This window comes from Flavobacterium sp. MK4S-17 (assembly GCF_009848495.1).
GTDB lineage: Bacteria > Bacteroidota > Bacteroidia > Flavobacteriales > Flavobacteriaceae > Flavobacterium.
The window spans coordinates 1-57,671 of record NZ_WWEP01000034.1 but is presented as its reverse complement, the minus strand read 5'-3'; the positions used below and the strand labels follow the sequence as shown (position 1 = coordinate 57,671).

Annotated in this window: 57 protein-coding genes (1 of these 57 running past the window's edge); 38 read left to right on the top strand and 19 right to left on the bottom strand. The window is 38.1% G+C overall.

Annotated features, from left to right (window positions below; genetic code table 11):
* Both GSF09_RS11105 and GSF09_RS11100 read left to right on the top strand, forming a co-directional pair.
* Positions 1 to 337: the 3' portion of a hypothetical protein gene (locus GSF09_RS11105; protein WP_159801374.1), read on the top strand. The gene continues 188 nt to the left of window position 1, outside the view; only the last 337 of its 525 coding nucleotides appear in the window; its start codon lies off the left edge, out of view; the stop codon is at positions 335 to 337.
* A gap of 92 nt (positions 338 to 429) precedes the next feature.
* Complete coding sequence (locus GSF09_RS11100; RefSeq protein ID WP_159801372.1) at positions 430 to 1,515, top strand: glycosyltransferase family 1 protein; 1,086 nt, start codon at positions 430 to 432, stop codon at positions 1,513 to 1,515.
* Here GSF09_RS11100 and GSF09_RS11095 read toward each other — a convergent pair.
* The 3 genes from GSF09_RS11095 to GSF09_RS11085 all read right to left on the bottom strand — a co-directional run bounded on the left by GSF09_RS11095 (position 1,512) and on the right by GSF09_RS11085 (position 5,308).
* Positions 1,512 to 2,687: an O-antigen ligase family protein gene (locus GSF09_RS11095; RefSeq protein WP_159801370.1), complete on the bottom strand. Its 1,176-nt coding sequence runs from the start codon at positions 2,685 to 2,687 to the stop codon at positions 1,512 to 1,514. The two genes, GSF09_RS11100 and GSF09_RS11095, sit on opposite strands and share 4 nt — an antisense overlap.
* On the bottom strand, positions 2,684 to 4,552 hold the full coding sequence (locus GSF09_RS11090; RefSeq protein ID WP_159801368.1) for a glycosyltransferase family 39 protein: 1,869 nt from the start codon (positions 4,550 to 4,552) through the stop codon (positions 2,684 to 2,686). The genes GSF09_RS11095 and GSF09_RS11090 overlap by 4 nt, the downstream gene beginning before the upstream one ends.
* Positions 4,553 to 4,654: 102 nt before the next feature.
* Positions 4,655 to 5,308 carry a hypothetical protein gene (locus GSF09_RS11085; RefSeq protein ID WP_159801366.1) on the bottom strand — a complete coding sequence of 218 codons (654 nt, stop codon included), beginning with the start codon at positions 5,306 to 5,308 and terminating at the stop codon, positions 4,655 to 4,657.
* 472 nt (positions 5,309 to 5,780) lie between these two features.
* Here GSF09_RS11085 and GSF09_RS11080 point away from each other — a divergent pair, with 472 nt between their 5' ends.
* Positions 5,781 to 5,945 (top strand): hypothetical protein, encoded by a 165-nt coding sequence (locus tag GSF09_RS11080; protein WP_159801364.1) that lies wholly within the window; start codon positions 5,781 to 5,783, stop codon positions 5,943 to 5,945.
* Between the two features lie 378 nt (positions 5,946 to 6,323).
* Here GSF09_RS11080 and GSF09_RS11075 read toward each other — a convergent pair whose 3' ends face one another.
* From GSF09_RS11075 to GSF09_RS11055, 5 genes are read right to left on the bottom strand one after another with little or no spacing between them, the layout of a single operon-like run.
* On the bottom strand, positions 6,324 to 7,040 hold the full coding sequence (locus GSF09_RS11075) for a bifunctional 2-polyprenyl-6-hydroxyphenol methylase/3-demethylubiquinol 3-O-methyltransferase UbiG (protein WP_159801362.1): 717 nt from the start codon (positions 7,038 to 7,040) through the stop codon (positions 6,324 to 6,326).
* On the bottom strand, positions 7,040 to 7,762 hold the full coding sequence (locus GSF09_RS11070; protein ID WP_159801360.1) for a glycosyltransferase family 2 protein: 723 nt from the start codon (positions 7,760 to 7,762) through the stop codon (positions 7,040 to 7,042). Before GSF09_RS11070 ends, GSF09_RS11075 begins: the two co-directional genes overlap by 1 nt.
* 38 nt (positions 7,763 to 7,800) lie before the next feature.
* Complete coding sequence (locus GSF09_RS11065; RefSeq protein ID WP_159801349.1) at positions 7,801 to 9,135, bottom strand: lipopolysaccharide biosynthesis protein; 1,335 nt, start codon at positions 9,133 to 9,135, stop codon at positions 7,801 to 7,803.
* A 17-nt stretch (positions 9,136 to 9,152) separates the two neighbouring features.
* Positions 9,153 to 10,172 (bottom strand): NAD-dependent epimerase/dehydratase family protein, encoded by a 1,020-nt coding sequence (locus tag GSF09_RS11060; protein WP_159801347.1) that lies wholly within the window; start codon positions 10,170 to 10,172, stop codon positions 9,153 to 9,155.
* Between the two features lies 1 nt (position 10,173).
* A complete protein-coding gene (locus GSF09_RS11055; RefSeq protein ID WP_159801345.1) occupies positions 10,174 to 11,403 on the bottom strand; it encodes a WcaI family glycosyltransferase in 1,230 nt (409 codons plus the stop codon).
* 240 nt (positions 11,404 to 11,643) lie between these two features.
* Between GSF09_RS11055 and GSF09_RS11050 the strand changes: the two genes are divergently transcribed.
* From GSF09_RS11050 to purD, 3 genes are read left to right on the top strand one after another with little or no spacing between them, the layout of a single operon-like run.
* Positions 11,644 to 12,627 (top strand): UDP-glucuronic acid decarboxylase family protein, encoded by a 984-nt coding sequence (locus GSF09_RS11050; RefSeq protein WP_159801343.1) that lies wholly within the window; start codon positions 11,644 to 11,646, stop codon positions 12,625 to 12,627.
* Positions 12,628 to 13,974 carry an undecaprenyl-phosphate glucose phosphotransferase gene (locus GSF09_RS11045; protein ID WP_159801341.1) on the top strand — a complete coding sequence of 449 codons (1,347 nt, stop codon included), beginning with the start codon at positions 12,628 to 12,630 and terminating at the stop codon, positions 13,972 to 13,974.
* A 19-nt stretch (positions 13,975 to 13,993) separates the two neighbouring features.
* Positions 13,994 to 15,265, top strand: coding sequence for a phosphoribosylamine--glycine ligase (gene purD, locus GSF09_RS11040; RefSeq protein ID WP_159801339.1), 1,272 nt, complete (start codon positions 13,994 to 13,996; stop codon positions 15,263 to 15,265).
* On the opposite strand, the gene GSF09_RS11035 is transcribed toward purD, so the two are convergent.
* Positions 15,260 to 15,490, bottom strand: a complete 231-nt coding sequence (locus tag GSF09_RS11035; protein WP_159801337.1) for a uracil phosphoribosyltransferase — start codon at positions 15,488 to 15,490, stop codon at positions 15,260 to 15,262. The genes purD and GSF09_RS11035 overlap by 6 nt on opposite strands.
* Before the next feature lie 48 nt (positions 15,491 to 15,538).
* Between GSF09_RS11035 and GSF09_RS11030 the strand changes: the two genes are divergently transcribed.
* Positions 15,539 to 16,468: a DUF6427 family protein gene (locus GSF09_RS11030; RefSeq protein ID WP_159801335.1), complete on the top strand. Its 930-nt coding sequence runs from the start codon at positions 15,539 to 15,541 to the stop codon at positions 16,466 to 16,468.
* Here GSF09_RS11030 and upp read toward each other — a convergent pair.
* Positions 16,463 to 17,116: a uracil phosphoribosyltransferase gene (upp, locus tag GSF09_RS11025; RefSeq protein WP_159801333.1), complete on the bottom strand. Its 654-nt coding sequence runs from the start codon at positions 17,114 to 17,116 to the stop codon at positions 16,463 to 16,465. The two genes, GSF09_RS11030 and upp, sit on opposite strands and share 6 nt — an antisense overlap.
* A 66-nt stretch (positions 17,117 to 17,182) precedes the next feature.
* On the opposite strand from upp, the gene GSF09_RS11020 reads away from it, so the two are divergent.
* Together GSF09_RS11020 and GSF09_RS11015 are read left to right on the top strand one after the other, a co-directional pair.
* Complete coding sequence (locus GSF09_RS11020; RefSeq protein WP_159801331.1) at positions 17,183 to 17,788, top strand: DUF4254 domain-containing protein; 606 nt, start codon at positions 17,183 to 17,185, stop codon at positions 17,786 to 17,788.
* A gap of 52 nt (positions 17,789 to 17,840) precedes the next feature.
* The gene (locus tag GSF09_RS11015) at positions 17,841 to 18,836 is read left to right on the top strand and encodes a glycosyltransferase family 9 protein (RefSeq protein WP_159801508.1); all 996 of its coding nucleotides are present in this window, start codon (positions 17,841 to 17,843) and stop codon (positions 18,834 to 18,836) included.
* 107 nt (positions 18,837 to 18,943) lie between these two features.
* Here GSF09_RS11015 and GSF09_RS11010 read toward each other — a convergent pair whose 3' ends face one another.
* Complete coding sequence (locus tag GSF09_RS11010; RefSeq protein ID WP_159801329.1) at positions 18,944 to 19,996, bottom strand: ferredoxin--NADP reductase; 1,053 nt, start codon at positions 19,994 to 19,996, stop codon at positions 18,944 to 18,946.
* A 131-nt stretch (positions 19,997 to 20,127) separates the two neighbouring features.
* Between GSF09_RS11010 and GSF09_RS11005 the strand changes: the two genes are divergently transcribed.
* The 16 genes from GSF09_RS11005 (at position 20,128) to atpG (ending at position 33,664) form a co-directional block, all read left to right on the top strand.
* Positions 20,128 to 20,475: a PadR family transcriptional regulator gene (locus tag GSF09_RS11005; protein ID WP_159801327.1), complete on the top strand. Its 348-nt coding sequence runs from the start codon at positions 20,128 to 20,130 to the stop codon at positions 20,473 to 20,475.
* A 4-nt stretch (positions 20,476 to 20,479) separates the two neighbouring features.
* Positions 20,480 to 21,094 carry a hypothetical protein gene (locus GSF09_RS11000; RefSeq protein WP_159801325.1) on the top strand — a complete coding sequence of 205 codons (615 nt, stop codon included), beginning with the start codon at positions 20,480 to 20,482 and terminating at the stop codon, positions 21,092 to 21,094.
* The gene (locus tag GSF09_RS10995; protein WP_159801323.1) at positions 21,087 to 21,701 is read left to right on the top strand and encodes a hypothetical protein; all 615 of its coding nucleotides are present in this window, start codon (positions 21,087 to 21,089) and stop codon (positions 21,699 to 21,701) included. Before GSF09_RS11000 ends, GSF09_RS10995 begins: the two co-directional genes overlap by 8 nt.
* On the top strand, positions 21,701 to 22,396 hold the full coding sequence (locus GSF09_RS10990; RefSeq protein WP_159801321.1) for a hypothetical protein: 696 nt from the start codon (positions 21,701 to 21,703) through the stop codon (positions 22,394 to 22,396). Before GSF09_RS10995 ends, GSF09_RS10990 begins: the two co-directional genes overlap by 1 nt.
* Before the next feature lie 59 nt (positions 22,397 to 22,455).
* Entirely contained in the window at positions 22,456 to 23,928 is a 1,473-nt protein-coding gene (locus GSF09_RS10985) for a DUF5687 family protein (protein ID WP_159801319.1), read from the top strand.
* Between the two features lie 12 nt (positions 23,929 to 23,940).
* Positions 23,941 to 24,639, top strand: coding sequence for an ABC transporter ATP-binding protein (locus GSF09_RS10980; RefSeq protein ID WP_159801317.1), 699 nt, complete (start codon positions 23,941 to 23,943; stop codon positions 24,637 to 24,639).
* A gap of 140 nt (positions 24,640 to 24,779) precedes the next feature.
* On the top strand, positions 24,780 to 27,482 hold the full coding sequence (locus GSF09_RS10975) for a tetratricopeptide repeat protein (RefSeq protein WP_159801315.1): 2,703 nt from the start codon (positions 24,780 to 24,782) through the stop codon (positions 27,480 to 27,482).
* 8 nt (positions 27,483 to 27,490) lie between these two features.
* A complete protein-coding gene (locus GSF09_RS10970) occupies positions 27,491 to 27,889 on the top strand; it encodes a polymer-forming cytoskeletal protein (protein WP_159801313.1) in 399 nt (132 codons plus the stop codon).
* The gene (locus tag GSF09_RS10965; protein WP_159801311.1) at positions 27,870 to 28,100 is read left to right on the top strand and encodes an AtpZ/AtpI family protein; all 231 of its coding nucleotides are present in this window, start codon (positions 27,870 to 27,872) and stop codon (positions 28,098 to 28,100) included. The genes GSF09_RS10970 and GSF09_RS10965 overlap by 20 nt, the downstream gene beginning before the upstream one ends.
* Before the next feature lie 5 nt (positions 28,101 to 28,105).
* Positions 28,106 to 28,477: a hypothetical protein gene (locus GSF09_RS10960; RefSeq protein WP_159801309.1), complete on the top strand. Its 372-nt coding sequence runs from the start codon at positions 28,106 to 28,108 to the stop codon at positions 28,475 to 28,477.
* A 134-nt stretch (positions 28,478 to 28,611) separates the two neighbouring features.
* A complete protein-coding gene (atpB, locus tag GSF09_RS10955) occupies positions 28,612 to 29,760 on the top strand; it encodes a F0F1 ATP synthase subunit A (RefSeq protein ID WP_370515999.1) in 1,149 nt (382 codons plus the stop codon).
* Positions 29,761 to 29,801: 41 nt separating this feature from the next.
* The gene (gene atpE, locus GSF09_RS10950; protein WP_159801307.1) at positions 29,802 to 30,002 is read left to right on the top strand and encodes an ATP synthase F0 subunit C; all 201 of its coding nucleotides are present in this window, start codon (positions 29,802 to 29,804) and stop codon (positions 30,000 to 30,002) included.
* Between the two features lie 73 nt (positions 30,003 to 30,075).
* Positions 30,076 to 30,567: a F0F1 ATP synthase subunit B gene (locus GSF09_RS10945; protein WP_159801305.1), complete on the top strand. Its 492-nt coding sequence runs from the start codon at positions 30,076 to 30,078 to the stop codon at positions 30,565 to 30,567.
* Between the two features lie 8 nt (positions 30,568 to 30,575).
* Entirely contained in the window at positions 30,576 to 31,109 is a 534-nt protein-coding gene (gene atpH / locus GSF09_RS10940; RefSeq protein WP_159801303.1) for an ATP synthase F1 subunit delta, read from the top strand.
* A 38-nt stretch (positions 31,110 to 31,147) separates the two neighbouring features.
* Positions 31,148 to 32,722, top strand: coding sequence for a F0F1 ATP synthase subunit alpha (atpA, locus tag GSF09_RS10935; RefSeq protein WP_159801301.1), 1,575 nt, complete (start codon positions 31,148 to 31,150; stop codon positions 32,720 to 32,722).
* A gap of 75 nt (positions 32,723 to 32,797) precedes the next feature.
* Positions 32,798 to 33,664 (top strand): ATP synthase F1 subunit gamma, encoded by an 867-nt coding sequence (gene atpG / locus GSF09_RS10930; protein WP_159801299.1) that lies wholly within the window; start codon positions 32,798 to 32,800, stop codon positions 33,662 to 33,664.
* Positions 33,665 to 33,732: 68 nt separating this feature from the next.
* Here atpG and GSF09_RS10925 read toward each other — a convergent pair whose 3' ends face one another.
* Positions 33,733 to 35,826: a prolyl oligopeptidase family serine peptidase gene (locus tag GSF09_RS10925; RefSeq protein ID WP_159801297.1), complete on the bottom strand. Its 2,094-nt coding sequence runs from the start codon at positions 35,824 to 35,826 to the stop codon at positions 33,733 to 33,735.
* A gap of 96 nt (positions 35,827 to 35,922) precedes the next feature.
* Between GSF09_RS10925 and GSF09_RS10920 the strand changes: the two genes are divergently transcribed.
* From GSF09_RS10920 to GSF09_RS10895, 6 genes are all read left to right on the top strand, one after another.
* Positions 35,923 to 37,380, top strand: coding sequence for a lipopolysaccharide biosynthesis protein (locus GSF09_RS10920; RefSeq protein WP_159801295.1), 1,458 nt, complete (start codon positions 35,923 to 35,925; stop codon positions 37,378 to 37,380).
* Between the two features lie 70 nt (positions 37,381 to 37,450).
* Positions 37,451 to 37,885: a dUTP diphosphatase gene (gene dut / locus GSF09_RS10915; RefSeq protein ID WP_159801293.1), complete on the top strand. Its 435-nt coding sequence runs from the start codon at positions 37,451 to 37,453 to the stop codon at positions 37,883 to 37,885.
* A gap of 28 nt (positions 37,886 to 37,913) precedes the next feature.
* Entirely contained in the window at positions 37,914 to 38,924 is a 1,011-nt protein-coding gene (locus tag GSF09_RS10910; protein ID WP_159801291.1) for a sugar phosphate nucleotidyltransferase, read from the top strand.
* Positions 38,925 to 38,929: 5 nt separating this feature from the next.
* The gene (locus GSF09_RS10905) at positions 38,930 to 40,291 is read left to right on the top strand and encodes a lipopolysaccharide assembly protein LapB (protein WP_159801289.1); all 1,362 of its coding nucleotides are present in this window, start codon (positions 38,930 to 38,932) and stop codon (positions 40,289 to 40,291) included.
* Positions 40,288 to 41,058, top strand: coding sequence for a DUF4292 domain-containing protein (locus GSF09_RS10900; RefSeq protein ID WP_159801287.1), 771 nt, complete (start codon positions 40,288 to 40,290; stop codon positions 41,056 to 41,058). Before GSF09_RS10905 ends, GSF09_RS10900 begins: the two co-directional genes overlap by 4 nt.
* Before the next feature lie 12 nt (positions 41,059 to 41,070).
* Positions 41,071 to 42,306, top strand: coding sequence for a murein hydrolase activator EnvC (locus GSF09_RS10895; RefSeq protein WP_159801285.1), 1,236 nt, complete (start codon positions 41,071 to 41,073; stop codon positions 42,304 to 42,306).
* A gap of 45 nt (positions 42,307 to 42,351) precedes the next feature.
* On the opposite strand, the gene GSF09_RS10890 is transcribed toward GSF09_RS10895, so the two are convergent.
* Together GSF09_RS10890 and GSF09_RS10885 are read right to left on the bottom strand one after the other, a co-directional pair.
* Positions 42,352 to 42,861: an acyl-CoA thioesterase gene (locus GSF09_RS10890; protein WP_159801283.1), complete on the bottom strand. Its 510-nt coding sequence runs from the start codon at positions 42,859 to 42,861 to the stop codon at positions 42,352 to 42,354.
* Between the two features lie 62 nt (positions 42,862 to 42,923).
* On the bottom strand, positions 42,924 to 43,862 hold the full coding sequence (locus tag GSF09_RS10885) for an SPOR domain-containing protein (RefSeq protein ID WP_159801281.1): 939 nt from the start codon (positions 43,860 to 43,862) through the stop codon (positions 42,924 to 42,926).
* Between the two features lie 98 nt (positions 43,863 to 43,960).
* Here GSF09_RS10885 and dprA point away from each other — a divergent pair, with 98 nt between their 5' ends.
* Positions 43,961 to 45,064 carry a DNA-processing protein DprA gene (gene dprA, locus GSF09_RS10880; protein ID WP_159801504.1) on the top strand — a complete coding sequence of 368 codons (1,104 nt, stop codon included), beginning with the start codon at positions 43,961 to 43,963 and terminating at the stop codon, positions 45,062 to 45,064.
* A gap of 19 nt (positions 45,065 to 45,083) precedes the next feature.
* Here the strand turns inward: dprA and trpS are convergent, their stop codons facing one another.
* Positions 45,084 to 46,055: a tryptophan--tRNA ligase gene (trpS, locus tag GSF09_RS10875; protein ID WP_159801279.1), complete on the bottom strand. Its 972-nt coding sequence runs from the start codon at positions 46,053 to 46,055 to the stop codon at positions 45,084 to 45,086.
* Between the two features lie 75 nt (positions 46,056 to 46,130).
* Here trpS and GSF09_RS10870 point away from each other — a divergent pair, with 75 nt between their 5' ends.
* Complete coding sequence (locus GSF09_RS10870; RefSeq protein ID WP_159801277.1) at positions 46,131 to 46,874, top strand: 1-acyl-sn-glycerol-3-phosphate acyltransferase; 744 nt, start codon at positions 46,131 to 46,133, stop codon at positions 46,872 to 46,874.
* A gap of 69 nt (positions 46,875 to 46,943) precedes the next feature.
* Here the strand turns inward: GSF09_RS10870 and GSF09_RS10865 are convergent, their stop codons facing one another.
* From GSF09_RS10865 to recA, 4 genes are all read right to left on the bottom strand, one after another.
* A complete protein-coding gene (locus tag GSF09_RS10865) occupies positions 46,944 to 48,548 on the bottom strand; it encodes an outer membrane beta-barrel protein (RefSeq protein WP_159801275.1) in 1,605 nt (534 codons plus the stop codon).
* Positions 48,541 to 49,086: an RNA polymerase sigma factor gene (locus GSF09_RS10860; RefSeq protein WP_159801273.1), complete on the bottom strand. Its 546-nt coding sequence runs from the start codon at positions 49,084 to 49,086 to the stop codon at positions 48,541 to 48,543. Before GSF09_RS10860 ends, GSF09_RS10865 begins: the two co-directional genes overlap by 8 nt.
* 22 nt (positions 49,087 to 49,108) lie before the next feature.
* The gene (locus GSF09_RS10855; protein WP_159801271.1) at positions 49,109 to 49,540 is read right to left on the bottom strand and encodes a hypothetical protein; all 432 of its coding nucleotides are present in this window, start codon (positions 49,538 to 49,540) and stop codon (positions 49,109 to 49,111) included.
* Positions 49,541 to 49,631: 91 nt separating this feature from the next.
* Entirely contained in the window at positions 49,632 to 50,636 is a 1,005-nt protein-coding gene (recA, locus tag GSF09_RS10850; RefSeq protein WP_159801269.1) for a recombinase RecA, read from the bottom strand.
* 109 nt (positions 50,637 to 50,745) lie between these two features.
* On the opposite strand from recA, the gene GSF09_RS10845 reads away from it, so the two are divergent.
* The 5 genes from GSF09_RS10845 to GSF09_RS10825 all read left to right on the top strand — a co-directional run bounded on the left by GSF09_RS10845 (position 50,746) and on the right by GSF09_RS10825 (position 57,667).
* The gene (locus GSF09_RS10845) at positions 50,746 to 51,999 is read left to right on the top strand and encodes a Shedu immune nuclease family protein (RefSeq protein WP_159801267.1); all 1,254 of its coding nucleotides are present in this window, start codon (positions 50,746 to 50,748) and stop codon (positions 51,997 to 51,999) included.
* Positions 52,000 to 52,130: 131 nt separating this feature from the next.
* Positions 52,131 to 53,492 (top strand): rhodanese-related sulfurtransferase, encoded by a 1,362-nt coding sequence (locus GSF09_RS10840; RefSeq protein WP_159801265.1) that lies wholly within the window; start codon positions 52,131 to 52,133, stop codon positions 53,490 to 53,492.
* Between the two features lie 223 nt (positions 53,493 to 53,715).
* A complete protein-coding gene (locus tag GSF09_RS10835) occupies positions 53,716 to 54,882 on the top strand; it encodes a regulatory iron-sulfur-containing complex subunit RicT (protein ID WP_159801263.1) in 1,167 nt (388 codons plus the stop codon).
* Positions 54,869 to 55,354, top strand: a complete 486-nt coding sequence (locus tag GSF09_RS10830; RefSeq protein ID WP_159801261.1) for a gliding motility lipoprotein GldH — start codon at positions 54,869 to 54,871, stop codon at positions 55,352 to 55,354. The genes GSF09_RS10835 and GSF09_RS10830 overlap by 14 nt, the downstream gene beginning before the upstream one ends.
* Positions 55,355 to 55,360: 6 nt before the next feature.
* On the top strand, positions 55,361 to 57,667 hold the full coding sequence (locus GSF09_RS10825; RefSeq protein WP_159801259.1) for a penicillin-binding protein 1A: 2,307 nt from the start codon (positions 55,361 to 55,363) through the stop codon (positions 57,665 to 57,667).
* Positions 57,668 to 57,671 lie beyond the last annotated feature (4 nt).

Here is a 57,671-nt window from a genome sequence, read left to right as displayed (position 1 = left end):
GTATGAAAATCCTGTTACCCTTAAAGTTAACGGTTCTCCTGAACCTCAACTATTAAAAGTTGAGATGCCTAAAGGTATCGCTCTGGAAAACCTTACTTATACTGTAAGTACAAATAAAGAACAGTTAAAAGTAAAGATTACCAACATCAGTATAAAAAATGGTGATAAAGTTATTGACGGTCGTGATTTTAAATATTCAGAATACTTTATGTCAGATGAATCTTTTAAATGGAATGATGCTGATAAAAGCTATATTGTGAGCCATGATAATAAATATCCGCCGGCCTTTGTAGGCAATGATAACTTGCGGGCAAAGCTATTTGATAATGTAAAATAAAAAAGAAAGAAGTTGAAAGACTTCTTTTTTTATTTGTACTTCCTCAAAATAAACCATGTTGTAGGAATAAATGAGCTAAAAGTAAGCTAAGCATGAAAATTATTTATGATAATATAATTTACGCCAAATCACAAAATGGCGGTATATCTAATTACTGGTTTGAACTCACTAAGTTTTTATTAAATAAAAATGAAGATATTGCTTTTTTTGAGCAGCAGGCTGCACTGAATAACTTTCATAGAAAACAGCTGCCTATAAAGCCGGAAAGTATAATTGCAGAAAAGAGTAGTAATAATATTTTATCAAGGCTGTCTCCTGTAAAGCTTACAACCAATGAATATTTTTTATACCACTCCAGCTACTACAGGCCTGTAAAAGCAAAAAATGCATATTGTGAAATTACTACAATTCATGATTTTACCCATAATTTTTACTCTTCCCTTGCAAAACAATTTGTTCATAATAAACTTAAATATAGCTCTATTAAAAATTCAAATGGTATAATATGTATATCAAAAAATACCTATAAAGACCTTTTACGTTTTTGTCCTCCTAAAAAAAATCAAAAGGTTGAGGTTATATACAATGGAGTAAGCCCGGAGTATTTTAAAATAGATGATTTAAATAAATATGAACCCTATTTAAAAAGTAATAATATAACAGGAGACTTTTTATTATTTGTAGGAAGCCGCGCTAATTATAAAAATTTTTATTTTGCTGCAAACCTGCTGAAACAATTACCAAACCTGCAGTTTGTTGTAGTTGGTGCACCCTTTAATGAAAACGAATTGAAAGTTTTAGGCGCAGCGCTTTTAGCAAGAACAATTGTAATAACCAATGCCCAGAATTCAGAGCTTAATATTCTTTATAATAATGCTAAGGCTTTTATATACCCTTCAAGTTATGAAGGTTTTGGCATACCAGTGGCCGAGGCTATGAAAGCAGGCTGCCCGGTACTGGCTTTAAACAACTCTTCCATACCGGAAGTAGCCGGGGATGCAGCTTTGTTATTTGACACCTTATCAATTAATGACTTTAAATCTGGTATTGAGAATTTAAGCAATAAAGATTTCAGAAAAGAGATTATTGAGAAGGGTTTTGGCCAGTCAAAAAAGTTTAGTTGGCAAAAATGCTGCGAGGAAACATATGCCTTTTATAAAGAGAATTATAATAATTAAGCTGCCTCGGCTTTTACCTGATTTTTGTTTTCCTGGTATATAAAGTAAAATAACCAGATAAAAAAGTAAAACTCCGGCGGGAAATAATGTCCTTCCCTAAACAATTTTAAAAGGAAATAAATAAAAATACCCTGAGCTAAAGCCATTTCCTTACTGGAATATACTTTGGATGCCTTTACAAGTAAAAATATAATTAGCGCAAGCCCTAATAAGCCCATTTCCGAAATCATCCGTGTAAAAAGGGAGTTGGCATCAGCAGAGTTTATAAGATGCTTTTTTTGTATCCTTATATACTCCGGCGGGCGAATGCCGCTATAGTATACATTATTGTGCATATAAACATGGCTTCCTATACCACTGCCCAGCGGATGGTCTTCCAGATTATGACGCGCTACATTTAAATTGCTTATTAAGGCATAAGAACTAAGGTTTGTCTGGTCATCAAATTTTCCTGTATTGATAACGTTGAGCGATTCATACGTTTCTTCTACCCGCATTTTAAAAAAGGGATATTCCTGATAGATATAATATAGAATCCCTATTACCAAGGGGACTGCTGCCAGTAAAGAAACTACTCTTTTTACTGAAAGATTTGGTATTACAAACATTAACGCGCAGCCGATGTAACCTATAGATGAATTAGATAGTATAAGTGTGCCAAATATAATCAGGAAAAGCCAGTATTGCTTTTGCTTTAAATAGTAGTAGCATGCCGGTAAAACCACTACCACATAGTGTGCAGGTTCGGTAAATATACTTTGCAGGCGGCCATCGTTAAGGTTTATCCTGAGAAAATACATTATATAGCCTAATATGGCCGCATAGAGGCACATTTTTAAATATACAGGAATTAGTTCACTAGTTTTATATAAGGAAATAAAATTATAATAATAAGTTCCCAATATAGTAATGCCTATAAGCTGGGCAAGCATATATTTATACGGAACCCCGATTATAGTATTGGCTATAACAGCATGAATAAATAATCCTGCCAGTATTAAAAAAAAATATTTGTTGAACTGAAGTTTTTTTAAACGTATAAGCAATACAAAATTTGTAATGATTATTAAGTATAGTAATTTCCAGTCAATACCTAATTTAAAATAGAATAGCTCTGTAAAAATGGCAAAAATTGAAGAGTAAAGAAGATATTTTTTTATAGAGATTCTCATTTTTTATAATACCAGATATGGTTATTTTCAGGCGTTTGGTTTATATATACTGTATCGTTAATATTAATTGAACTTTTGTTATAGCCTGTAACTATACAGTCAATATTGCTTATATCCTGAGGAATTTTTTTAGTTACATTATCTACCTGCAAAGTAACTAATTTTACATGATTATAATAAAAGTTTGTAAACAACGGATATTCCCAGTCGCCTAATGTTATGCCCATTTTTTCAGGCATATCATTATATATCATGTCTGCTATTTTTACATAATCATCATAGAGGTGCAGCTGATTGGCAAAATATTTTTTATACCGGTTAGTACCTGGTTTTAAATTAAGGGTATAAGGGCTTTTAATAATTGGCCTTATATTATTGTAAAAACAGTTAAAATAAAAACCATATGCCAGTAAGGGCAGGGTTGCAAACACAATATAGCGGTACCACTTAATGCGCATTGAAACCACAGTTATTAATATGGTACTGAGTATAAAAATTGGTATATGCAGCCGGGTATGCCACGGTTGCCATTTTAAATAGCCACAAAAGAAGATTATTTGAAGCAGTATAGTAAGGCCAAATAAAAGTGCTAGTTTGTTTTTTTTATATCTTAACATAAAGCAGAGTAATGCAATACAACTTAATAATGTTAATATGTAATGTATAAGATTAGGCACCAAATCCTCGTGTGTAGTAATATTAACAGGCAATTGATAATTTGCATTATTATAATTAGTAGCCCCATCGTTAATATCTATATTTAGCTTTTTGTGTAAATCCCTGATAAATTCATCAGATTTTTCACCGATGGGATAACCCAGGTGAAGCCCGGAGTTTTTAATGATATTAGAAAGCAATAGCTTCGCATTCATTTTATCATTTGAATACATTTTGCCCTCAATTTCATCAATAGTCAAAATGTTATGATTTATATTATAATTTCTAATATACAGGCCTGCATTAATGAGTATAATAATTATAATAGCAGCTAGGCCTTTATATATAGACTTAAAATTATGGGTACTGAAAACCTGTATAACTATAGCTGTAGAAAAAATTATTAATACCGGAGCCATAAACATATAGCCTGTACCTTTTGTAAAAAAGGCAAAGCCTGCTGACATACCTAAAAAAATAAAATTTCTGAAGGCAGGGATGTAATAAGCTTTTAAACAAAAATAAATTGATGTTATTATGAAAAAGCTGCAAACAATGTCATTTTTTGTTGTGCTTGCCTGGAGTAGTACCGATGGAATGGTAACTATTAAAAATGCATTTAAAATTTTATAATTCCAGCTTACTTTAAAATATTCCAGAACAGACCATGAAGCTAATATTGTAAGCAATAAAAATAGCCATTGCACACTGTTGGCAAAGTAATCATTACCATTTAATAAATTTATGTTTAATATATAATACTCTGCCAATGGCGGCTGGTATAAATGCCTTAGTATAAAAGTAGGAAAGTGATTTACAGATTCATTACCCAACCAAAACATTATACGTGACATATGGTAGCTTAGTGAATCCCAGTTGTTTGGGGGATATATTATACCCTGAAACAATAGCAGGCTCATCATGGCAATAATTACCCAAAGCAATATTTTGTTAATTAAATTAAGCGAATTATATATTCCCTTTATAGTACTTACTTTTTTAGCAATTACCGACTTAATATTACTAAATGTTTTAAAAAGGTATATTGAAGTTAACAGAAGAAATACAGCCCAGAATGTAGCGACCGAATATAAATTTAACGAATTAAACAAGCTTAAAACTTCAACCAAGGAAACTATTACTGCACTAAAAAGAAGCGTGGCAATTAATATATTTTGTTTAAAGCTGTAATTTGGCAATCTTTTCAAAATAGCTATTTGAAAGAGGAAAAAACAAAGTAGGACTACCATAACTTTAGTTGACTATAATTAAAATTCTTTAATTCCTTAAATCCAGAAGCACTTTATATATTAATCAGCAGGTAAAAAACCATCTTTTAAATCATCACCTCTCATCCTGAAATCATCAAGCTCTGGAGAACATGGAAACTGATCATAACATGGTGCTTCTGCATAAAACCCGTAAATTACCTGTTCTTTATTATTTGGTGTTATATATGTTTTCTTTTTAAAGCGGACACTCTTTTTAAACTTTATGGCTGAAATATCTACTGGTTTATAAAGGCGACTATATAAATTATTATAAAAAAACGCCCTATAGTACGGATACGCCTGTACATGTAAAGACAGTAATAAAATAATAGTGAAAATAACTATGCTATTGCTTTTTAGCTGATATTTTGTTTTAAACCGTTGTGCAATAAGTAAAAGTGACAACAAGCCGAGGAATAAAATAAAACCGAAAGAAAACCTGAAATCAGGAGCCTGTAACCACAGTAAAAAGCATATATAGGAAATTATAAAAAAGACAATTAATTGTAGTTTTATCTTCTTTAAAGACGTGATTATTATTAAAGGCGAAATAGCAGACAAAACGAATAGTACTTTGTTTATAAAGTCAACACGTGACCACCATATTTTAAACCATTCTGTAAAACTCATACCCATAACTAAACTATAATCTTGAGTATAGTCGCGCGCCCAGGCATAAATCCTGTTTTTCATGATTTTCACTTTTTCCACAGGAATTTTCCAGTCAAAAGAAAAAAGGTCTACTTCGTTTAATGGGTATATTATGTAGCCTGTTATAATAATGTTTCTTATTATCCAGGGCAGGATAAAAAAACTACTATATAACAGAGATTTTAAAATTGCTTTGTATAAATTTTTGTTTGTAATGTAAATACAGTAAAAGCTTATAAGTATAACAGGTATTATTGAAATTTTTAAAGTTATACAGTATAAGGGAAGTACAGTGTATATAATACTTTTTGATTTTATACTTGTACTGCTAACCAATAAATTAATTAAGATATATGATATAAGGATATTAACTAAAATATCAGAATTGGGGGATGAAATATAGGGGATATATTGCTGAGCAAATAAATATAGAAATACAATTAAAAACAGCGAAATTAACCTGCTTACTGTTTGGGTAGAAATTAGCCATAAAAGCCATGTACAAAACACAAGCATGGCAAGAGAATTAATAATAAATATGTATTGGCTAAAAATACCATTAAAAAGAAAGCCGGCACTTAAAATAAACATTGAGGAGTTAAACCCAAATCTTTCGTGGATATTTACCAGTCCAGGTATAACAGGATACTGTTCTGCCCATTGTATGGCATTTATATGATAAAGGTAAGTGTCAAAATGTAAAGGCTCCTGTATGGAATAAAGCAGGATAATGGGCAACAGTAAAATCAGGAACAGCAAAAACAATTTTTTATATTCAAACCTAAAGTTTATAATTTGCTGCTTAATGTTTTTGGTAAAAACTATAATAAGTGCAGCAGCCACTATTAATAAAATCAGGGCGGTGCCGTTTGTAGGTAATAATAATGACCATATGTTTAAAATAGCCCCAACTGTGCATAACCCTATAAAAAAGCTATCAAAAAAATTATAGGATTCGTAATTTTTTTTATCAGCAATCAATAGGAATTTATATCCGAAAGAATAAAATATTAAAGTAGTCAGTAGGAAACATACAAGTATAATTACCATGACAATTTTATTTTTCTGCAACGCATATTACGGATAACCCAAATTTTTTAAATGTAAGGTAATCAGCTAATTTAAAAACAGGCACCAGTTTATTAAAAATTCCCATTTGCCCCTCGGGTATAGTTTTCTTTTTTAGGATGCGGCCACTTAAAAACCATCCTAAAATGCCAATTAGGTTAAAATAGAATAATTTTTTTACCTTAAATTTATTTTCTTCAATTATGACTTTTAAACTCTTGGCAGTATACCTCCTGAAATGCTCAAGCTCAACATCAAAAGTATTAAACAAAGCCTGGTAGGCAGGTACTAATATCACTATTGTCCCGTTACTTTTAAGTAGTTTTTTGCAATTGGCTATGGCTTTACTATCATCTTCAATATGCTCTACCACATTTAATGCAAAAACAGTATCAAAAGTTCCTATGATAGAAGCATATTCAGTATCAAAATCAGGGTGTACCAAATCAAGTTTTACAACCGGATTATTAAATTTTTTTTTCAATATATCGCAGTAATTATCTCTTAAATCACTTAAAACAATATCTTTTCCATCCTGTATAAAATATTGGGAGATATTACCTATACCACTACCAATTTCAAGTATTTTGCCACTGCAGTTTGCAGAAATGATATTATACATCCACCTGTTAAACCTATCGGCATTTTCTATTACTGATAATGTTGTGTGTCCTTCTACATCAATTTCTTTTACTGCTTTGTTCATTATTTTATTTTAAATAATCCATACTTAATTATACAATATATGGCCCTGAAACCATCTTTCCAGCCTATTTTTTTACCTTCTTCATAGGTCCTGCCATAATAGGAAATGCCCACTTCATATATCCTTATTTTTGGAACACGAGAAATTTTGGCTGTAACCTCAGGCTCAAAGCCAAACCTGTGTTCCCTTAATGGAATGTCCTGTATAATATCGGTACGAAACATTTTGTAGCAGGTTTCCATATCAGTAAGGTTCAAATTAGTAAACATATTACTTAAAAATGTAAGAAACTTATTTCCTATTGTATGCCAAAAAAATGATATCCTGTGCGGTTTTCCGCCAATAAACCTGCTGCCGAAAACAACATCGGCAAAACCATCTAAAACCGGCTTGAGCAATAAATTATACTCTTCCGGGTCATATTCCAAATCGGCATCCTGAATTATTAAATAATCTCCGGTTGCTTTTTTAATACCCGTATGCAGTGCCGCGCCTTTACCTTTATTTATTTCGTGTTTGTAATATTGAATATTCAGGCCTGGATTTTCAGATATATAGTTATGTATCGCCTCTTCCGTATTATCTTTAGAAAAATCATTAATAATAATAATTTCTTTTTCAATATTATTTAAAAGCTTTACAGCCTTAAGTTTATTTAATATCAAATGAATGGTTTTACCTTCATTATAAGCAGGAATAATTACAGAAAGTTTGTTAAGCATTGTAAATTTTGGTCTTAATTAAAAGAGCTTTAAAGAGTTTATTTATTAATTCGCCTGATTACGGAATAGCATTCGTAGGGTAAAAAAATTATCCATAGTACTAATAACAGCAATGTAGAAATAACAACACTGTTAATTCCGAAATCCAAATATATTAAATAAAATGTTAAAGGAATTTTTAATGCTACACTTATTAATAAAATTGCTATATACTTATTTAATTTACCAATACCGTTAAGAAAAAAAGTATAAAAGGTAAGATAAATCCTTAAAGATGTTACAACAGCTATAAGGGTTATCATATATCTTGGTATAATAAGTTTTTCCGAAGAAATCCATATTGGCATTATATATGGGCATAGCACGGCCAGGATTATAATAAATATAAGTATAGCTATAAAATAAATATTAAATTGTTTAAATCTCCTATACAGCCCCTTATCGTCTTTATTAAGATAGTCGGCAGTAAACATTGACCATAATGGCGAAATAGCAGCAAAAATAATCATTATGGGAAATTGAAAGATGCGGTTTACAGTATCATAGGCTACTACATCTTTAGGGCCAAAGCTGTTGGAAATTAAATAATTATCTACAGAGAACATGAACATCATACCCAGTTGGATAATCATATACTTTGTGCCAAGTTTTAAAATATCCGCTATAAAATTGAGAGTCGGTTTCTTTTCGGTCTTTAAATCCAGTTTTTCCATCTTAAAAAACCTGAGCGTGTAAAAAGCATTTACAAGAAAACAAAAACCACCATTTAAAACCGATACAAGAATAAGTTTATTCTCAACAGTTAAATCCGAAAAAAAGTAAATACTACCCAAAAGCAGGACCATAAAACCAAATTGGTTAACAGCAAGCGATTCTTCAGAATATTTACCTTTTAAAAATGCAACATATAAAGATTTATGGGTATTGGCTACAAATACAACACAAAAGAAGAAAATATTTAAAAGAAAAAGATTATTAACAAAAGCACGACTGTGAAAATTGATACTGAAGAGGACTTTTATATCAATTAAGTAAACAAGTATTGCAAAAAATATAAAAATACCTGCAGCAATTAAGCCGGAAATTTTATAAGTAGATTTTATATAGCTTTTTAAAAGGTCATATTGCTTATTGTGCCAAAAAAGCGGAACCTTTGTTTTTAAGGAACTCTGAATGCCAAAATCCATTAATAATACCCATTGAAACAAAGTGAAGACTAAAACCCAAAGGCCATAATTTTCCTTGCCAAGGTACATTATCATTAACGGGATGGAAATAAAAAGCGAAAGTCCGGATAAGCCCTTATAAAAACCACTCATTATTAAATGATTGTCTTTTACTTTTCTTAAAAAGGCTTTCGGACTTTCGATCATAATATTTCAGAAAGAAATTATCCGTTTACAGGTGCAGCGTCCTGATGAACTTTTTGGTCAATCCACACATATGTTTTTTTCATTCCTTCCAATAATGGTTCTGAAACTGCCCAGCCGATTTTTTCTTTGTATAAACGGTTGTCAGAGTTTCTTCCCCTAACACCTGTTGGGCATTTAAAGCCGTATTTATCAAAAAACTCCTGCCCTTCAATATTTTTTATAGAAATATTTTTACCGGAAATATCAATTGCCATTTGCGCAAGCTGGTTAATGGTAACCATTTCTTCCGACCCGATATTTACAGGGCCTAAAAAGTCTGATTCCATTAGGCGTAAAACAGCCTCTATACATTCATCAACATATAAAAAAGATCGTGTCTGCATACCATCACCCCACACTTCAATACTTGTTCCGGGGACAGCTTCGGCTACTTTACGGCACATAGCCGCCGGAGCCTTTTCCTTGCCGCCTTTCCAGGTTCCCTGTGGGCCAAAAATATTATGAAAACGCGCAATACGCACATCAAGGTTATAGTTTCTGTTAAACGCAAGGAATAAACGCTCTGAAAACAGCTTTTCCCAACCATATTCAGAGTCAGGATTTGCAGGGTAAGCAGAACTTTCCTCGCAATTTGGGTTTAAAGGGTCTAGCTGGTTGTATTCAGGATACATACAAGCCGATGAGGAATAAAATACCTTTTTTACTTTTTTGGTTATTGCTTCTTTAGCTACATTAAGGTTTATAAGGGCAGAATTGTGCATTACATTTGCATCATTCTCACCGGTAAAAATATAACCCGCACCGCCCATATCGGCAGCAAGCTGGTATACTTCATCAATATTTTCATCAATAACGCGCGAAACGGTAACAGGGTTGGTTAAATCTCCTACTATAAATTCATTACAAATTTCATCGTGAGAAAAATATTCATGTTCTTTAATATCGCATATCCTTACAAAGTTCCCTTCATTTTTTAAGCGCTTGGCTAAATGGCCACCAATAAATCCGCCACCGCCCAAAACTACAATCTTTTTCATATTATAAATTTTCAATTTTCTCAATAAAAGAATTTAAAATCATCTTTTTTGAAAAATTATTAATCATATACTCCCTGGCTTTTTCACCTAATGATGTACATAAAGCACTATTATTTTTAAGTTCCAGGATTTTATCAGCAATTGTATCTATATCTTCATTTGTATAATACCCTTCTTCCTGGGATAGTTTTATATGCTTGGCAACTTCTGACTGTAAATCACCGGTAATTATAGAAGGCCTTGCACTACTCATCATACCCAGTATTTTTGATGGCATTACTGAATCAATAACATCCGATTTTTGAAACAGTACATGCACATTTGCACTGCACAGCAGGTTTGGTAAATCCTTATAAGGTATGGGTTCAAAATACTTTACAAATCCCAAAAGCCCTTCTTTTTTTAACCTTTCCAGCAGTTCATCCCTGTATGCGCCTTCGCCCACTAAAATAAACTCTATATCTGTATAAACAGAAAGTTTTTTTGCTAATGTAATATAAACATCCCAATTCTGCTTTTGCCCTATGTTACCAGAATATAAAATACTGAATTTTTCTTCTGAAATAAAAGGATGCTGCGAATATTTTGCAGGATTGATAAAATCAACATCCACCCAGTCAGGAAAAAAAACAGGATTGGTGTGAGGTGCTTTTTTCTTTATCCTTTCCACCATATTATAGCTGATGGAACTTATTATATCTGATTTTGTAAATAAATAGTTCTCAATTTTGTAAAGCATTTTTTTAAAGGCCTTCGAAACAAAATTTTCTTTAAGCAGGCCAGATTCATAAGCCGCATCAAATTCAAAATCTTTTATGGAAGTCCACAATTTTGCTTTAAGCCTTTTTTTAAGCAGCATGCCCAGCATAACATTGGTTGTAAAGGGGATGTTGCAAAAAATAAGGTCGGCTTTCTTTATTTTATTCAGGTTAAAATAGTTGCCGTAGTTAAAGGAAATTATGTGGAGTATCCTGTAAAAAAAAGTCTGGTTTTTAGGCACAAAAAATTTGTACCTGTAAATTTTTACACCATTAATATCTTCTGTATAAAAACGGGGCTTATCTTTATATTCAGTAGGAATTTCCCATTTAGGATAATATGGAAAAGCAGTAATTACAGAAACATTATAACCTTTAGTAACAAGAAACTCCGCCAGTTGAGAAGTATAAAGGCCAATAGCCGTATCTTCAGGGGCATAATTTACAGTAATAAAGGTAATATCTTTAACCATATTATAATTAAACCGTTTAACGGTTTTGGTAAATTTAAATTTTAGCTTACATCTCCACTCTTCATAAATGAAATGTTTGCAAATATAAATTTATGTAATTAAATTTTTTACTTTTTTTGCAACAGAATTAGAGATATAGCGAATATTTAAATATAAGTACTATAAAAATAATGCTTTTTTTATTTAAGTAAGTTGTAATTTTGCTATTTTGTCGGTCAAAACAATTGCCAAAAATTATATATGAAAAGGATACTCATTACCGGAGCTGCAGGTTTTCTTGGCTCGCACCTTTGCGATAAATTTATTAAGGAAGGCTACCATGTTATTGGAATGGATAACCTGATTACGGGAGATTTAAAAAACATTGAGCACCTTTTTAAGCTTGAGCATTTTGAGTTTTACCATCATGATGTTACAAAGTTTGTACATATTCCCGGCAGGCTTGACTATATTCTGCACTTTGCCTCTCCGGCCAGCCCTATAGACTATTTAAAAATACCCATACAAACATTAAAGGTAGGCTCGTTAGGAACTCATAACCTTTTAGGCCTGGCAAGGGTAAAAAAGGCACGGATATTAATTGCATCCACCTCCGAAGTGTATGGAGACCCTTTAGTACATCCGCAAACTGAAGATTACTATGGTAATGTAAATACCATAGGCCCAAGAGGGGTTTATGATGAGGCTAAGAGGTTTCAGGAATCAATTACCATGGCATACCATACCTTTCATGGGGTTGAAACAAGGATTGTAAGGATATTTAATACTTATGGCCCGCGTATGCGACTGAATGACGGTAGGGTTATACCCGCATTTATAGGCCAGGCATTGCGTGGGGAAGATTTAACTATATTTGGTGATGGAATGCAAACCCGCTCATTCTGTTATGTAGATGACCAGGTGGAAGGTATATACAGGCTGTTATATTCTGATTATTCGTTACCGGTAAATATTGGTAACCCCGATGAAATTACCATAAAGGATTTTGCTGATGAAATCATTAAGCTTACCGGCACCAGCCAAAAGGTAATTTATAAACCCCTGCCTGTAAACGACCCTTTACAACGCCAGCCCGACATAACAAAAGCTAAAGAAATTTTAGGATGGGAGCCAAAGGTTTCGCGGAGTGAAGGAATGAAAAGAACGTATGAATATTTTAAATCTTTGTCTTCAGACGAATTGCTTAAGGAAGAGCACAAAGATTTTTCAAAATATATTTTTTAAGTGCGAAAAAAAACAGGACGATATTCAGGTTATGTAAGGCCGTTTTCTTACATACTGGACTTAGTTGTAATAAATAGCTTATCGCATTTTATGCTATGGGATAATTTCCAGACATTATCCTATCACCTCTTTATATCTTTTTCCTGGATAATAGTTGGTTATTACACCGGCTTTTATGAGGTTTACAGGTACACTAAAGTAATACAGATTCTTGGAAAGGTTTTAAGGCAGCTAATAGTATTCCTGATACTTAATTTTGCTTACATAGGCTATTATCTTGCCATATCCGATTCGGCGCAGATAATACAGTTTGTAGGCTTATCAATGCTTGTTATAGCAACAGCAAAAATATCTGTGTATTACGCTTTAAGGAGGTTCAGGGTTGTTTTTGGGGGTAACTACAGGAGGGTTGTTGTTGTAGGGAGTGGAAAAAGTGTAAAGCAGCTTATTGAATTTTTTAATGAAAATCCTGATTATGGTTATAAGCTGGAAGGCGTATATCCGCTTAACTCAAAAGAAGAGATAGACGATTGTTTTGATTTTGCCATTAACCATAAAATTGATGAGATATACTGTTCCTTGTCAAGCCTTGGCACCAGGGATATTAACAGGTTTGTAGATTTTACCGATAACAATTTAAAAATACTTAAATTCCTTCCTGACAGTAAGGAAATAATAGCCAGGAATTATATATATGACTATTACGGCTACATACCTATAATATCTTTGCGTAATATTCCTTTAGATGAAACGGTAAATAAAATTATAAAAAGGCTTTTCGATATAATTTTTTCGCTGGTTATTATAGTTGGCATTTTATCATGGCTTACCCCTTTACTGGCAATATTAATTAAACTTGAATCCAAAGGCCCAGTGTTTTTCAGGCAGAAAAGAAATGGTTTAAACTATCATGAGTTTTATTGTTATAAATTCAGGTCTATGAGGCTTAATGATATAGCGCATATTAACCAGGTTTCAAAAAATGACCCCCGAATTACAAAAATTGGTAAGTTTATAAGGAAAACCAGTATAGATGAACTGCCGCAGTTTTTTAATGTACTGTTCGGCAGTATGTCAGTGGTAGGCCCAAGGCCGCATATGGTTAGCCATACCGAAATGTATGCCAGGCGGATTGATAAGTTTATGGTTAGGCATTTTATAAAACCCGGAATTACAGGTTTGGCGCAAACCAAAGGATTCAGGGGAGAGGTTGAAACAGACCATGATATAATATACAGGGTTAAATATGATATTTTTTACCTGGAAAACTGGTCGTTACTGTTAGATATTAAAATCGTTCTCCAAACGGTGTACAACGCATTAAAAGGAGAAGAAAAAGCATACTAAACACAAACAACAACACAACATGAAAATTTTACTGCTTGGCTCAGGCGGAAGGGAACATGCACTTGCCTGGAAAATGCTTCAAAGCCCTCACTGTACAAAACTTTATGTGGCTCCCGGCAACGCGGGTACAGCTGCTGTTGCAGAAAATGTAAATATAAACCCTCTTGATTTTGAAGAAGTAAAACGTTTTGTATTGGGAAACGCTGTTGAAATGGTAATAGTGGGGCCTGAAGACCCATTAGTGAACGGGATTACTGACTTCTTTAAATCGGATGAAGAGCTTACCAAAATTCCGGTTATAGGCCCATCAAAAACAGGGGCGCAGCTGGAAGGCAGTAAGGAATTTGCCAAAAAGTTTTTAATTAAGCACAATATACCTACAGCAGCCTACAGCAGTTTTACTAAAGAAACTGTTGAGCAGGGGTGTGATTTCCTGGCTACCCTAAAACCACCGTATGTGCTTAAGGCAGACGGGCTTGCTGCAGGAAAAGGCGTATTGATACTTAACGATATTGAGGAGGCCAAACAGGAATTGCGCAATATGCTGGTAGATGAAAAGTTTGGGCAGGCAAGTACAAAAGTAGTGATAGAGGAGTTTTTAGATGGTATAGAGCTAAGCTGCTTTGTGCTTATAGATGGCAGCAGCTATAAACTCCTGCCTATGGCGAAAGATTACAAGCGTATTGGGGAAGGTGATACAGGGCTTAATACAGGAGGTATGGGAGCTGTTTCTCCGGTTCCTTTCGCAGACGCTGAATTCATAAAAAAAATCGAGGAACGTATTGTTAAGCCTACGGTTAACGGACTAAAACAGGATGATATAGATTATAAAGGATTTATCTTTATAGGGCTTATAAAAGTGGGTAATGATCCTTATGTAATTGAATATAACGTGAGGATGGGCGACCCTGAAACGGAGGTGGTAATGCCAAGGATAAAATCAGATATTGTAGCACTTTTTATGGCAGTGGCCGAAGGAAAGCTTGAAGAAAAGGAATTGGTAATTGATGAGAGGAGTGCTACTACTATAATGGCCGTTTCCGGCGGCTATCCGGAAGATTATGAAAAAGGGAAGGTTATAAGCGGGCTTGATGAGGTTAAAGACTCTATAGTATTTCATGCAGGCACAAAATTGCAGAATGGCTCGGTGGTTACTAATGGCGGGCGTGTACTTGCCGTTACATCATATGGGAACGATTTTCGCGAAGCCATAAAAAAATCCTATCAAAACTTAGCACTGCTTAATTTTGATAAGATTTATTATAGAAAAGATATCGGTTTCGACCTATGATAAAAATGAATGTGCTGTAGTATCCTGGTCGTCGTCGTTATTTTCTTTATAGATTTTAAGCTGCTTAATCCAGTACCAGGTTGCTGCACAGCATATAATTATAAATATCCAGGTAATTATATTAGCCGTCCACCAGTTTTTTAGTTCAAGTGCGCGTATAAGGTCAAGCGGCACAAAAAGTATATCTGTAAAAAGGTATCCTATAGCTTCAAAAAATGCTCTCATTTTTAAACAAGTATTATATTTACACCCACAAAAGTATAAAATAATCACATGCTGGCAAGTGTTTTTAAAAAATCAAGACCTATAAATTATGTTATTATAGGTGTAACTTTGATTTTATTTTATTTTTTATACCTGCTTAAAGATACTGCCTGGACGGGAGACTATCTTGAAATACTCAAAAAATCAGGGTTATTGCTCTTGCTGGCGGGTTCATTATTCCTTGTAAATTTCATTACCCATAAAAATGTTTTAAGTAAAGCCAATACTTATGCCATGTTTATTTTTATGGTGTTTTTAATACTTTTTCCCACTATACTTGTAAACCAAAATATAATTATATCCAACTTTTTTCTTTTACTGGCATTACGCAGGCTGATATCATTGCAATCACTTATAACACCAAAGGAGAAAATATTTGATGCCTCCTTCTGGATATTTGCATCGGCTATATTCCATTTTTGGAGTATACTTTATTTGGTATTGGTTTTTATATCCATCATTTTTCACGTATCGCGCGACTACAGGAACTGGATAATACCGTTTATAGCTTTTTTTGCAGTGGTTTCAATATATTTCATGGTAATGCTTATGGCGGGCCATAATATACTGCATGAATTACAGGAAAATATAAGGATAAGTTTTGATTTTACTTATTTTGAAAACATTTATCAAAACATAGCACTTGCCATATTTTCTTCAGTAGCTGTTTTTTTCTGCTTCCCCTATACTGTTTCCATAAGCAGCAAGCCGCTAAATCTTCAGTCGTCCCATAAAAAAATATTGTTTTCATTTCTTTTGGGAGTGGGCATTTATGTACTTTCTGCTGATAAAAACAACAGCTTCCTTGCCTTTACGTTTGCCCCTCTTGCCATTATGGGAGCCAATTACCTGGAAAGCCAGGAAAATACATGGGTTAGGGAAATAGTGATAAGCCTCATAGTAATTATAGCACTTTTTTTATTTATAGTACAGCTATAGTTTACTGCCATAAGCCAAATCGCCCGCATCGCCAAGGCCCGGTACAATATATTTTTTCTCATTCAGCTTTTCATCAAGGGTGGCAATCCATAAATGGCAGTTTTCCGGCAGGTGTTCCTGCAGGTATGCCACACCTTCGGGGGCGGCAATAACCACCGCTATGTGCAGTTCTTTTGGTGTTTCCTGTACCAGCAGCTTTTGCAGTACGGCAACGAGTGACTGCCCTGTAGCCAGCATAGGGTCTATTACTATCAGGGTTTTGTTATTAAAAGAAGGCGCAGCCTGGTATTCTACTAAAATCTCGAAATTATCATCATTATTCGGGTGGTGCCTAAATGCGGAAACAAATCCGTTTTCTGCATCATCAAAAAAATTCATAAAGCCGGTGTGCAGTGCCAGCCCTGCCCTTAATATGGAGCAAAGTACCACATTGTCTTCCAGCACATAGGTTGATTTAAAACCCAGCGGTGTTTTTACCTCTTTAGGTTTGTATGCCAAAACCTTACTTAGCTCATAGGCCATTATTTCCCCAATCCGCTCAATGTTTTTCCTGAAACGCATACTGTCTGTCTGAACCTCAGTATCACGAATTTGTGCAAGGAAATGATTTAAAATACTGTTTTGCTCCGAAATGTAATGAACATGCATGGGGATATTATTTGTATTAGCAGGATAAAAGTATTAAAACTATATTTGTAAATAAAATAAAGAAATATGTTTTCTAGTACCGCATTTCCCATTTTTGAACAAAGTATAAGGGATTACCACCAGTATGACAATGTAGACCAGCCGATTAACAATCCTTTCCATAAGGATAAGATAGAACATTTGCTGTATGCAAAAAACTGGATTGATACCGTACAGTGGCACCTTGAGGATATTATAAGAAATCCGGAAATAAACCCGGTTGAAGCCCTTGCCCTTAAACGCAGGATTGATGCTTCTAACCAGGAGCGTACCGATATGGTGGAATATATAGACAGCTTTTTTTTACAGCGTTATGCAGGTGTTGAGGTAAAGGGCGATGCAAAGATAAATTCTGAAAGCCCGGCATGGGCCATAGACAGGCTATCTATACTTGCACTTAAAATTTACCATATGAACGAGGAGGCAAACCGAGAGGATGCATCGCCGGAACATAAGGCCAAGTGCAGGGAAAAACTTGATGTGCTGCTGGAACAGAAGAAAGACCTTTGTACTGCTATTGACGACCTTTTGGCCGATATAGAGAATGGGGATAAATACATGAAGGTGTATAAACAGATGAAAATGTATAATGACGAGGAACTAAACCCGGTTTTATACCAGAATAAAAAATAATTCCCGGCACGTGCCAGGCATAAAACATATAATAGTAATAAGGCTCTCAGCTATGGGCGATGTCGCAATGACTGTACCTGTACTGAGGGCTTTAACTTTAAAATATCCCGGTGTAAAAGTTACAGTAGTTTCCAAAGCATTTTTTAAACCGCTTTTTAAGAATATTCCCAATGTAGCTTTTTTCGCTGCCGAACCTGAGGGCAGGCACAAAGGGTTGGCAGGGCTTTTAAAGTTATATAAGGAACTGGCTTCCCTTAAGCCGGATGCTGTTGCCGACCTGCATAATGTACTTCGTTCTAAAATAATAACTGCATTATTTACCCTGTCAGGAAAAAAAACGGCAACTACAAATAAAGCACGGTCGGAAAAAAAAGCACTGACACGCACTAATAATAAAATATTTAAGCCGCTTACACCGGTAACTCAGCGCCATGCCCAGGTGTTTAAGCAGCTTGATTTTCCTGTTGACCTTTCAGTACCTGTTTTTCCCGAGAGGGAGCATCTTGCTGATGAGGTATTGCAAATTACAGGGCAAAAAATTGGCAAATGGATAGGTATTGCGCCTTTTGCCCAGCACAAAGGCAAGGTTTATCCTCAAAACCTGATGCAGCAAGTAATAAATCAACTGGCCGAAAAACCCGGTTATACATTATTCCTTTTTGGAGGGAAAAATGAACAGGTACTATTGCAAGGCTATGCTTCTGATAAAGAAAACTGCATTGTACTGGCTGGCAAAATAAGTTTTGAACAGGAAATAGCATTTATAAGTAACCTTGATGTAATGCTTAGTATGGATAGCGGTAATTCGCATATAGCAGCTATGCTGGGTGTTAAGGTGGTAACGCTTTGGGGCGCAACGCATCCTTATACAGGGTTTGCACCTTTTAACCAGCCATTGGAAAATGCGCTTACTGCCGACCGTGAAAAATATCCGTTATTGCCTACTTCAGTTTATGGCAATAAAGAAGTAGAAGGATATGAGGATGTTATGGCGACTATTAAGCCGGAGGCTGTAGTGAATAAGGTTGAAGAAGTTTTATTACGATAAAACTATTTTGCTTTTAAATCAAATTGCCATTCTTGATTAGAGGGGCCTCATTTAAACCGAAGCTCTGTATCAGGAATGGCAATTAAAATACTATCATAAATTATTTATTATACATCATCATAATCCACATAAATTTCGGGCGATGTAGGGTGTGCCTGGCAGGTTAATATTAGTCCTTCTGCAATTTCGCTGTCGGTTAGTATGGCGTTTTTACGCATTTCGGCAGTACCGCCTGTTATGCGGGCCATGCAGCTGCTGCAAATACCACCCTGGCAGGAATAAGGCGCATCAAGCCCCTGTTTTAAGGCCGCATCCAATATTGTCATTTGCTGCGACATTATAAAGGTTGTTTCCTCATCATCAACCAAAACAGTAATTTTAGTTTGCCCGTCAAGGTTTTCCTCAATTTTCTTTTCGGCAATAGGGGTAGAGAAAAGTTCGAACTTAATATTTTTCTCCGGGATGTTATTTTCCCTTAAAATATCATTTACAGTGGTAATCATTTCTTCCGGCCCGCACAGGTAAAATTTAGAAAACTCCTTTTCTTTATGCTTGTTCTTTATTACAAAATTTACAGTTGAGCGTTCAATACGGCCAAAAAGGGCATCATCTGCCTTTGCCTGGCTATATACAAAGTGTACAAAAAAACGGCCTACATATTTTTGCTGCAGGTCATGAAGGAAATTATGGAAAATAGTATCTTCAGGTGTTTTATTGCCATAAACCAGTACAAAGGTACTTTCGGGCTCGCTTTGTAAAACCGATTGTATGATAGATAAAACGGGAGTTATACCACTGCCTGCGGCAAAAGCGGCATAATTGCGCTGCCTTTCCGGTTTAGGTTCAAATACAAATTTGCCTTCGGGCGTGCCTACTTCCATAGTGTCGCCTGGCGCAAGCTTTTCATTGGCAAAAACAGAGAATCCGCCGTTTTTTACAGCCTTTATGGCAACACGAAGCTCGTTACTGCCGGGAGCCGAACATATTGAATAGGCTTTACGCACCTCCTCGCCCTCATATTGTGTTTTTATATTAATATACTGGCCTGCAACAAAGTTGTAATCTTCTTTAAGGTTTTCAGGTATTTCAAAAGCTATCGAAACAGCCTGCGGCGTTTCGCGCCTTACGTCTTTTATTTTAAGTGTATGGAATGTTGACATTTAAATGCGTATAGTTATTTAGGCAAAATTAAACATTCCCCGAAAGCAAATAAAGTTTATGTGATTAAAAATATACCTAAAACTATTATGCATAAGAAAATTATGTATATTTGAAATGATAAAATTATGGAATGAAAAATTCTCAATTGTATAAAGGCAGCCTTAACACTATAATTATGAAACTGCTGGAGGAAAACGGCAGGATGTACGGCTATGAAATTACCCAAAAGGTGAAACAGATAACGCAGGGGGAACTTAATATAACCGAAGGGGCTTTATACCCTGCATTGCACAAGCTGGAGGCAGAAGGCATGCTGGATGTGGAAATGGAAAAAGTAGATAACAGACTGCGAAAATATTATAAGCTTACCGAAAGCGGACAAAAAGAAACAGTAAACCGCCTTGCTGAACTTGAGGAGTTTATACGTAATATGCAAAATCTTGTTACACCAAATATAAAACCAGACCTGCAATATTAATAGTATGAAACTGACTGAAAAACAGATAAGCAAAATACAGGAATATGTAAATAGGGATGGCATTTTTTATGCGGATATATGCCATGAAATGACTGACCACATTGCTGCCACATTGGAAGAAAGGCTTGAAAAGGATGATGTTGGTTTTGAAGAAGCACTTAAAGAGTATATGAATTCTCATCAAAAAGTTAAGTTATTAACTGCTGTAAAAGAGCAGCAAAAAATAAAAGACGGGTTTTACCGCAGTTATTTTTTAAAACAATTTATTACCGTAAGGGGCATATTGGCTTTTTTAAGTGTTTTTACAATATTTTATTTATTGTCAAATATTAGCTATGTAATAGTAGATGTCTTTACCATTGCATTATATCTATTACTGTACTGGGCTTCTTTGGGGCGGCATCTTATTAAAATTAAAGTTAGCCCTTCATTAATTCACTTTTATAAAGAAACCATGCTGTACTTTCTTTTCCCGGTGCTGTTTATGCAGCTGCGAAGATTTTTTAAAGAGGAAGAATGGTTTTTATGGGCTAACTTATTTATAATCGCACTTTGCTACACGGGAGTATATGCGGTGTACCTAACCAATCAACAATACTTAAAGAAAAACTATGCATAAATTAAACCTGGAACAGTTAAAATTTATTGACACGTATCTTAAAAATTCAGGCATAGAATATGTAGATGTGCGTATTGAAATGACTGACCATGTGGCAAGTGCAATAGAAGATATGGAGGGCGATTTTCTGGATTGTTTTAAAGAATACATGCTGCAGCATAAAAAGGAACTTCTTAAATCAAAGTATAACTTTATGTGTGCCGCAAGGAAAAAAGGCTTTAAATATTTGGGCAAAACTATGGTTTCGCCTTTATTCACTATTATATTTTTACTGCTTAGCATCAGTTTGGCAGTAGTGATTAAATATGAAGGGCCCCGGCAGGCTATAGATATATTTATGATAGTATACAGCCTTATAGTTATAACTATATTTATACACTTTTTTTATAATTATGGTATAGCAAAAATAAAGTACTCTGTGTCAGACAGGCTGCTTACCTCTGCAGTTGCCATTTTATATTGGATTGTAATGGTACTACACCCTGAGCGCATAATTAAGAATGAAATAGTGCTATCGGTTTATTATGCTTTTATATTTTATTTTTTAATAGCTGTTTATTACACTTTTATCAAATTGATCAATAAGTATAAATTGCAGTATAAGTAATGGAAAAAAAAGTTTCAGCAGCGCAGATAGAACAATTGTATGATTTTACACGAAGGCACTTTGTAGAACATTATGACCTGCAAACTGAACTTGCCGACCACCTTGCGAACACCATAGAGCAGCAGTGGAAGCAAAATCCTGATATCAGCTTTGAAAAGGCACTTGATGCGGCATTTAAAGAGTTTGGCATTTTTGGCTTTTCTGATATAGTGGAGCGAAGGAGAGCGGCTTTAACCAAAAGGTATAACAGGTTTATATGGAAACAGGTTAAAACTTTTTTCCGCCTGCCAAAAATTCTGTTAGCGATAGTAGCAACTTTTACTGTATATAAGCTTATACAGTTTTCTCCTCTTATATTCATCGGGCTGCTGTTTCCGGTTTTCATTATAAGCATAAGGCGTATGTATCTGCTGAATAAAAAGTATAAAGCTAAAAATAAAAATACAGGCAAACGCTGGATGCTGGAAGAAATACTATACAGCTTTGGCGGCCTTGGCGTTGCATTAAACGGGCCTTTGCAAATGTATATACACATACCAGAAGATATGATGGCGCCCTGGGTAACATTATTGTTTTCTGTTGTATTTGTGCTTTTTATTCTATATGATTATGTGATACTATATATAGTCCCTGCAAAAGCAGAAAGCCTGCTTGAAGATACTTACCCGGAGTACAGGTTGGAAAAATCATCCTGAAAATTGTAACTTTCGGGAAATTTTTACTACTAATTTCATAAACAAAACAACCAGATACAATGTTCAGGAAATTTTTAGCCTTGGAGTGGAAATCCTTTTTCCGTGCTTCATCTTTTACCGGCAACATGGTCATGAAAATAATCATGATTGTAGCGGCCATTTATTTTGCAGCCATTTTTTTTCTTGCCGGCTTCGGTACTTATTATTTAATTGAGGAAAGCCTTAATCAGGACCCGTTAGTAATAGTTAGCAAATTTGCACTTTATTACCTGGTTGTTGATATTGTTATAAGGCTGTTCCTGCAAAAAATACCGGTAATAAATATCAGGCCATTGCTTACGCTTCCTATTAAACGAAGCACTATTGTAAATTTTGCCCTGGGTAAAACAGCCGTTTCTTTTTTTAATTTACTGCACGCTTTCTTCTTTGTGCCATTTTCGCTGGTACTAATAAAAGAGGGGTATGATGTTGTTAATGTTGTTTTTTGGCACTTGGGGATGATGGCACTATTGTACTGCAATAATTTCCTTAATATACTACTGAATGATAAAGATAACCTGTTTATTATTTTTATAGTTATGCTTGCCGTTTTTGGCGGGTTGCAGTACTATGAAGTTTTTGACATAACAAAATATACATCGACATTTTTCCATGGCATGTATGCTACAGAATATCTTTTTATAATACCATTAATACTGCTTGCCATACTTTATGCAGTATGCTTTAAGTACTTAAAAAATCACCTTTACCTGGATACAGGTTTAAAAGGCAAACAGGAAGAGGCAAAAACGGAAGATTACACCTGGCTTAATCAGTTTGGCGCGCTGGGAACATTCCTTAAAAATGACATTAAGCTTATAAGAAGGAACAAGCGCTCTAAAACTACCATGTTTATGAGTTTTATGTTTCTTTTCTACGGGCTTTTGTTTTTTACCGGGTCTCTTGAGGTATATGATAACCCAATGTGGAAAATGTTTGCAGCAATATTTGTTACCGGTGGTTTCCTGTTTACATTCGGGCAGTTTGTGCCGAGTTGGGACAGTGCCTATTACCCTTTGATGATGAGCCAGAACATTCAGTACCGTGAATATATATCGGCAAAATGGTGGCTGGTTGTTATTGGTACAGCCTTAAGTACCCTGCTGGCATCGTTCTATCTTTATTTTGGCTTGGATATTTATCTGTTGGTTATAGTAGGCGGTATATATAATATAGGGGTAAATTCCCACCTTGTGCTGCTGGGCGGGGCATTTATTAAAACACCTATAGACCTTGCCTCCAGTAAACAGGCATTTGGAGATAAAAAGGCATTTAATACACAGACTTTCCTTTTGTCGCTGCCAAAACTTTTACTCCCCATACTATTTTATGCGCTTGGCTATTACTTTGTAAATGAAATAATGGGTTATGCCCTTGTGGCAGCAGCCGGAATATTAGGCTTAGCTTTCAGGAACAAGGTTTTTACCAGGATTGAAAAAGTATATAAAGCGGAAAAGTACAAAACCCTTGCAGCTTATAAACAAAAAAATTAAACCACAACAATTATGATACAGGTAAGCAACTTAAGAAAAACATATAACGGAACAACCGTACTTAATATAGGCAGTTTAACCATACCCAAAGGCGAAAGCTTTGGCCTTGTAGGTAATAACGGTGCAGGTAAAACCACTTTTTTCAGCCTGCTGCTGGATTTGATTGAACCCTCGGCAGGGCAGATAAAAAATAATAATATACCGGTTAATGAAAGTGAGGCCTGGAAACCGTTTACCTCGGCATTTCTGGATGAAACATTCCTTATAGGCTACCTTACCCCTGAAGAGTACTTTTATTTTATAGGCGAGCTAAGAGGGCAAAACAAAGCAGACGTTGATGCCCTGCTTAAAAAGCATGAAGATTTTTTTAATGGTGAAATACTAAACCGTAAGAAATACCTTCGCGACCTTTCTAAAGGGAACCAGAAAAAAGTGGGAATTATAGCCACGCTTATAGGCAGCCCCGAAGTAATTATACTGGATGAGCCTTTTGCCAACCTGGACCCTACCACACAGTTCAGGCTTAAAAAAATTATAAAGGAACTGGCCGATGACCCGGAAGTAACCATATTAGTTTCCAGCCATGACCTTGCCCATACCATAGAGGTAAGCAACAGGATAGTAGCCTTACAAAAGGGTGAGGTGGTTAAAGACATACAAACCTCGGCAGAAACGCTAAGGGAACTGGAAGAATTTTTTGCAGTACAATAAAATTACCCCGCCCATGCGGGGTTTTTTGTATTTCCCTATTTTTTATGCAAAACCCTTTCACTTAACAAAAAGAAACGTATTTTTACCCCTCTTTATACTAAAAGGGCATTTTACAAGTTAGGATAAAAAAATGTTTTGCATTGAAAACCAGTATATATAAATATTTTCTTTCACTAGGGATCCTTGGTTTTTTAATAGCCTGTTCCACCAAAAAAAATACTTTCATTACCCGTAATTTCCACGCGGTAACCACCGAGTATAATGTGCTTTATAATGGCGACCTTGCCCTGCAGGCAGGGCTTAATGATATTGCCACAACCTATACTGATAATTTTTGGGAAGTACTGCCCGTAGAAAGGATGCAGGCTACCGAAGAAGAAAGGGGGCCGGAAGATAAAAAGAACCCTAATTTTGAAAGAGCCGAAACCAAAGCTACAAAAGCCATACAAAAGCACTCCATGTATATAGGCGGCACCGAAAAGAACCCGCAAATGGATGAAGCCCATCTTTTGCTGGGAAAATCAAGGTATTATGATAACCGGTTTATCCCTGCGCTGGAGGCATTTAACTACATTTTGTATAAGCACCCCCAAAGCGATAAAATTAATGAAGCCAAGGTGTGGCGTGAAAAAACCAACCTGCGCCTTGAAAATGAGGGCACTGCAATTAAAAACATGAGGCAGCTTTTAAAAGAGAAAAGCAGCGAAATGGACGAGCAGGTTATAGCCGATGCCAATGCTACATTGGCACAGGCTTACATAGTAACCGGAAATTTGGACAGTGCTGCCATAATCTTAAAAGAGGCAGTTGAATATACTGAAATCAAAGAACAAAAAGCACGTTACCGTTTTATCCTCGGTCAGCTTTATGAAAAAATGAATGAGCCGGACAGTGCCTACAGTTATTTTCAGCAGGTAATTGAAATGAAAAGGAGGTCGCCAAGACGGTATGTCATTCAGGCACACGCAAGGCAGGCAGCACAGTTTGATTATGCAAAAGGCGATACCCTTGCCTTTATGGAAAAATACCGGGACCTGCTTAAAGACAGGGAAAACAGGCCCTACCTTGATGTTTTAAACCACCAGGTTGCATTGTTTTATGATAAGCAGGATAATGATGAAAAGGCAAGGTATTATTATAATAAATCATTAAGGGCAGAATCTAAGGACAGGTACCTTAAGGCGTCAAGCTACAGGAATATTGCCGAAATGGATTTTGAAAATGCCCGCTATGTAAGTGCAGGTAATTATTATGACAGTACCCTTGTTTACCTTGACGCACGGGGCAGGGAATACAAGTTAATAAAAAAGAAAAGGGACAATCTTGCCGATGTAATAAAATATGAGGCTATTGCAAACACGAATGACAGTATTTTACACATAGCTTCTTTACCCGAAGCCGAACGTGTTGCTTTTTTCGAAAAATATATTGAAAAACTTAAAAAGCAGGATGAGCTTGAAAAAGAGCGACTGGAAAAAGAGGCACGCAGGCAGGAAGCTATGGCTGCTGCGTCGGCAAATCCATTAGCAAATAACATAGCTGCCAAAGGCGGGCAGATGATGAGCCGTGGCGACAAAGGTATGGCGCAGGAAGCGGGTGTTTCCGGCCGTATGTCAAAACAGGAAGCTTTTGATCAGATGTCGGCAAAAAACAGGGGCATCGGAAGCGTACCCGGTGGCACAAACACAGCGGCCGGAGGTAAATTTTATTTTTACATCCCTTCAACGGTTGCCTATGGCAAAATGGAATTTAAAAAGAACTGGGGTGGGCGCCCGCTTTCAGACAACTGGCGATGGTCGGCCGAGCAGCGCAAGCAGGGCAAAGATGTTAATACTGATAATGATACGGAAGCAGAAGATGAGGTTGCTGTCAAAGATGCTGAAGCAGAAGACCCAAGATACTCGTCTGATTTTTACCTGAAGCAGCTGCCAACATCTCAAACAGTGCTTGACAGCCTGGCTAAAGAAAGGAATTTTGCCTATTACCAACTTGGTATTATTTATAATGAAAAGTTTGCAGAATACAGGCGCGCGGCTGATAAGCTTGAAAAGCTTTTGCAAAATAACCCTGAAGAAAGGCTTGTGCTACCGTCTTTATACAACCTGTACAAAATTTATGAAATTTTAGACCCTGCCCGGGCGGAGTTTTACAAACAAAAAATACTTACGGATTACAGCGACAGCAGGTATGCCGAGATTATTCGCAACCCTTTGTCAGAAACCATAAACCAAACCAGTCCCGAAGCAGTTTATGCATCGTTGTATAAACAATATGAGGATGGAAAGGTAAGGCAAGTATATGCCGAACTGGAAAATTATATTAACCGCTATACAGGGGAAAACATAGTTTCTAAATTCGAACTGCTTAAGGCCTATGTAACGGGAAGGCTTCTTGGTGTTGATGAATATAAAAAGTCACTGAATTTTGTTGCCTTAACCTACCCTAACAGCGCAGAAGGCAAGCAGGCCGAAGTAATGCTGCAAAAGGATATACCAATGCTGGAAAGGCTGGATTTTGGCCAGGCATCCATGAGCTGGAAGATAATATTTAAATTTGACAGCCCGAATGATCCTAAAATTAAGCCGCTTAGCGATAAAATATTGAAGTTTATTAAAGAAGGGCTTAACAACAGTATAACATTATCTAACGATATTTACACCTTTAACGAAAACCTTTTGGTAATACACGGCTTTAACAGCAAGCTGGCAGCCGAAGACGCGGTGAGTATATTAAAGGACTATAAAAAATATAAAGTTGCCGAAACACCTATAATAATTTCGGCTGAAGATTATAAGGTAGTACAGATAAAAAAGAACTTAAGTCAATATCTATCGATAAAATAAAAGGAAAAATGTTTGAAAAATCCCAAAAGTCATATACTGATTTATTAGGTAAAACAAATAGAATTGTTGAAGGTACAACCATTAAAGGAGATATTATTTCCCAGGGAGATTTTCGCCTGGACGGGGAACTTATAGGCAATTTTACAACAAAAGGTAAAATTGTTATTGGCCCCGGTGGCAGTGTTACCGGCGATATAATATGTAAAAATGCCGATATTGAGGGCCGGTTTAATGGCAGGATAGAAGTAGATGAGTTATTAACTATTAAAGCAAAGGCTTTTATTAAGGGAGATGTAATAACCGGAAAGCTTTCGGTAGAGCCGGGTGCAGAGTTTACTGCCACCTGTGCCATGAAAACAGATGCTAACACAGAAACATTGAAATTAAATGAGCACCAAACAGCCTGATAATAAAAGTAAAAAATGGATTGCACTTATAAATATACCTTTTCAAATGGGGGTAATTATTTGTGCAGGCGTTTTTTTGGGAATATGGCTGGACGGGCAGTTTGGCAAAAAAGACTCTTCGCTTTTTACCATTATATTTTCCCTGCTTGCAGTGTTTATTGCCCTTTATAATGTAATCAGGCAGGTTAAAAACCTGGGTGACAAATCCTGACAGCAATGCTTAAAATGCTTTTAGCCTTCCTGGCATTTTCAATAACGGTATTTGCCTGCCACTTTATAATTACAGAAAATTTTATTGCAGGGCAGTTTTTTTATCCACTTTGGCAGATACATGCATTTTTATTTGTGGCCACAGCTATTATTCTTTTACTGCTCAGGCTTATTCACAGGCATTTTCCCGATAAAACAGGGTTTTTGTTCATGGCGCTCAGCATACTTAAAATGGCTTTTTCGGTAGTGTTCTTTCTGCCGCTCATGAAGGCAGATGTTGCCGACCCGGTGGGCGATGTGCTTAATTTTTTTATACCCTACTTTTTATTTCTCACTTTCGAGGCCGTAGCGGCAGTACGTTTAATAAACAGCAGATAAACGGCTCTTTTATTATTAATTATTTAAAACAGCATACGTTCTAAAAAATATATTTAGATATTTTTAAATGTAAATTAAATATATACCTTTGCAAAAATTTTTTGGACATCAATTTTTGACACTTAAAATTAATTATAGTGATTTCAATTAGGCCATTTCAAGCTCTCGTAACTGCTTTATTGATAGGTTTTTCGGTAAGCACCTATGCAAACACTGAAAACGACAGTACCGCTGTTGCCCATAATGAGGAACATGCGGCGCATGCTGCCCATGGCACGCACGGTGAGGATAAAGAATTTAACGCTTCAGAACTTATAGGCTCGCATATAGGCGACTCGCATGACTTTCATATTTTTGACTGGGGCGGACATCCTATATCATTCAGCCTTCCTGTAATATTATGGACAGATAACGGACTGGTTGTTTTTTCATCAAAACAATTTCACCATGACAACAGTGGCCACCACGTGGTTGAGGCTGACGGTCAAAAATTTGTTCGTTACAACGAAGTAATATATTACGCTGATAAATTTGAGAGCCTGAAGGAAGAAGACCGCTCTGCATTTAATTTTGAGGCAAGGCCGCTTAACTTTTCTGTTACAAGGTTTGTGTTTTCAATGCTAATGTCGGTTATCGTGCTGTTCCTTCTTTTCTCGGCTGTGGCACGTTCGTATAAAAAGAACCCGCAGGCACCTAAAGGGCTTGCCGGTTTCCTTGAGCCGCTGGTGGTGTTTGTAAGGGATGATATTGCCATTCCTAACATTGGTGAGAAAAAGTATGCCAAATACATGCCGTACCTGCTTACCATATTTTTCTTTATTTGGATAAACAACCTTATAGGCCTTATACCGTTTTTCCCATTCGGTTCCAACCTTACAGGAAGTATATACTTTACATTTGTACTTGCATTAATAACTTATCTTGTTACCAGCTTTAGCGGTAATAAAGATTACTGGGCGCACATTTTTAAACCGCCTGTGCCTGTAGCGCTTTACCCTATTATGATTCCGGTAGAGATTATAGGTACGCTTACAAAGCCTTTCGCGTTAATGATACGTCTTTTTGCAAACATTACCGCCGGGCATATTATCATCCTTAGCCTTATATCGCTTATATATATATTTAAAACGGTTGCCATTGCACCGGTATCAGGAGCATTTGTATTGTTCATGAGTGTGCTGGAACTTTTGGTTGCCGCATTACAGGCCTATGTGTTTACATTGCTTAGTGCGTTGTTTATCGGGCAAGCGGTTCAGGAACATGATCATGCAGATCATCATTAAAATTGAGTTTTATTAATTATTAACTATATAAATTTACTATTATGGTATTAGCTGGAATCGGTGCCGGATTAGCTGTAATCGGAGCAGGTATTGGTATTGGAAAAATTGGTGGTTCTGCCATGGATGCAATGGCTCGTCAGCCGGAAGTTGCAAACAAAATCCAAACTGCAATGATTATTGCTGCTGCACTTATTGAAGGTGTTGCTCTTTTCGCAGTTGTTGTTGCGTTAATTGCAAAATAATTAAATCAAAAGTTTCCCGGTGCGGTTGGCATCGGGAAGCTTTATTAAAGTAAACTATCAAAAATCTGAATATATGAATTTTACTGCACCAGAGAGTTTAGTTTTTTGGACAACATTAATATTTATAGTTTTCTTTTTCCTGCTAAAGAAATTTGCGTGGGTTCCAATATTGGCCGCAGTAAGGGGTAGGGAAGAATCTATTAATAAAGCATTACTGGCTGCTGAGGAAGCGCGCCAGGAAATACACAACCTTCAGGCAGATAACCAAAGGATACTGCAGGAGGCAAGGCTTGAAAGGGATGCCATGATAAAAGAGGCAAGGGAAATCAAGGAAAAAATGATTGCCGATGCTAAAGCGGAAGCCCAGGCCGAAGGTGCTAAAATTATCGAGCAGGCAAAAGCCACAATAAACAGCGAAAAAAATGCTGCCATGGCCGAGCTTAAAAACCAGGTTTCAGGCCTGTCGCTTGAAATAGCTGAAAAAATATTAAAAAGCGAACTTTCCGGTAAAGAAGCTCAGTCTGCTATGGTTGAGAAAATGCTGGATGACGTTAAATTAAACTAATCATCGTTATGACAGGTTCAAGAGCTGCAATACGATATGCCAGGGCAATACTGGATATGGCACAAACTTCGGGAGCTGCACAGCAGGTAAGCGAGGATATGGCCCTTATTGCCAAAACTGTTGAAGAAAATAAAGAATTCGCTAACTTTATTACCAGCCCTATTGTAAAGGCAGAGATAAAAGAGTCGGCACTGAACGAAATTTTTGCAGGAACCCATGCGGTTACGCAGGGGCTTTTCAGGCTTTTGCTTGAAAATAAAAGGTTTGAAATGCTTGGCAATATAGCCGCACAGTATAAAGCACAGTTTGATGAAATGAATGGTATTGGTACGGCTACGGTAACTACGGCTTTCCCTATTACCCCCGAGCTTGAAACCAAAGTGCTGGCTAAAATAAAAGAGTTTTCAGATAAAAAAATAACCCTTAAAAACATTGTGGACCCTGCTATAATAGGCGGGTTTATATTAAGGGTGGGCGACAGGCAGTTTAACGCTTCGGTGGCACACAGCCTGCTTACGCTTAAAAGAGAATTGAGTAATTAAGTATTTACCACACAAAAGTGTTTAAATTATAAAATCAGATGGCAGAAATTAAACCAGCTGAAATTTCAGCAATATTAAAGAAACAATTGTCCGGTTTTGAATCGGGTGCTACATTAGAGGAAGTTGGGACCGTTCTTAATGTAGGTGACGGTATTGCCCGTGTTTACGGACTTTCTAACGCACAGTATGGTGAGTTGGTTGAGTTTGAAAACGGGTTAGAGGCTATTGTATTGAACCTTGAGGAAGACAATGTGGGCGTGGTATTGCTTGGCCCTTCAACAGGAATTAAAGAAGGTTCTACCGTAAAAAGGACTCAGCGTATTGCTTCATTAAAAGTTGGTGAACAAATGCTTGGCCGTGTGGTAGATACCCTTGGTAACCCTATTGACGGTAAAGGCCCTATAGGTGGCGACCTTTATGAAATGCCCCTTGAGCGTAAAGCTCCGGGTGTAATTTTCCGCCAGCCGGTAACCGAGCCTTTACAAACAGGTATAAAAGCAGTTGATGCCATGATTCCTGTAGGGCGTGGACAGCGTGAGCTTGTTATTGGCGACCGCCAGACTGGTAAAACAACTGTTTGTATAGATACCATCCTGAACCAGAAAGAATTTTATGATGCAGGTAAGCCTGTATTCTGTATATATGTTGCTGTTGGGCAAAAAGCTTCTACAGTGGCAGGTATAGCCAAAACCCTTGAAGAAAAAGGGGCTATGGCTTATACTATTATTGTTGCGGCTAATGCTTCAGACCCTGCACCAATGCAGGTATATGCCCCAATGGCAGGTGCTGCTATAGGTGAGTACTTCCGTGATACGGGCCGCCCGGCACTTATCATTTATGATGACCTTTCCAAACAGGCAGTTGCATACCGTGAGGTATCACTATTGTTAAGGAGGCCACCGGGACGTGAGGCTTACCCTGGAGACGTTTTCTACCTTCACTCAAGGCTTCTTGAGCGTGCGGCTAAAATTATTGGCGATGACGATATCGCTAAAAACATGAACGACCTTCCGGAATCGCTTAAACCAATTGTAAAAGGCGGCGGTTCATTAACGGCACTTCCTATTATTGAGACACAGGCCGGCGACGTTTCTGCATATATCCCTACCAACGTAATCTCGATTACTGACGGACAGATATTCCTTGAATCAGATTTATTCAACTCGGGTGTACGCCCTGCAATTAACGTAGGTATATCAGTATCGCGTGTGGGTGGTAATGCACAAATCAAGTCAATGAAAAAAGTGGCAGGTACACTTAAGCTTGACCAGGCGCAGTTCCGTGAGCTTGAGGCTTTCGCCAAATTTGGTTCTGACCTTGATGCGGCTACACTTAACGTAATTGAAAAAGGACGCAGGAACGTGGAGATACTTAAACAGGCAGTTAACGACCCATTTAAGGTAGAAGACCAGGTTGCTATTATATATGCCGGTACTAAAAACCTTTTAAGGAAAGTACCTGTAAATAAAGTTAAGGAGTTTGAAAAAGATTACCTTGAGTACCTTAACGCTAAGCACAGGGATACCCTTGATGCGCTTAAGGCCGGTAAGTTTTCGGATGAACTGACTGATGTGCTTGAAAAAGCAGCTACAGAAATTGCAGCAAAATATTAATTGAGACAGTATATTTTAGTAGTGGGGATTTAGAGGATAAACCTTAATTCCCACTGCTCAATACTAAATAAACAAATGGCAAACTTAAAGGAAATACGCAACAGGATAGCTTCTGTTTCATCCACAATGCAAATTACAAGTGCGATGAAAATGGTTTCTGCTGCCAAGCTTAAAAAGGCACAGGATGCTATTACAGCCATGAGGCCTTATTCTGAAAAGCTTACCGAACTACTGCAAAACCTTAGCGCTACCCTTGATGGCGACAACGGAGGTGTTTTTGCCGAGCAGCGCCCGGTTAATAAGGTGCTTCTTGTGGTTATTACATCAAACAGGGGGTTGTGCGGTGCTTTTAACAGTAATGTTGTAAAGCAGGTTAAAGTATTGCAGGAGGCTTATGCCGGCAAAAAGATTGATGTATTGACCATAGGTAAAAAAGGTAACGATGCATTAAGGAAATCGGCTGCTATTGTAGCTAATGAAAGCCAGGTTTTTGATGACCTTACTTTTGAAAATGTGGCTGCCATAGCACAGGAGCTTATGGATAAGTTTACCGCAGGTGAGTATGACAAGATAGAGTTGGTGTATAACCATTTTAAAAATGCTGCCACGCAAATAGTACTGACAGAACAGTTCCTGCCTTTGGCCCCGGCTGCAAAAGCTGAAGAAAAAGCAAATGTTACTACCGACTATATTTTTGAACCCTCAAAAGAGGAGATAGTAAAAAGCCTTATACCTTTGTCGTTAAAAACACAGCTTTACAAAGCCATACGCGATTCTTTTGCTTCAGAGCATGGTGCCCGTATGACGGCTATGCACAAAGCTACCGACAATGCTACCGCATTAAGGAACCAGCTTAAGCTTACTTACAACAAAGCACGCCAGGCTGCCATTACAGGAGAAATTCTTGAAATTGTGGGCGGTGCAGAAGCTTTGAATAACTAAGGAATAAACAAACAAACATAAATGAGAAGGCTGCCGAAAGGCAGCCTTTTTTATTTTACACCTTAATATTATTTCTTTAAATAATATAACAGGAAAGAATACACTTCAGATTCTTCCTGTAAGTGTTCTTCGTTATTAGTAGTTACACCATAATGCCCTGCGTTTCGGCGCGTTTTTAAATATACAGGATTGATTTGCGCAGCGCGGTTTTGCAGCTTTGCTGCAAATTTATAGGAGTGTACCGGGGGTACCCTGTCATCGTTATCAGATGTTATAATCAACGTAGCAGGATAGTTAACATCTTCCTTTATATTGTGGTAGGGTGAATAATCCATCATAGCGGTAAATTCCTCTTCAACATCAGGGTCGCCATACTCATCAAGGTGAAAGCGTGCCACCGTATAATTATTAAATTTTGCCATATCATATACCCCAACCTTTGGAATAGCTACTTTAAATAAATCGGGCCTTTTAACCATTGCTGCTCCTACCAGCAGCCCTCCCTGCGAACCGCCTGTAATACCCAGCCTGTCAGGCGAGGTATATTTTTGGCTGATTAAAAATTCCGCGGCATCTATAAAATCATTTATGGTATTTATCTTTTTTAAGGCAGTGCCTTCGGTATGCCATTTGCGTCCTTTTTCTCCGCCGCCCCTCACTTCGGCATAAGCATATACCCCACCATTGCTTAAAAAGTAAATAAGCCCCACATCATAACTTGGTTGTGTTACTGTGCCAAATCCGCCATAAGCCTCAAGCAAAGTAGGGTTTGTGCCATCGAGAACTATGTCTTTTTTATGGATAATGGTAATGGGCACTTCTACACCGTCTCTTGAAGTATAGGTAGTGGTGTTAGTTACAAAATATTCGGGAGGGAAGGGGGCTGTTGTTTTTGCATAGGTTGGGTTTACAAACCTGTCGTAGGCTCCATCTTCCAGATTTAAGGTAAATAATATAGGGGGTATGGTATGCGAGGTAACATAAAATATGGCTTCCGTATCTGCATAATCATAACTGCTAAGCACTACATCCATTCCTTTAGGGGTTTGTATCTTTTTTATGAATTTACCGTTGCGGTCAAAAAGCATAAAATAGTTGCCATCGGTATTTTTGTATTTGCATAAAATCCTGTCCTTAAAAAGGTAGGAGCCTACCAGAAGCTGATTTTGGTATTGTGGTACCACCACCTTTTTAATAGATGGGTTTTCAAGGTCAAAATATTCTACATCGCCCCAGTTGGACTGCCTGCTGTCAATGTAAAATTTATTGTCATAATAGCCAATCATATCAAAATTAACCCTGGCATTATCCAGGAATTTAACAAGTTCAAATTTTTCTTTCGTCAGGTCGGCATAATAATAGTCGGCAATACTTTCGGTTTTGTCAAAGGCACCTATAAAAAGCTTTGTACCGTCATAAGAAGTAAATGTAGACACTTGCCCCTCGATACCAGAAACGTCAAATACCAATCCATCATTTTTTACATCTGTCCCTAATTTATGGTAATATACATGGTAGGTGGAATCGAGCGCAAACTGGCTGGTATTACTGTTTTTTTTATAAAATATGCCCTCATCGCCTTTCCAGGCAATATTGCCAAACTTGGCATTTTTTATTACATCATCATACTTACGACCGCTTTTTATGGTTGTAAAACGGATTTCATATTGGTCACTGCCGTCAATCATCAATTTATAGGCAAGTATTTCAGAGTTGATGGAAGGTGAGTAATCAATAATATTTACTGTTTTGCCATTGTAAAAAAAGTTAGGGTTAACCAGCATTATATTGTTACCGTTAATGTTTTTACGGTAGGCAAGTGAAGGTGTTTGCACCTCTTTACCATAATAGCGCACCAGCGAATAATAATATGTCCTTTTTTTATGGGGCAGGCGGTAACTGGTCTGGTTAGAATATTTGGTAAGCAAAGGCAGCGGATATACCGAGGCAGAAAGCCCGTTAATGTGGGAGTTATACAATTTATTCTGGCTATCAACCCAGTTATTTACCTCCTCACCGCGCATATCCTCAAGCCATGCATAATCATCATTGTAAGTAATGTTGTGGCGTGTAAGTGTAAGGGGTTCTTTTTTTGTTTCAGGATAATTTTGGGTAAACCCTGCTACAGGTAAAAGTAAAAGGAATAGTAAAAGAAATTTCATGAAATTGGTTTTGCGGGCAAATATAAAACTATAAATCAATGCTTACATATCCTTAAAATTATATTTATACTTTTGTGTATTATAACCGCTTAACCCTTGAGCCTTTACAAAAGCCTTTTTAAACAAACTGCAATTTATGGCATTGCCACGGTGGTGCCCCGTATTTTCAGTTTCCTGTTAACGCCGCTTTATACCGACCAGCTGCCTGAAGAAGAGTATGGTGAAATATCGCTGATATTTGCCTGTATGGCATTTTTTAATGTTATACTGGCCTATGGTATGGAAACGGCCTTTTTCAGGTTTTACAATAGCGATGATAAAAATAAGGTGCTTAGCACCTCTATGGTTTCACTATTTGTATCATCATTATCTTTTTTAATTGTTGCGCTGTTCTTCAGGAGCTTTTTTGCCGAGGCATTAAATACCAGTGTAGAGTATGTTATTTATAACATCTGGATACTTGCGCTTGATGCCCTTGTAATTATACCTTTTGCAAGATTAAGGGCGCAGGGAAAACCAAAGTTTTATGCGCTGCTTAAAATAGGGAATGTAGCTGTAAACCTTTTCTTTAATGTATTCTTCCTTATCTTCCTCCCCCGTTTGGCAAAACAGGCACCAGATGGTTTTTGGGTTTCGGTTTACCAGCCGGGCTATGAAATAGGCTATATTTTTATTTCCAACGTAATAGCCAGCCTGCTGACACTTTTGGTTTTACTTCCGGATTATTTTAAAACCACCTGGCAGTTGGATAAAAAACTGTGGAAAAGAATGATGCAATACAGCATACCTGTACTTATAGCAGGTATAGCATTTGTTATTAATGAAACATTTGACCGTATTTTCCTGGAGCATTTACTGCCTGCAGGTATTGCCAAAGCAGAAATAGGTATTTACTCCGCATGCTATAAGCTGGCAGTGTTTATGACGCTTTTTGCAACCGCATTCCGCCTTGGTATAGAGCCGTTCTTTTTCAGCCATGCCAAAAATGAAAATGCACCGCAAACCTATGCTTTAATCACCAAATATTTTGTGATATTCGGTTCGGCTATATTACTGGGTGTTGTGGTGTTTTCAGATATACTGAAAATAATAATGGTGCGCCGCGAATCGTATTGGGAAGGGATGAAGGTAGTGCCTTTGGTAATAATAGCAAACTTCTTCCTTGGCATTTACCATAACCTTTCGGTATGGTATAAACTTTCCGATAAAACTAAAATAGGCGCTTATATTTCCATAGCCGGGGCTGTAGTAACCATAGTGCTTAATTTTACATTAATTCCCATATGGAGTTACATGGGCTCGGCCGTGGCAACTATCTCAGCATACGGCACCATGATGCTGATATCATATATCTTAGGGAATAAATATTATCCTATTCCTTATGATATGAAGAAAATAAGCAGCTACCTTGGTATTTCCATTGTCCTGTCGCTTGTTTATTTTTATTATTTCAGGGAAAATTATTTTTTCGGCGTGGCGGCAATAGCGTTTTACGGCTGGCTTATTTACTTTTGGGAAAAGGAAACACTGCTCAGGATTTTAAAGCGCTCATAACAAATAATTCAAACTAAAGGCTTGGTTATTACTTATACTATTTTGATATTTGGATTTATAAATATACAGCATGACAATTAAAATCATTAATAAATCACAGCACGCTCTGCCGGAATATGAAACAATGGCATCGGCGGGTATGGATTTACGTGCCAACCTTGAAGAGCCTGTAACATTAAGCCCATTGGGGAGGGCAATTATTAAAACCGGGCTTTTTATAGAGTTGCCCATAGGTTTTGAGGCACAGGTGCGCCCCCGCAGCGGGCTGGCTGCCAAAAAAGGCATTACCGTGCTTAACAGCCCGGGGACTGTTGATGCTGATTACCGTGGTGAAATTGGCGTTATCCTGGTTAATCTTTCCAATGAGGCACATATTATTGAAAATGGAGACAGGATTGCACAGCTTGTAATTGCCAGGCATGAACGTGCCGAGTGGCAGGAGGCCGAGGCACTAAGCGAAACAACCCGTGGTGCCGGAGGATTTGGCAGTACAGGTACAAAATAAAAACCCAAAAACACCTTAAAATATAATTATGAAAATTATTGTTCCAATGGCAGGGAGGGGCTCACGCCTGCGCCCACACACACTTACAGTACCAAAACCCTTAATACCTATAGCTGGCAAGCCTATTGTACACAGGCTTGTGGAAGATATTGCAGGGGTAATCAATCAGGATATTGAAGAAATAGCTTTTATTATACATAAGGATTTTGGCGATAAAGTGGCTAAAGACCTTATTGGTATAGCCGAAAAGCTTGGTGCAAAAGGTAAAATTTACTACCAGGAGGAACCATTGGGTACTGCCCATGCCATAATGAGCGCAAAGGATTCTATGAGCGGGCCGATAGTTGTTGCCTATGCCGACACACTTTTCAGGGCTGATTTTACGTTAGATACTACAGCCGACAGTGTAATATGGGTAAAACAGGTTGACGACCCAAGTGCGTTTGGTGTGGTACAGCTTAATGACAGGAACGAGATTGTTGATTTTGTAGAAAAGCCAAAAGAGTTTGTTTCTGACCTGGCCATAATTGGTATATATTATTTTAAAAGCGGCGAAACGCTTCGCAGCGAGCTGCAATACCTGTTAGATAATAATATTGTAAAGGGCGGCGAATACCAGCTTACAGACGGGCTGGAGAACATGAAGCAAAAAGGCATGAAATTTGTTCCCGGTAAAGTGGACGAGTGGATGGATTGCGGAAATAAAAATGTAACGGTAGAAACCAATTCCCGAATGTTGGGCTTTTTACAGCAAGATGGGGAAAATATGGTTTCAGGCAATGTACAGATAGAAAACAGTACAATTGTACCGCCTTGTTATATTGGCGAAAATGTAGTGCTTAAAAATGCAACAGTTGGGCCTAATGTATCGTTGGGGAATAATACAAAGGTTGAGGACAGCACAATTAAAAACAGCCTTGTGCAAACCAATAGCACTATCAGGAATGCAAACCTTGATAATGCAATGATTGGCAACCATGCGGTATTTAACGGTAAGTTTACCAGTATAAGCATAGGCGACTATTCGGCTATGGAATAAATTAAATGAAAAGTAAAATCTTTTTTTGCGGACTGCTGCTGTCAGGGTGCCTTTGGTATCCTGCAGTTTTGCATGCCCAGCAGGAGCCTGATGAAATTGCACTTGCCAACAATGAGTTTGAAAATAATTTTTATGAGGCACTAAAGCAAAAAGGGATTGAAAATTATGATAAGGCAATTGCAGTACTGCAAAAATGCCGCACTGCGGAGCCTAACAATCCGGTAGTTTACAATGAACTTGGCAAAAATTACCTGTCTTTAAAAAACTATCCCGAAGCAGAAAAAGCATTTTTAAGGGCAACACAGCTTGACCCCTCCAACCGCTGGTACTGGCAGGGGCTTTATGATACTTATTATGCACAGCAGGACTTTAATAAATGCATACCAATTGTTTTAAAACTCACCGAGTGGCGTAAGCAATACTATCAGGAAGACCTCGTTTCTTTATACATGTACACCGGTCAGTTTGATAAGGCACTTGAGCTTATAAAAGAACTGGAAGAAACTGCGGGCAGTTCGGAAAAGCGGGAAATGTACAAGCTACAGATATTGGCCAATGACAAGTACAGGAAGCCGCAAAAAGAAACCCTTGAAGAAGCCATTAAAAGAAATCCTAAAGAGGAATCGAATTATATTGAGCTGATTTATTTGTATTCGGCCAGCAACCAGGAAGAAAAAGCACTGGAGGTTGCAAAAATGCTGGAAAAGCAAATTCCGGAATCAGACTGGGCACAGGTAAGTCTTTTTAAGTTCCACCTTAATAATAATGATGGCGATAAGGCTGCACAGTCTATGTTCAGGGTTTTGGGAAGCCAGAAGATTGACGGCAAAATAAAGCACAGGATATTAAATGAGTTTTTAATATATGCCAGTAATAATCCTCAGTACAGGACAGACCTTGATAAAGCCATAGGTTATTTTGAAGGGGATAAAGAGGTGAATGTGGCAAAAGAAGTTGCAAAATTCTTTTTCAATAAAAAAGACTATGCGCTTTCAGCGCAGTACCTTGAAAAAAGCCTTGGTGCCACTCCTGATGATATTGAAGCTGTGGAACTGCTTTTATATTCGTATCAGGAAGGCACAGACTTTAATCAACTGCTTAAAAAATCGTCTTACTATATAGATTTATACCCTACCCAGCCACGCTTGTATTATTTTGCAGGCTATGCCGCCAACAGGCTGAATGATTATAAAAAAGGCAAGGACTTCCTTGAAAGCGGTATTGATTTTATAGTGGAAGATATAGAACTTGAAACAGGTTTTAATCGCGAACTTGCCAAATCTTATGAAGGCTTGGGCAACACAGCCAAAATGAATACCCACACCAACCGTGTAAATGAATTGCTGAAACAGAAAAAAAGCAGATGAAAAAAATAATAGCGGCCATAATGGTATTAAGCCTTTTGACGGCATGCAAATCAAAACAGGTTGTGGTTGAGGAACAGGCTGCAGATGAAGCCAGGTCGGCCAAGGAAATTATAAACGGGCATTATAACAATGCCAAGAATTTTTCTACGTTATATATAAAAGCCGATGTAAAGTATAGCGATAGCAGGCAGTCGCAAAGCCTTACCGCCGAAATAAGGATAAAAAAAGACGAGAAGATACTTATAAGCCTTCGGTTTTTAGGCATTACAATGGCTAAAGGTTATATAACCCCTGAAAAAGTAAGTTATTATGAAAAGCTGAACGGTACTTACTTTGAGGGCGATTATGAGGTGTTGAGCCGCTGGCTGGGTACTGAACTGGATTTTTATAAGATGCAGAACATGCTTATAGGCGAGGCAATTTATGATTTGCATAAAGATATTTACAAACCGTCTATAGAAAAGGATAAGTATAAGCTTATGTCAGACAGGAATGGAATAATAAAAGAGTTCTTTTTTGAAGGCGCAAATTACCTGTTAAAACAGCAGCTTATTGCACAGGGCGGGCCGGAGCCGAGAAGCCTCGACATAAAATACCCGGCGCATACAGAGCATCCTAAAGCAATACTGCCTGCCAAAATCAATATTACGGCACAACAAAAAGATAAGGTTACAATTAATATTGCCTATAATAATATTACCTTTGACGAAGACCTTTCATTTCCTTTTAGCATACCGCAGGGTTTTGAACAGATTTTTATTGACTAATTGCTTACAAACATGAAAAAAATATTCCTTGCCATTTTTTTGACAGGCTTTATTTTGGCAGCGCACGCGCAGACTGACCAAAAGAAAAAACTGGAGCAGCGAAAAGCGCAGATTCAAAAGGAAATAAGGGAATTCAGGGAATTATTAAGCAGGGAAAATAAAAAGGAAAAGTCAGTACTTAGTAAAATTTCGGATAATAATGCCAAAATAAAACTGAGCGAGAGGCTTATAAACAATACACAAAAGCAAACCAAGATACTTACGGATGAAATTTACCTTAACCAGCTTAAGATAAACAAGCTTAAGAGGGAGCTTAAAGTGCTTAAGGAAGATTATGCCAACATGATTGTAAAGGCATATAAAAACCGTTCGCAGCAAAGCCGTATAATGTTTATTCTCTCTTCCGAAAGTTTCCTGCAGGCCTATAAAAGGATGCAGTATATGAAACAATATGCGAGCTTCAGGAAAATACAGGGCGAGGAAATTAAAAGTAAAATGGCCGAGCTTGAAAAAATAAGTAATACACTTAACGCCCAAAAGGCTGAAAAAGTACAGCTTCTTGCCGAAACTGAAAAAGAAAGGGAAAGCCTTGAACAGGAAAAACAGGAGCAGGAAAAACTTATAAAATCTATTCAGAAAGATAAGAAAAGAATAACCTCTGACATTAAGAAAAGGCAGGCTGAAGAGCGTGATATTGAGCGCAAAATTGATAAATTGATCAAGGAGGCTATTGCCGCTGCCAATAAAAAGGCTACAGGTACTACTAAATCTACCAAAGCCACATCTACCGCTGCGCCTAATAAAATTGTGCTTACCAAAGAAGGTAAAATTATAGCCGATAACTTTAAAGCGAATAAGGGCAGGCTTTCATGGCCGGTGGAGTATGGCTATATCTCTATGCATTATGGCACACAGCCACACCCGGTTATCAGGACGCTTGAAATTCACCATAGCTGGACAGAGATAACCACCAAGCCGGGAGCCAGTGCAAGGTCTATTTATGATGGGGAGGTAATGAGTGTACAGATTATATCAGGAACAGTATCGGTATTGATACAGCACGGTGATTATATTACTGTTTACCACAATCTTTCTTCTGTTAGTGTAAGGGAAGGCGATAAGGTGAGCCGTAACCAAAATATAGGTAAGGTGTTTACAAATCCTAATACCGGTAAAACCTATATTAAGTTCATGATATTGCAAAACACCACCTACCTTAACCCTGAACAGTGGATTACCACAATGTAAATTAAGATATAAAAAAACCGGGTTATCCCGGTTTTTTTATAAATTCTATATAAATAATGCTTTAAGTTCGGTAGCATCATGCGGACTCATTTTTCCGGCAAGTACCAGGCTCAGTTGTTTCCTTCGCAATGCAGCGTCAAAGCGTTGTTTTTCCAAATCGGTTTGCGGTTCTATTGCAGGCACTTCTACCGGCCTTCCTGTTTCATCAACAGCTACAAAAGTATATATGGCTTCATTGGCCTTTGCCCTGGTGCCTGATTCCCTGTCTTCCGTCCACACATCAATAAAAATTTCCATTGAGGTTTTAAAGGTTCTGGATACCTTAGCCTCTACAGTAACCACGCTGCCTAAAGGTATTGCGCGGTTAAATGCCACATGGTTTACCGAAGCCGTAACCACAATCCTCCTGGAGTGCCTTCTTGCAGCTATGCTTGCCGCACGGTCCATGCGTGCTAAAAGCTCACCGCCAAAAAGGTTGTTAAGCGGGTTGGTTTCTCCCGGCAGCACAAGGTCGGTCATTATGCACATTGAGTCTGAAGGATATTTTGCCTGCATAGTAAATTTTTGGCAAAGATACTACAGTTAACAAAAAATCCCCGAAGGCGGGGATTGTTTTATTATTCTTTTATGAAAATCCATGCTTCACGGTCGTAAGTACGGTGAATTTTCCTCATAGTATCCTGTGCTTCTGCATAAGTGGCATAACTGCCATAGGAAACGGGGTAAAGCCCATATTTATTTTTTTCCAGCCTTTCCGGCGTAAAGCCTTTTGCCTTGAGTTTTGCCGCAGCTTTGCCGGCATTTTCTTCACTGCGGAAAGCCCCTGCAATAATGTGGTAGGGCAGTATTTTTGTTTCCTCCTTTACCGTAAGTTTAACGGCAGGAATGGGGTTATCAATAAAAAATGTAGCCTGCTGTATCCTGTTTTGTACTTTTTCCTGTACCGCTTTTTCGACTAGCAGGGTTTGCCTTGCCACTTCATTATCATGGTAAACCTTAAACCCTGCTGCACCTGCAGTAAGCGCCACAACAAATATAGCAGCATATTTAAGGTAGGAATAATTTCTTTTTCTTTCAGGAGTAAACACAACAGGTGCTTTTTCTTCAATGGCTTCTGCAACAGCTTTAAGTTCCTCCCGCTTAACGGCAGGCGAAACAAATGAAGCAAGGCCAAAAGCATCGGTAAGGTAGTTTACAGGTGTTTCGGGCACAAAAACAATATTGCCTTCCGCATTGCGCGATAGCTGCCCTATATTTTTAAGCAATAAAAAAGTACCGTTTTTTAATTCAGCCTGCCATAATGCGGTTTTTTTATTAATAGCAGCAGTAGCCTCATCAAAAGATATTTTTTCCTGTAAGGCAATATGGTTGGCTAAAAGCCCGTCATTATTCTTTAAATTCGCATTGAAGGAAATGAGCTTTTTTGGTGGATAGAAAGTATGTGTTTCAGCATCCAGCCGGGCCGGTTGTGTTTCTGCAAGGAATGCACCAAAGCCGGGGATGGTAACACACTGATAGCGATATAATAAAGCCGATATGTATTTTTCTATCATCATAACAACAAAATTAGCCATTCAATAGTGAAAACAAAATTTTATTCACAAATTTTATTCACAAAAAACAAGAAATTAAGTAAGCTGCTTTTTTTATGCTAATGACTGAAAATGAATTGTTTAATACGCTTGCTTTATTGCAGGTGGAGGGAGTGGGCGATATTGTTGCCAAAAAACTGATTGCTCATTTTGGCAATGCGGAAAATATATTCAAAGCGAAAAAAGCCAGCCTTCTAGCGGTAGAAGGAGTGGGTGAGGTGTTATACAGAAACCTTCAAAATAAGGAAGCTTTCACTATTGCCCAAAAGGAGATGGATTTTATAAGGGAGTCAGGCATCAAACCATTGTATTTTCAGGAAAGGGAATATCCTGAAAGGTTAAAGCATTGTATTGACGGCCCTGTGTTGCTGTTTGGCTCAGGCAATATAAATATGGAGGGAAAGAAAACGGTAAGCATAGTAGGGACAAGGCAAATGACGTCCTATGGTTCTGATTTTTACCGCAGGCTTATTGAAGACCTTGCACCGTTAAACCCGGTAATCATAAGTGGTTTTGCCTATGGGGTGGATATTCATGCCCATTGTGTTGCTATGGAGAATAACCTGCAAACCATAGGCGTGGTAGCACACGGGCTTAACCAAATATACCCTAAGCCGCATAAAAAATACATGGCAAGGATGGAGCAGGATGGCGGTTTCTTAACAGAGTTCTGGAGCTACTCAAGTCCTGATAAGGAAAATTTTGTGAAGCGTAACCGTATTGTTGCAGGTATAGCTGAGGCTACTGTAATAGTAGAAAGTAGCGACAAGGGAGGCTCACTGATTACGGCTAATTTTGCCAATGACTATAACCGAGATGTTTTTGCAGTGCCGGGCAGGGTGAGCGATAAATACAGCCAGGGCTGCAACAACCTTATTAAAACCCAAAAGGCAAACCTGCTGACAAGTGCCGCCGACCTAATTTACATGATGAACTGGGATATACAGGAGAAGAAAACCAAAACAGTACAAAAACAGCTTTTTGTAACCCTTGAGCCCGAAGAACAAAAAATATATGATTACCTCTTAAAGCAGGGAAAAGAGCAAATGGATATTATTGCACTGGAATGTGGTATTCCCGTATTTAAAGTTTCATCGCTGCTTTTGAACATGGAACTGAAAGGTGTTATACGGCCATTGCCCGGAAAAATGTTTGAGGCAATATAAAAACCTTCAGTGTGGCTTATTACATATAGCCCAGTTTTTCCCTTACCCTTTTTAGAACGGTATTGGCTGTAACCGCAGCTTTTTCTGCGCCTTTCTTTAAAAGCACATCCACTTCGGCAGGGTTTTCCATATAGTGGCGGTACTTTTCGCGCTCTGTTTTAAATTTATCGGTTATAAGCTCAAAAAGCGCCTGCTTGGCATGCCCGTATCCATAATTGCCACCTTCATAGTTCGTCCTCATTAATGAGGTTTGTTCTTCCGTAGCCAGCAATTTATAAATAGCAAACACATTGCAGGTATCAGGGTTTTTAGGTTCCTCAAGCGGTGTGCTGTCGGTCTCTATGGTCATTACCTGTTTGCGCAGCGGCTTGTCATCCTGGAATATATTAATATAATTATTGCGTGATTTACTCATTTTCTCACCATCTGTACCGGGAACTATTTTGGTAACATCGCTGGTAATAGCATCGGGCAGTACAAAAGTATCGCCCATCTGGTGGTTAAACCTCGAGGCTACATCACGTGTTATTTCAAGGTGCTGCAACTGGTCTTTCCCTACCGGCACAAACTCCGCATCATATAGTAATATGTCTGCCGCCATTAACATAGGATAGGTAAAAAGCCCTGCATTAACATCGGCAAGCCTGTCTGCCTTATCCTTAAAAGAATGTGCAAGTGTTAGCCTCTGGAAAGGGAAAAAGCAGCTTAAATACCAGGATAATTCAGCTGTTTGCGGCACATCGCTCTGGCGGTAAAAAGTTACCTTGTCAATATCAAGGCCAAAGGCAAGCCAGGTAGCAGCTACACTATATGTATTTTCCCTTAATGTTTTTCCGTCCTTTATCTGCGTGGCAGAGTGCAGGTCGGCAATAAAAAGGAAAGACTCATTTTCCGGTTTGTTAGCCATTTCAATAGCCGGTATTATAGCGCCTAAAAGGTTACCCAAATGCGGTGTGCCTGTACTTTGTACCCCTGTTAATATTTTAGCCATGTGCGTTAATGTAATTTTTTGCAAAGGTAGCGGTTTTACTAAAAAGATAGGCCGCTAATTCTTACATTTGGCATTATGAAAATATTCAGGATTATTTTCTGGCTGCTGTGGCGCATATGGTTTTATATACTGATGGGAGTACCTATTATAGTGCTTTCGCCTTTACTGCTGCTAACTATATCTTCAGAGAAAACCTATCCGCAGTTTTTTGTACTGGCAAGGTTTTGGGCAAAAATAATACTGGTAGGCATGGGCTTTCACTATAAAATTAAAAGGGAGCAGGATTTTGAAAAAGGCAAAAGCTATATGCTGGTAGCCAACCATACATCTATGACAGATATAATGCTTATGCTGGTTATTGCCAAAAACCCGTTTGTTTTTGTAGGTAAAAAGGAACTGGCCAAAATACCCATATTTGGTTTTTTTTATAAACGCACCTGCATTTTAGTGGACAGGAACAGCTCTAAGAGCCGTTTTGAAGTTTTTAAAAGGGCACAGGAAAGGCTTAACCAGGGACTCAGCATATGCATATTTCCGGAAGGTGGAGTGCCCGATGATGAAAATGTTGTACTGGATGAGTTTAAAGACGGGGCTTTCCGCCTGGCTATAGAACACCAGATACCTGTAGTACCCATGACATTTCCCGATAATAAAAAACGCTTTTCCTATACTTTTTTTAGTGGCAGCCCGGGTCGTATGCGTGCCTGTGTGCATAGGTTTGTGGAAACAAAGGGCTTAACACTGGACAATAAGCAGGAGCTTAAAGACAAAGTACGGCAAACCATTTACCACCAACTGCTAAGGTATCTTAAAAAATAAAAGCGCTCCCTGCTGAAGCGCTTTCACGTCCTTTCGGACTAATTTAAGCCTAACCAACCAAAGCTTAAACTAAAAACTAAAACTTATACCCGAGTAAAGGCCTACAAAATAGGGCTTAAAGTTACCCGAACCACTACTAAAGGTATTGACCTGGTATTTAAACATAGGTTCAAAATTTGCCTGAAATGACTTCCAGAACCTGTATTTAAAACCGAGGCCGACATTGGTACTAAAATGTATATCATTAAGGTTGCTGGCCTCACCAACGTTAGAGCCATAACCCTGTGCTGAAACTACGCTAACATTATTATCATTAAGGAAAAGTGTACTGATACCACCTATAACTTCTATGCCGAATTTTTTATTGACAAGGGCATAAGACATTTCCAGGGGAACTTCTATATATCCCATTTTTTGTATCATAGAGCCGTTAAATTTTTGTGCCGGCAACTGGTCGGCTACAAGCGTTTCCTTATCAGCACCCGAATTTTGTACCACAATATTGGCAGGCCTTGCAGCAGTTACATTGCTGGTTTGCCTTGATAGCGAAGCATAAAATTCAATACCTTCGGTAGAATAACTAAGGTTAACTGTATTAATGCCGGAACGCAGTGTAACCCTGTCGTTAAGTGCATACTGTAATCCTACACCAAAACTTAAGTCATTATCAAAGCTCTTGGAGTTTCCTGCCAGGCTGGGGTCTATGGGTGAGCCATTGGAAAGCGAGTTGTAAAAAACAGGTGCCAACTGTGGACGTATACCCCATTTTTCTTTTTTCATTGCCTCTGCCAAATCCTCTTTGCCTTCTTTTTTATCTCCTTTCAGCTTTTCATTCAATAGCTTTTCAAGCTCGTTTTCCTCAACAACGGTTGTGGTATCTATATCGGTTTTCGCTATAGTATTTTTAGTAAACCTTTTATCAGCAAAAAGCTTATTTTCTTCACTGCTATTAATAAGCTCATCGGCTTGCGTATTGCTTTCAGCATCACGATCAGAACCTGTATTGGCAATACCTTTTTCATTTGAATTAACGGTGTTGCCTGTGCCGGAAGAAGTATTATCTAAACCGGTTTTATCTTCAGGTTTAGTACTGGCTGCATTTTGGTAAGCTACAGCATCTCTGTTGCTTGTATGTGTAAGGCTGCCCTGATTATTGGAAGTATTTTCACGAACCGTTTTATTGGTTTTATGCTTACTGCCTTCTGCAACGGCATTAGTACCACCATTATCTAAAATATTCTTTTTGGATAAAGAATAGGTATTATTACCCTGCTTAACATCCTGCCCTTCATTCGGAATATTATTTTTGTTATTTTCCTGTGAAATAATGGCGTCTTCAGTTTTCTCAGCAGCACCTTTATCCGTAACAGAACCATTTGCGGGCAAAGGTTTAAGCACGGGAGAAATTTTGGTAGGGCTTTCCGTTTTACTTTCAGGCCCATCAGTAACTACAGGGTTTTCGGTGTCATTTTTAAAGAGCGGCCCTAACAGTGCTAAACCAATCAGCAGTAAAGCAGCAACGCCCGAAAGCCTGAACCATAGTGGTATAACCCTGCGTTTCTTTTTCTTTTGCAGTTCAGCTTCAATATTATTCCACACCTGTTCCTGCGGAAAAGCTTCAAAGTCCTTAAACTTTTCCTGGAACAGCCTGTCTATGTTCTTTTTTTCACTCATTTGCTGAATGTATATTTTTGCCCTGCTGAGCTTCAATCTTTTCCTTTAAAATCATCCTTGCGCGTGCAAGGTTAGATTTTGATGTGCCGGTGGTTATTCCCATCATATCGGCAATATCCTTATGCGAATAGCCGTCAATTACATATAGGTTAAAAACCATCCTGTACCTGTCGGGCAGTTCCTGAATAATAGAAACAAGAAAATCCATGCTTACGGATTCCGCCTCAATCTCCACTTCCTCTTCTTCGGGGAAGTTTTCATTAACCAGTTCAAAAACGCTTTCCGAACGGTACTTCTGCAATATATTGTTTACCATAACCCGCTTCGCCCATCCTTCAAAAGAGCCCTTAAACTGGTACTGGCCTATCTTCTTAAAAATAATCAGGAAGCCATCCTGCAGGTTATCTTCGGCATCGGCATAATTGCGCGAATATTTAAGGCATGCAGCAAACAGCTTCGGGGCCAAAAGCCGGTATAACTGTTCCTGTGCCTTTATTTTGTCTGCCTGACAATCCTTTATGATCTGATCTAAACCCAAAGGCTTCCATTTATTCTGGTTATTACTGTTCTACCGGCACTTCTACTTCAAGGAACTGCTGGTTGCCATTCGCATCCGCACCCTGATAAAATTTAAAAACATACGTTTGGTTATTATACTGCGGTGCGCATAAAAACTCAAACGAAGCCTTTTCAGGTGCATCAGTAGGCAATGGCTGGCACTCTGCATCCTCTATAACAATGGTTTGCACAGCTACTGTACGCGCATTGCCGTTAGCCTCATAGGCAAAGCCTTCAAAGTAATGGCAGTCATTGGGGCGCGTGTAGTATACATCAATAGTATATGTGCCTCCCCTTTCAAAATATTCAGGCATTTCAACAGAGGTTACCGGCACAAATTCCATATGGAACTGCAACCTGTCGTCGTCATTTAAAGAGCATGAAGAGAATGTAAATAAAGATAATGTAATAAACAGCAGCAACAGCTTTTTCATATTCAAATTGTTTTTCCTGTTAATTAGATGCATCTGTGGTAAAAAGGTTGCGCACAGTGTATAAAAAAACCCGATTGAATCGGGTTTAAATTTATGCGGAATGTTCCTTAATGGCATCTTTAATTTTTAATTCAAGCTCATCGGCCAGTTCAGGGTTGTCTTTAATGAGCGATTTAACCGCATCGCGGCCCTGCCCCAGCTTGGTTTCGCCATAGCTGAACCATGAGCCCGATTTCTTTATAATATCAAACTCCACGGCAAGGTCAAGTATTTCACCGGTTTTAGAAACTCCTTCGCCATACATAATGTCGAACTCGGCTGTTTTAAACGGAGGTGCTACCTTATTTTTAACTACTTTTACCTTAGTGCGGTTACCAATTACATTTTCGCCGTCCTTAATTTGTGCCGAACGCCTTATATCCAGCCTTACCGAAGCGTAAAATTTAAGTGCGTTACCACCTGTTGTAGTTTCAGGATTACCAAACATAACACCTATTTTTTCCCTAAGCTGGTTAATGAAAAATACGGTACAGTTTGTTTTGCTTATAGTAGCAGTTAATTTTCTTAGTGCCTGGCTCATTAAGCGTGCATGGAGGCCCATTTTGCTGTCGCCCATTTCGCCCTCAATTTCGCTTTTTGGCGTAAGTGCAGCAACCGAGTCAATAACCACAATATCTATGGCACCGCTGCGGATAAGGTTTTCGGCAATTTCCAGAGCCTGCTCACCGTTATCAGGTTGCGATATAATAAGATTTTCTATGTCAACGCCCAGCTTTTCAGCATAATTACGGTCAAAAGCATGCTCTGCATCTATAAATGCGGCAATGCCCCCGCCCTTTTGCGCTTCGGCTATGGCGTGCAGGGTAAGCGTGGTTTTACCCGATGATTCCGGGCCGAAAATTTCTATTATCCTGCCACGCGGGTAGCCGTTTACGCCCAGTGCAAGGTCTACACCCAGCGAGCCCGAAGGTATGGCTTCCACTTCCTCAACCGCCTGGTCGCCCAGTTTCATTACCGTTCCCTTGCCGTAGGCTTTATCCAGTTTATCCAGCGTTAGCTGTAATGCTTTTAATTTAGCGTCTTTATCTGTACTCATTTTGTGCTTTTATTTTCGTAAATATATTGCTTTTATTTGAGAGCGCAATGTAAGAAAATAATCTTATAAACTAAAATGTAAATGTTAAAGTTTTTTTAATATCTTTAAAATGAATATATTTTACATTATGATGAAACAGGTTAAAGAAACGGAAAAATTATTAATATTTGAAGAACTTAAAAAAGGTAAAATTATTACTTATAGACAGCATAAAGAAGATGTCGATAAGCATAAAATTGAAATATATACTAAAATAGAAGAAAATTTTTATTATCCATTTGAAGGTAATAGTATCAAAACCATTATTCTAAAGGGGTTTAATGAAATTCCTAATATTTTAAGTTCTTATGGTTATGGATTCACAGAGAGTTCACTTAATTCATTTTTTAAATATAAATTTATTAATCAAGCCATAGACACTTTAATTATTGTTGATGATTTCTATTTGAAGGGGAAATATAAAAAAAGTGAGATTGTTTTTAGTTTAGAAGATTTTGAAAATTTAATTACTTCTTTAAATCAAGAGCAGAGAGCATGTAATGATACAAAAACAATTTTAACATCAAATTTCATAATAGAAAATTATCCTAAAGTAGATTTAGAATATAAAGAAACTAATAATAATAAAAATTTAATATTAAGAAACCTTAATTCTAAATTAATTGAAAAATTGACTGCTGATGATGTTGAAAAATTTGGTCAATTTTATGTTGAGGCTACAAAAAAGTATACAAGGTCTGATATAGTGAAAAGAATGATAGTTGATTTGCAGAAAAATGCGCAATTAATTACTTTGCAAGAGATAATAAAAATTTATGAAAAATTATTAAAAGATGATCCAGCAGAAAGTGCATGGCAAACTTTTTTTAATAGTTATATAACACTATTCGATAATAGATATGCGTATAAGTTAGATTATAAAAATATAGCTACAGGAATAACAAAGTTTCCAGATCTTGTTCTTGTAGATATCTATGGCTATATAGATTTCTATGAACTTAAAAAGAGCGGTATGCCTTTATTGCAATTTGATAATAGCCATAAAACATATTATTGGTCAAAAGAACTTTCAAAAACAATTGCCCAAGCATCAGATTATTTGCAAAAAGCGAGAGAAAATAGTGTTAATTATGCAAAATCAATTAAGGAAGAGACAGCTACGGAGCATGATTCGGGATTAGATGTCAGTATTATTAACCCTCGAGCTATAATTGTTGCAGGAAGTACTAAAGAGCTTAATAACTCAAAGAAATTAAATCATTTCAAAAATTTACGAGAAAGTCTTAAAGATATTGAATTTGTACTATATGACGAGCTTTTAGACAGATTAAAAAATTTAGTTAACTTAATAAAATTAGATTGATGGGTTTAATTTTTGAGCATCATAGCCTAATAAGATTGCCCTATTCCCAAAAAATTATACCTTTGCACCACAATCCCGCCGATAGGGGTTGCGCAACATACTGAATTAATTTCTCACTTAACGTTTATAGCATGCAACTGTATAACACCTTAAGCGCAGAAGAAAGAGCCGAACTTATAGAGCAGTCCGGCAAGCAGCGCCTCACGCTGTCTTTCTACGCCTATGCGCAAATTGAAGACCCAAAACAATTTCGCGACGAATTATTTATTGCCTGGAACCCGCTTGAAGTACTGGGGCGCATTTATGTGGCCAAAGAGGGTATTAATGCCCAGCTTTCGGTGCCGGCCGATAATTTTTATGCGTTTAAAGACCATATAGAAACCTACCCTTTTATGAAAGGCATACGCCTTAATGTGGCGGTGGAGCAGGACGATATGTCGTTCCTGAAGCTAACCATAAAGGTGCGCAATAAAATTGTAGCCGACGGGCTGGACGATGCCTCGTTTGATGTTACCAACAAAGGGGTTCACCTTAAGGCAAAGGAATTCAACACGCTGCTGGACAACCCGGATACTATTGTGGTTGACTTCCGTAACCATTATGAAAGCGAAGTGGGGCATTTTAAAGGTGCCATTACGCCCGATGTGGATACGTTCCGCGAGTCGCTGCCGATTATAGAGGAACAACTAAAAGACCACAAAGAGGATAAAAACCTGCTGATGTACTGCACGGGAGGTATCCGCTGCGAAAAAGCCTCGGCTTTCTTTAAGCACAAAGGTTTTAAAAACGTGTACCAGCTTGAGGGCGGTATTATTGAATATACCCGTCAGGTAAAAGCAGAAGGGCTGGAAAGCAAATTTATAGGTAAAAACTTTGTGTTTGACCACCGTTTGGGCGAGCGCATAACCGATGATATTATTTCGCAATGCCACCAGTGCGGCAAGCCGTGCGATACGCATACCAACTGTGCCAATGAGGCATGCCACCTGTTGTTCATACAGTGTGAGGAGTGTGCCGCTGCTATGGAAGGCTGCTGCTCAACCGACTGCGTGGATGTTATCCACCTGCCGGAAGAGGAGCAAAAAGCAAGGCGCAAAGGTATTATGAAAGGCAATATGGTGTTTAAAAAAGGGAAATCGCCGGCACTTAAATTCAAAAAATCGGGTGATGCAGTTGGTGCGGTTGCACTGGCTTCGGCTCCTAAAAAAGGCATACGCAAGCGCGAGAGGAAAACACTTATAGGCAAAGCAGAACATTATTATACAAAAGCGGGCGTGGGCCAGTTTACTGTTGATAATGATGGTATAAAAACAGGCGACCGTATACTTATTGCAGGCCCTACCACCGGCAGGCAGGAACTGCTGGTTGATGGGATGCGGGTTAACGGCCAGCCGGGCGACACTGCCCAAAAAGGCGATAAGGTTACTATTAATGTGCCTTTCCGTGTGCGCCTTTCCGACAGGTTATACAAATTGCCTGAAACTAATGAATAATTTACAAGAACAATATTTAAAACCCCGGAATTTTCCGGGGTTTTGCATTTAATAACAGTATATGTAACTACTTATTTTATGCGCGTTTGCAATGTGCTGCAGGTATTGCGCAGGGACAAATGGGTTTTTCGGCTGTAACATAAAAAATACTATCTTTACCCACAAAAACGTTATTACAACAGAGTAGCGGAAAAAACCGCGACCATTATATATATTTAAAATTATGGCATGTACAAACTGTTCTACGGGATCCAAGGACGGGACACCCAGGGGATGCAAAAATAACGGGACCTGCGGAACAGACAGTTGCAACAAGCTGACTGTTTTTGACTGGCTTTCCAATATGAGCCTGCCGGGTGGGCAGGCACCTTTTGACTGTGTTGAGGTCCGTTTTAAAAACGGCCGCAAGGAGTTTTACAGGAATACCGAAAATATTTCATTAAGCATTGGGGATATAGTAGCCACCGAGGCTGCACCGGGACATGATATAGGTATAATAAGCCTTACCGGTGAACTGGTTAAGGTGCAAATGAAAAAGAAAGGGGTAAACCCTGATGGCGAAGTACCAAAAATATACCGCAAGGCATCACAAAAGGATATTGATGTGTGGCGCGAAGCCCGCGAACGCGAGGAACCAATGAAGGTTATAGCACGAGAACTGGCTATTCGCCTTAACCTTGAAATGAAAATATCAGACATTGAATTTCAGGGCGACGGGAGTAAGGCTACTTTTTACTATACCGCAAATGACCGTGTTGACTTCCGCCAGCTTATTAAGGATTATGCGCGCGAATTCAGTATAAGGATTGAGATGAAGCAGGTGGGCTTTCGCCAGGAGGCCGCACGCCTGGGCGGTATTGGCTCCTGCGGCAGGGAACTGTGCTGCTCCACATGGCTTACCGATTTCAGGAGCGTGAATACTTCTGCGGCACGATACCAGCAGCTTTCGCTAAACCCGCAAAAACTGGCAGGGCAGTGCGGCAAGCTTAAATGCTGCCTTAACTATGAGCTTGACACCTACCTTGATGCGCTGAAAGGCTTACCGGATATTGATACTAAAATTTATACCGAAAAGGGCGATGCTGTTTGCCAGAAGGTAGATATTTTTAAAGGGCTGATGTGGTTTTCCTATACTGATAATGTGGCACATTGGCACATGATTGAGGCTGCCCAGGTAAAAGAAATAGTAAGCTTAAACAAACAAAAAAAGCGTATTGCCTCCCTTGAGGAATATGTATTGGAAGTTGTATCTGAAACAGAGGAGAAGCAATACCATAATACTGTAGGACAGGACAGCTTAACGCGTTTTGATAAGCCTAAGAAAAAGAAAAGGAGTAATAACAACAACAAGAAAAGAAAACCGTCTAACGAGAAAAATGCTAAAAAGTAGCTTTTGGTTCCCGGTATTGGTACTGTGTTTGTGTTCTTGCGATAAAAACAGGGTGTTTGATGAATACAAACCGCTGAATGGCAAATGGCACAAAGACAGTATAGTATCCTTTGAATTTGAACAACAGGATACGGTATCTAAATATAACCTGTTTGTTAACATCAGGAACAACAATGATTATCCGTACAGTAACCTGTTCCTGATAGTGCAAATGCAGCAGCCCGGCACAAAAATTACTAAAGTGGATACACTTGAATACCAAATGGCAAACCCTGATGGTACCTTAATGGGGCAGGGCTTTACAGATGTAAAGGAAAGTAAGCTTTGGTACAAAGAAGATGTAAGTTTCCCAAAGCGGGGTAAATATATAATAAGCATAAGGCAGGCCATGCGGCAGTCAGGCAAAGTAATGGGTGTTGAAGAATTGGAAGGGGTAACCGAAGTAGGTTTAAGGATTGAGAATAAAGAATAAGCAGTTATGGCAAAAAATAACGGTAATAAAAATAACAGCCAGGATTTTTCTAAATATATAAAAGCATTTTGGAAAATATTTATTGCAGGTTTCCTTGCAATAGTCCTGTTTTTCCTTTTAGCTTCATGGGGTGCTTTTGGGCATATGCCTACTTTTGACCAGTTGGAGAACCCGGAGTCGAATGTGGCAACTGAAGTTATCTCAGCCGATGGAGAAACCATTGGTAAATTTTATCTGGAAAACCGTACACCTGTAAAGTTTGCCGACCTTCCCCCGCACCTTGTCAATGCATTGGTAGCTACTGAGGACGAGCGCTATTATGAACATTCGGGTATAGATGCACGCGGTACACTGCGTGCTGTTATGTCTTTTGGCGGCAGCGGTGGTGCCAGTACCATTACACAGCAGCTTGCCAAAAACCTTTTTCATGGCGAGGGTTCTAAAAACCTGATTGAGCGTATAGCGCAAAAAGCAAAAGAGTGGGTTATAGCGGTAAGGCTGGAAAGGCAATACACCAAGCAGGAAATTATAGCAATGTACCTTAATACAGTCGACTTTGTTAACCAGGCAGTAGGAATACGCTCTGCGGCAAAAACATATTTTGGTAAAGAGCCTAAAGACCTTACTGTAGAAGAAAGCGCTGTGATTGTTGGTATGCTGAAAAACCCGTCGCTCTACAACCCTGCACGTGAGTCCAGGAAAAAAATAGTACTGGACAGGAGAAATACCGTTTTAAGCCAAATGGAAAAAAATGGTTTCCTTAAACCTGAGGTTAAGGAAAAACTGGAAAAACTCCCTGTTAAACTAAACTTTAATCCGGAAAGCCATAATGAAGGTATTGCCACATATTTTAGGGAATACTTAAGGGATTTTATGAAAACCTGGGCAAAGGAACATCCTAAAGAAGATGGTAACGAATATGATATATACCGTGATGGTTTAAAAATATATACAACGATTGACTCCCGTATGCAAAAATATGCCGAGGAGGCAGTGCATGAGCACCTTGCGAACCTACAGGAAGAGTTTTTCATACAGCAGAAAAAAAATAAGAATGCACCGTTTATAAATCTTTCGGATGCCGAAACAAAGCGAATACTGGACAGGGCAATGCGCAGCTCTGAACGCTGGAGGATAATGAGTTCTAAAGGCAAAACAGAAGAGGAAATAAAAAAGTCATTCAACGTAAAAACTGAAATGACGGTGTTTACATGGAAAGGTGACAGGGACACTATCATGACGCCGATGGATTCAATAAGATATTATAAGCATTTCCTGCAAACAGGTGTTATGTCTATGGAGCCGCAAACCGGGCATATTAAAGCATGGGTAGGCGGTATTAACCATAAGCATTTTCAGTATGACCACGTTGCACAGGGTGCAAGGCAGGTGGGTTCTACCTTTAAACCGTTTGTATATGCCACGGCAATAGAGCAATTGCATTATTCACCGTGTGATTCTATTCTTGATTCGCCATTCAGTATGCCTAAAGGCAGGTATGGTATAGATGCCGACTGGCATCCGCAAAACTCTAATGGCAAGTATGCCGGAATGGTTACTTTAAAATATGCTCTGGCCCATTCTATAAATACTGTATCAGCGATACTTATAAATCGTGTTGGCCCCAAAGCAGTGGTAGATATGACAAAAAAGCTTGGAGTGAGTTCGGAAATTCCGGAACAGCCTGCCATAGCACTGGGTGCCGCCGAAATAACCGTTAGCGATATGGTTGCGGCCTACAGTACCTTTGCCAATCAGGGGGTTTATATAAAACCGCAGGTTATTTTAAGGATAGAAGATAAAAATGGAGTAGTACTATACCAACCGGAACCGTATTCTAAAGATGTGCTTAGTAAAGATGTGGCCTATGCTGTGGTAAAACTGCTCGAAGGCGTTACCGAAAGTGGTTCGGGTGCCAGGCTTAAGTGGGGCGGCAGTGGCGGTGCGGGCTATAACCGTATGACGGGCTATCCTTATGCTATTACTAACCCAATTGCAGGAAAAACAGGTACAACACAAAACCAGTCCGATGGTTGGTTTATGGGCATGGTACCTAACCTTGCAACCGGGGTTTGGGTAGGTAATGAAGACCGTTCGGCACATTTTAAAAGCCTGCTTTACGGGCAGGGCGCCACCATGGCATTACCTATATGGGGCTTATACATGAAAAAGTGCTATGCTGATGATGACATGACCTATAAAATATCGCAAAAGCCGTTTGAAAGGCCGGCGAATCTTTCAATACGTGTTGATTGTAACAAACCTGTCATAAAAGATACAACTGATATAGATATAGACGAATTTGATTTTTAATAAA

What these genes read in the sequence shown, in the direction of transcription:
- GSF09_RS11035 (WP_159801337.1), bottom strand. Translation starts at nt 15,490, where the DNA reads ATGAGAGCATTTTTTGAAGCTATAGGATACCTTTTTACAGATATACTT.
- GSF09_RS10925 (WP_159801297.1), bottom strand. Translation starts at nt 35,826, where the DNA reads ATGAAATTTCTTTTACTATTCCTTTTACTTTTACCTGTAGCAGGGTTT.
- GSF09_RS10965 (WP_159801311.1), top strand. Translation starts at nt 27,870, where the DNA reads ATGAGCACCAAACAGCCTGATAATAAAAGTAAAAAATGGATTGCACTT.
- GSF09_RS10885 (WP_159801281.1), bottom strand. Translation starts at nt 43,862, where the DNA reads ATGATGATAGAAAAATACATATCGGCTTTATTATATCGCTATCAGTGT.
- purD (WP_159801339.1), top strand. Translation starts at nt 13,994, where the DNA reads ATGAAAATTTTACTGCTTGGCTCAGGCGGAAGGGAACATGCACTTGCC.
- dprA (WP_159801504.1), top strand. Translation starts at nt 43,961, where the DNA reads ATGACTGAAAATGAATTGTTTAATACGCTTGCTTTATTGCAGGTGGAG.
- GSF09_RS10970 (WP_159801313.1), top strand. Translation starts at nt 27,491, where the DNA reads ATGTTTGAAAAATCCCAAAAGTCATATACTGATTTATTAGGTAAAACA.
- GSF09_RS10945 (WP_159801305.1), top strand. Translation starts at nt 30,076, where the DNA reads ATGAATTTTACTGCACCAGAGAGTTTAGTTTTTTGGACAACATTAATA.
- GSF09_RS11100 (WP_159801372.1), top strand. Translation starts at nt 430, where the DNA reads ATGAAAATTATTTATGATAATATAATTTACGCCAAATCACAAAATGGC.
- GSF09_RS11075 (WP_159801362.1), bottom strand. Translation starts at nt 7,040, where the DNA reads ATGAACAAAGCAGTAAAAGAAATTGATGTAGAAGGACACACAACATTA.
- GSF09_RS11030 (WP_159801335.1), top strand. Translation starts at nt 15,539, where the DNA reads ATGCTGGCAAGTGTTTTTAAAAAATCAAGACCTATAAATTATGTTATT.
- atpA (WP_159801301.1), top strand. Translation starts at nt 31,148, where the DNA reads ATGGCAGAAATTAAACCAGCTGAAATTTCAGCAATATTAAAGAAACAA.
- GSF09_RS11095 (WP_159801370.1), bottom strand. Translation starts at nt 2,687, where the DNA reads ATGAGAATCTCTATAAAAAAATATCTTCTTTACTCTTCAATTTTTGCC.
- GSF09_RS10990 (WP_159801321.1), top strand. Translation starts at nt 21,701, where the DNA reads ATGGAAAAAAAAGTTTCAGCAGCGCAGATAGAACAATTGTATGATTTT.
- GSF09_RS11010 (WP_159801329.1), bottom strand. Translation starts at nt 19,996, where the DNA reads ATGTCAACATTCCATACACTTAAAATAAAAGACGTAAGGCGCGAAACG.
- trpS (WP_159801279.1), bottom strand. Translation starts at nt 46,055, where the DNA reads ATGGCTAAAATATTAACAGGGGTACAAAGTACAGGCACACCGCATTTG.
- upp (WP_159801333.1), bottom strand. Translation starts at nt 17,116, where the DNA reads ATGCATGTTCATTACATTTCGGAGCAAAACAGTATTTTAAATCATTTC.
- GSF09_RS10910 (WP_159801291.1), top strand. Translation starts at nt 37,914, where the DNA reads ATGAAAATTATTGTTCCAATGGCAGGGAGGGGCTCACGCCTGCGCCCA.
- GSF09_RS11080 (WP_159801364.1), top strand. Translation starts at nt 5,781, where the DNA reads ATGGCAAGAGAATTAATAATAAATATGTATTGGCTAAAAATACCATTA.
- GSF09_RS10855 (WP_159801271.1), bottom strand. Translation starts at nt 49,540, where the DNA reads ATGAAAAAGCTGTTGCTGCTGTTTATTACATTATCTTTATTTACATTC.
- atpG (WP_159801299.1), top strand. Translation starts at nt 32,798, where the DNA reads ATGGCAAACTTAAAGGAAATACGCAACAGGATAGCTTCTGTTTCATCC.
- GSF09_RS10840 (WP_159801265.1), top strand. Translation starts at nt 52,131, where the DNA reads ATGCAACTGTATAACACCTTAAGCGCAGAAGAAAGAGCCGAACTTATA.
- GSF09_RS11015 (WP_159801508.1), top strand. Translation starts at nt 17,841, where the DNA reads ATGGGCGATGTCGCAATGACTGTACCTGTACTGAGGGCTTTAACTTTA.
- GSF09_RS10905 (WP_159801289.1), top strand. Translation starts at nt 38,930, where the DNA reads ATGAAAAGTAAAATCTTTTTTTGCGGACTGCTGCTGTCAGGGTGCCTT.
- atpH (WP_159801303.1), top strand. Translation starts at nt 30,576, where the DNA reads ATGACAGGTTCAAGAGCTGCAATACGATATGCCAGGGCAATACTGGAT.
- GSF09_RS11005 (WP_159801327.1), top strand. Translation starts at nt 20,128, where the DNA reads ATGAAAAATTCTCAATTGTATAAAGGCAGCCTTAACACTATAATTATG.
- GSF09_RS10985 (WP_159801319.1), top strand. Translation starts at nt 22,456, where the DNA reads ATGTTCAGGAAATTTTTAGCCTTGGAGTGGAAATCCTTTTTCCGTGCT.
- GSF09_RS10890 (WP_159801283.1), bottom strand. Translation starts at nt 42,861, where the DNA reads ATGCAGGCAAAATATCCTTCAGACTCAATGTGCATAATGACCGACCTT.
- GSF09_RS11070 (WP_159801360.1), bottom strand. Translation starts at nt 7,762, where the DNA reads ATGCTTAACAAACTTTCTGTAATTATTCCTGCTTATAATGAAGGTAAA.
- dut (WP_159801293.1), top strand. Translation starts at nt 37,451, where the DNA reads ATGACAATTAAAATCATTAATAAATCACAGCACGCTCTGCCGGAATAT.
- GSF09_RS11085 (WP_159801366.1), bottom strand. Translation starts at nt 5,308, where the DNA reads ATGAAAAACAGGATTTATGCCTGGGCGCGCGACTATACTCAAGATTAT.
- GSF09_RS10835 (WP_159801263.1), top strand. Translation starts at nt 53,716, where the DNA reads ATGGCATGTACAAACTGTTCTACGGGATCCAAGGACGGGACACCCAGG.
- GSF09_RS11050 (WP_159801343.1), top strand. Translation starts at nt 11,644, where the DNA reads ATGAAAAGGATACTCATTACCGGAGCTGCAGGTTTTCTTGGCTCGCAC.
- GSF09_RS10980 (WP_159801317.1), top strand. Translation starts at nt 23,941, where the DNA reads ATGATACAGGTAAGCAACTTAAGAAAAACATATAACGGAACAACCGTA.
- GSF09_RS11065 (WP_159801349.1), bottom strand. Translation starts at nt 9,135, where the DNA reads ATGATCGAAAGTCCGAAAGCCTTTTTAAGAAAAGTAAAAGACAATCAT.
- GSF09_RS10895 (WP_159801285.1), top strand. Translation starts at nt 41,071, where the DNA reads ATGAAAAAAATATTCCTTGCCATTTTTTTGACAGGCTTTATTTTGGCA.
- GSF09_RS10870 (WP_159801277.1), top strand. Translation starts at nt 46,131, where the DNA reads ATGAAAATATTCAGGATTATTTTCTGGCTGCTGTGGCGCATATGGTTT.
- recA (WP_159801269.1), bottom strand. Translation starts at nt 50,636, where the DNA reads ATGAGTACAGATAAAGACGCTAAATTAAAAGCATTACAGCTAACGCTG.
- atpE (WP_159801307.1), top strand. Translation starts at nt 29,802, where the DNA reads ATGGTATTAGCTGGAATCGGTGCCGGATTAGCTGTAATCGGAGCAGGT.
- GSF09_RS11060 (WP_159801347.1), bottom strand. Translation starts at nt 10,172, where the DNA reads ATGAAAAAGATTGTAGTTTTGGGCGGTGGCGGATTTATTGGTGGCCAT.
- GSF09_RS11000 (WP_159801325.1), top strand. Translation starts at nt 20,480, where the DNA reads ATGAAACTGACTGAAAAACAGATAAGCAAAATACAGGAATATGTAAAT.
- GSF09_RS10865 (WP_159801275.1), bottom strand. Translation starts at nt 48,548, where the DNA reads ATGAGTGAAAAAAAGAACATAGACAGGCTGTTCCAGGAAAAGTTTAAG.
- GSF09_RS10845 (WP_159801267.1), top strand. Translation starts at nt 50,746, where the DNA reads ATGAATATATTTTACATTATGATGAAACAGGTTAAAGAAACGGAAAAA.
- GSF09_RS11055 (WP_159801345.1), bottom strand. Translation starts at nt 11,403, where the DNA reads ATGGTTAAAGATATTACCTTTATTACTGTAAATTATGCCCCTGAAGAT.
- GSF09_RS11020 (WP_159801331.1), top strand. Translation starts at nt 17,183, where the DNA reads ATGTTTTCTAGTACCGCATTTCCCATTTTTGAACAAAGTATAAGGGAT.
- GSF09_RS10900 (WP_159801287.1), top strand. Translation starts at nt 40,288, where the DNA reads ATGAAAAAAATAATAGCGGCCATAATGGTATTAAGCCTTTTGACGGCA.
- GSF09_RS10960 (WP_159801309.1), top strand. Translation starts at nt 28,106, where the DNA reads ATGCTTAAAATGCTTTTAGCCTTCCTGGCATTTTCAATAACGGTATTT.
- GSF09_RS10995 (WP_159801323.1), top strand. Translation starts at nt 21,087, where the DNA reads ATGCATAAATTAAACCTGGAACAGTTAAAATTTATTGACACGTATCTT.
- GSF09_RS10830 (WP_159801261.1), top strand. Translation starts at nt 54,869, where the DNA reads ATGCTAAAAAGTAGCTTTTGGTTCCCGGTATTGGTACTGTGTTTGTGT.
- GSF09_RS10825 (WP_159801259.1), top strand. Translation starts at nt 55,361, where the DNA reads ATGGCAAAAAATAACGGTAATAAAAATAACAGCCAGGATTTTTCTAAA.